Below are 56,755 nucleotides of genomic sequence, written 5' to 3' on the forward strand. Positions count from 1 at the left end.
CCGGTTACATTCCGAACCCGGAAGCTAAGCCCTCCAGCGCCGATGGTACTGCACTCGTGAGGGTGTGGGAGAGTAGGACGCCGCCGGACAATCTTTCAGATAGGGCCACCCTGATACGGGGTGGCCCTATCTGCATATCCACATCCTGATGCACCCCTGCCGGAGCCCTCCGGGGTCCCGAGCCGTTCTACCCGGTGCGCCCCGGACGGCCCTGCCAGGGCCCCGGACCACGGCACGATCCCCGGTTACGGCACGATCCCCGACCACGGCGCGTTTCCCGGTCACGGCCCGATCCCGACCACTTGATCGACTCGACTTTCTTGAAATCGCGGTATCCGCGAGCGCGGGACAACCCGATATCAGTGAACCCGAGTCGATCGGGGGCATCCGGGACCGCGGGACAGCCCGATATCAGTGAACTCGGGTCGATCGCGGGTGGGCGGGGCATCCGCGAGCGCGGACAGGCTCGGTGTCGGCGGGCCCGAGGCGATGGGCCGAGGGCTGGACCGGTTCGACCTTGGACCGGGGCTCGACCTGGGGACCGGCGAGCCGTGTGGGGTCAGTCGCGGGTCTGCATGTCCTTGCGGAGGTCGCGGAGCAGGCTGCCGGCGTCGGTGACCGACCGCCCGGGGAACATCGCCATCACAACGCTGCCGTGGTCGGCCCATCCGCACACCGCGAAGTCGCCGCCCTCGCCGCTGGTGCTGCCGCACCTCATCACGCCGCCCAGGTCGCCCGCGGGCACCTCGCGCAGCCCGTTCACCGCACCGGTCTCGTCGGACATGAGGCGGAACAGGCTTTCCAGATCGCGTTCCGGCTGCCAGAGCAGCGTGGTGCCGCCGAAGATGAGCACCGAGCGCTTGTCGTCGGCCGGGTCGCGGTAGACCGTGCCGAAGCTCCGGTCCAACTCGATGTCCGCCGCCAGGCCGCTGCGCAGGTAGTCGGCGGTGCTCTTCGCCCGTTCGCTGTCATCCCGGGTCAGGCCGGCCACCTGCGGGGGTGAGGTGAGCTCGGTGTCCTTCTGCTGTGCCACCCGCCAGCCTGCGGCGCCCAGCACACCGGCACCCGCGAGGCCGACCACCAGCGCGACCGTCCAACCGATCTTGCGCCGTCTCGACCAGCCGCCGCTGCGCTCGTCGGGGTCGCCGCCGGAATCCCGGGTGCTGAGGTGGATCGGCTCTTCGGTCAGCTCGACCGGCTCGCGACCGCCGTCGAGCGACCGCTCGGTGAGATGTGCGTCGGACATAGCCGACACCGTACGCGAACCACAGGTGGCGCACGTCAGGTCCGCGGAAGCCCTCCGTAGACTTGTCAGGTGACCGAGAGACTGGATGCCCAACGCCCCGACGCCCCGACCCTTGCCGGCCAGTACCAGCCCGGTGAGGTAGAGCAGCGACGGTACGAGCAGTGGGTAGCCGCCGGCCACTTCCGGGCCTCCGCCGACAGCGACAAGCCCCCCTTCACCATCGTCATCCCACCGCCGAACGTGACCGGCTCGCTGCACATGGGCCACGCGTTCGAGCACACCCTGATGGACGCGTTGACCCGGCGTAAGCGGATGCAGGGGTTCGAGGCGCTGTGGCTGCCCGGCATGGACCATGCCGGCATCGCCACCCAGAACCTGGTGGAGCGTCAGCTCGCCGCCGAGGGGCTGTCCCGCCACGACCTCGGCCGGGAGAAGTTCGTCGAGCGGGTCTGGCAGTGGAAGGCCGAGTCCGGTGGGGCGATCCTGGGGCAGATGCGGCGCCTCGGTGACTCCGTCGACTGGGACCGTGAGCGCTTCACGATGGACGAGGGGCTGACCCGTGCCGTCCAGACGATCTTCAAGAAGCTCTTCGACGAGGGCCTCATCTACCGGGCCAACCGGATCATCAACTGGTGCCCGCGCTGCCTGACCGCGCTCTCCGACATCGAGGTCGAGCACACCGACGACGACGGTGAGCTGATCTCGATCCGCTACAGCGACGAGGTCGTGGTGGCCACCACCCGGGCCGAGACGATGCTGGGCGACACCGCCGTGGCGGTGCACCCGGACGACGAGCGGTACCAGCACCTGATCGGCACCGAGGTCGAGCTGCCGCTGACCGGCCGCCGCATCCCGATCGTCGCCGACGCGCACGTCGACCCGTCGTTCGGCACCGGCATGGTCAAGGTGACCCCGGCGCACGACCCCAACGACTTCGAGATCGGCCAGCGGCACGACCTGCCCGCGCTCACCGTGATGGACGAGCGTGGGGTGATCACCGTGCCCGGCCCGTTCGAGGGGCTGGACCGGTTCGAGGCGCGGCCCGCGATCGTGGCCGCGCTGCGCGAGCAGGGCCGGATCGTCGCGGAGAAGCGGCCGTACGTGCACGCGGTCGGGCACTGCTCGCGGTGCAAGACGACAGTCGAGCCGCGGTTGTCGTTGCAGTGGTTCGTCAACACCGCCCCGCTGGCCCAGGCCGCCGGTGACGCGGTGCGTGACGGTCGGGTCCGCATCGAGCCGGCCGAGCTGGCCAAGCGCTACTTCGCCTGGGTCGACAACATGCACGACTGGTGCATCTCCCGCCAGCTGTGGTGGGGGCACCGGATCCCGGTCTGGTACGGCCCGCAGGGCGAGATCGTCTGCGTCGGCCCGGACGAGCAGCCGCCGACCGGCGACGGTTGGCGGCAGGACGAGGATGTGCTGGACACCTGGTTCTCCAGCGCGCTCTGGCCGTTCTCCACCCTCGGCTGGCCGGAGCAGACCCCGGACCTGGCCAAGTTCTATCCGACGAGTGTCCTGGTCACCGGCTACGACATCCTGTTCTTCTGGGTCGCCCGGATGATGATGTTCGGCCTGTACGCGATGGACGGCAAGCAGCCGTTCGACGTGGTGGCCCTGCACGGCATGGTCCGGGACGAGCACGGCAAGAAGATGTCCAAGTCGTTCGGCAACGTGGTCGACCCGTTGGACTGGATCGACCGGTTCGGTGCCGACGCCACCCGGTTCACCCTGGCCCGTGGCGCCAACCCCGGGCAGGACGTGCCGGTCAGCGAGGAGTGGTGCCAGGGCTCGCGCAACTTCTGCAACAAGCTCTGGAACGCCACCCGCTTCGCCCTGATGAACGGTGCGCACACCACGGGTGACCTGCCGCCCGCCGAGCAGCTCTCCACCGTCGACCGGTGGATCCTGTCCCGGCTGGCGCACGTCACCGCCGAGGTCGACGAGCAGTTCGAGGCGTACGAGTTCGCCAAGGTGTGTGATCTGCTCTACCACTTCGCCTGGGACGACGTGTGCGACTGGTACGTGGAGCTGAGCAAGCCGGTGCTCGCCGAGGGCGGTGCGCGGGCCGAGGCCAGCCGTCGGGTGCTCGGGCATGTGCTGGACCAGCTGCTGCGGCTGCTGCACCCGGTCATCCCGTTCGTCACCGAGGAGCTGTGGCTCGCGCTGACCGGCGGCGAGACGGTGCAGACCGCCGGGTGGCCGGTGGCCGACCGGTCGCGTGTCGACGACGCCGCCGAGGCCGAGCTGGCCGGTGTGCAGCGCGTGGTCACCGAGATCCGGCGGTTCCGTTCCGATCAGGGGCTGCGCCCCACCCAGCGGGTGGCCGCCCGGTTGGACGGGCTCGCCGGGGCGGGCATCGACGCCCACGAGCCGCTGATCCGCTCCCTGGTCCGGCTCGATCCGGCCGGTGACGATTTCCAGGCCAGCGCCACGCTGGCCATGCCCGGTGCGGTCGGTGTCGCGTTGGACACCCGGGGGTCGATCGATGTGGCCGCCGAGCGGGCCCGGCTGGCGAAGGACCGCGCCGCCGCCGAGAAGGAGGTCGCGCAGGCCCGGGCGAAGCTCGACAACCCTGCCTTCATCGGCAAGGCCCCCGAGCCGGTGGTCGCGAAGATCCGCGACCGGCTCGCCACCGCCGAGGCCGACCTGGTCCGGATCGACGCTGCTCTGGAGACACTGTCCTCGTGACCGACCGTACCGAATTCGCCGCCGTCGAGGCCGAGCTGAACGCCCGTGGCTTCACCCGCATGGTCTTCGAGCTGGACCGGATCGAGTCGCTGCTCGACCTGCTCGGCAGCCCGCAGCGGGCGTATCCCGCGATCCACCTGACCGGCACCAACGGCAAGACCTCCACCGCCCGGATGATCGACTCGTTGCTGCGGGCGCACGGGCTGCACACCGGCCGCTACACCAGCCCGCACCTGGAGACCGTCCGGGAGCGGATCAGCCTGGACGGGGAGCCGGTCAGCGAGGAGCGGTTCGCGGCGGTCTACCGGGAGATCAAACCGCTGGCCGAGCTGGTGGACGCGCGGTCGGACGAGCAGCTGACGTACTTCGACATGACGACGGCGTTGGCGTTCGCCACGTTCGCCGACGCGCCTGTCGACATCGCGGTGGTCGAGGTGGGCCTCGGCGGTGCCGAGGACGCCACGAACGTCATCCAGGCCGGGGTCTGTGTGATCACCCCGATCGGGCTGGACCACACCGAGTGGCTGGGTGACACGCTTCAGGACATCGCGCTGGCCAAGGCCGGCATCATCCATCCGGGCGCCACGGTGATCGCCGCCGCCCAGGAGGAGGAGGCCGCGGGTCCCCTCCTCGACCGCTGCGCCGAGGTCGGCGCCACCATCGCCCGGGAGGGCGCCGAGTTCGGCGTACTGGGTCGGGCTGTCGCGGTCGGCGGCCAGGTGCTGAGCCTGCAGGGCCTGGGCGGCGTCTACGACGACGTGTTCATTCCCCTGCACGGTGCCCACCAGGCGCAGAACGCGGCGGTGGCGCTCGCCGCCGTGGAGGCGTTCCTGGGTGCCGGGGCGCGACGCCAGCTGGACATCGAGGCGGTCCGGGAGGGCTTCGCCTCGGCCAGCTCGCCGGGTCGGTTGGAGCGGGTCCGTAACGCCCCGACCATCCTGCTGGACGGGGCGCACAACCCGCACGGCATGAAGGCCACCGTCACCGCACTCCAGGAGGAGTTCGCGTTCAGCAAGCTGGTGGCCGTGATCGGCGTACTCGCGGACAAGGACGCCGAAGGCCTGCTTGAGCTGCTGGAGCCGGTGGTCGACCAGGTGGTGGTCACCCGCAACAGCTCGCCACGGGCGATGCCGACGGAGGAGCTTGCCGAGCTGGCCGCCGAGATCTTCGGCGAGGAGCGGGTGGAATCGGCCGAGGATATGCCGGACGCGATCGAGCTGGCCGTCGCGCTGGCCGAGGAGGACGTTCCCGGTGAGCTCAGTGGGGTCGGCGTGCTGGTCACGGGGTCAGTGGTGACGGTCGCCGACGCACGCCGGCTGCTGAAGCGATGACCAGCCCAGAGCGGGAGCCGCACACCCCGACCGGCCCGCCGGTCGAGCGGCCGGCGGGGGAGGACCCCACGGCCGGGCAGCCCCGACGCTCCGGGTTGCGCAACCCGGAGCGGGCGGTCCGCGGCCTGGGCGCTGGCACGCTCGGCCTGGAGGCGCTGGTGCTGCTGCTGGCGATCCAGCCGATCCGGGTGGTCGGCGGTGACCTGAGTGGTGCCGCCATCGGTGCCGTGGTGGCGCTGGCGGTGGCCGCTGTCGTGGTCGCCGGCATGATGCGCCGCCCGTGGGCGTGGCACGCCGGCACGGTGCTGCAGGGTCTGCTGATGCTGGGCGGCCTGCTGCACTGGTCACTGCTCGCCCTGGGCATCATCTTCGCCCTGGTGTGGGCGTACGCGCTGCACGTCCGTCGGGTCATCCTCGGCTGACGCGGACCGGGCGGCGGCCCCCGGGACACCGGCCGGGTCAGGCCTCGGCGCGTTCGCGCCACTGGGTCAGCGCGATGCCGTGGCCGTCCGGGTCGCGGAAGGCCGCCGCCCACACCTCCAGCTTCGAGCCCCGGTTGACCACCCGGGGCGCGTACGTGAATCGGACGCCCGACCCGCGGAGCCGTTCGTACGCCGCTTCGATGTCGTTGACCTCGAGGTTGACGTGCACCAGCCGACGACTGATGGGCGCCGCCCCGGTCACCTCGCGCAGCACGAGCCGGGTCGTGCCGGAGGCGAGCACGGCGTTGCCGGCGCCCTGGTCGACCTCGGTGAAGCCGAGCACGTCGCGGTAGAAGTCGAGTGACCGGGACAGGTCGGTCACCAGCAGGGTGAGGCCCACACCGCTGATCGGCGCGGCCGGGTCCGCGGCCGTGTCCCCGGCGAACCCGAAGATCGCCTCGTCCAGTTCCGCGTCGGTGACTGTCGCGCGTGCCGCCCCGGCCGTGGAGGGATCGTCCAGCGGAAGATCGAGTGGGTCCAGCGGGTCGGTCGTGCCCGGACCGGACCGCTGCGCGGGCGGCGGGTCGGCGATCCGGTCGGCGGCCGGCAGGTCACTCCGGTCGGTCTCCGGCGGGTCGAACCGGTCGGCGGTCGGCACGTTGCTCCGGTCGGCGGCCGGCACGTTGCCCCGGTCGGCCGCCGGTGGGTCGAACCGGTCGGCGGCGGGCTCGTCGAACTGCTCCTCGGCGGGCGGGCGCGGTGCCGGGGTGGCCCGCCGGGGCAGCCCGCCACCGGCCTGCTGGTCGACGAGGACGCCCTCCAACACCACGCGGCCGCCCGGGCTCTGGTGCATCACCACGGGCTCGCGGTCCTCGGGACGGACGCCCGGGTCGTCGCGCAGCGGGTCGGGGCGCAGCGGATCGGGGCGTGCGGGATCGGAGCCGAGCGGGTCGTGGAACCGGTCACCGAGCGGGTCGCCGAAGTCGTCCCGGAAGTCGTCGTCCGGCGCACGGTCGGCCCACGGCGGGGCATCCTGCTGGATCAGCACCTCGTCCACGGCGTCGACGTCGGCGAACTCCGGCGGAAGGTCGGCGACGGCGGCGGCGGTCTCGGCGTGGGTCGGCACCTCGTCCCAGAGGACCTTGACGTGCCGCTGGTCGTCCAACGCGACCCGGATCGGCAGGGCCTGGCCCAGCGACGGCCACTTGGAGACCGGCACCCTCGGCTCGATGATCTTCTTGGATCGGGGTGGCAGACCGGGCGCGTCGAGCACCAGTTGCAGTTCGCAGCGGCCGAACGCGTACTGGGTGGGTGGTTCGGAGGCGCTGTGCACGTGCCCGACGCCGACCACCCAGGTGCGCCCGCCACCGCGTACGGTCGCGAGCGCGATCGCCAGCACCAGCAGGGCGACCCCGAGAGCCACGATGGCCCAACTGGTCATGCCCAGCCCGAAGAGGACGACGAAGGTGGCCACGGTGCCCAGCACCGTGCCGATCAGCTTGCGTACCGGCGCGATGGGCCGGTTTCCGCCATTCGCCACAGTGGACCTCCCGGGGTCAGGGTCAGGCTAGGCCGGATCGGCCGCCGGGGGAAAGACCGGCCGCCGCGCCGGCGCCGGGACCGGGTCGCTACGCTGACCGTACCGATTCCCCGCGTTCAGCGTGCACAGGAGGAACCCAGCGTGTCCAGCAACAGCCCGGATGAGCGCAGCCTCGTTCTGATCAAGCCCGACGCGGTCCGCCGTGGCCTGGTCGGCGAGGTTCTCTCCCGCTTCGAACGCAAGGGGCTGCGGATCGACGCGATGGTGCACCGGACGATGGACGCCGCGCTCGCCGACCAGCACTACGCCGAGCACGTCGAGAAGGCGTTCTACCCGCCGCTGAAGGACTTCATGACCAGCGGTCCGCTGGTCGCGCTGGTGCTCTCCGGAGACCAGGTCATCGACGTGGTGCGAGGGCTGGTCGGCGCCACCGACGGGCGCAAGGCCGCCGCCGGCACCATCCGGGGCGACCTGTCGCTGTCCAACCGGGAAAACCTGGTGCACGCCTCCGACTCGACCGACAGCGCCAAGCGCGAGATCGCGCTCTGGTTCCCCGAACTGGGCTGACCCGGCCGCGGCCGCCCGACGGCGTCGGGGCTCAGTCGACCGGCGGCAGTTTCGTCGGGTTTCCGACCAGGTAGATCCCGGTGATCCGGCCGTCGGCCGCGGCGATGGTCAGCGTGTACCGACTGCCGTCCGCACGGGTGACCACCCTGGCGGGTTCCCCGTTCAGTTCGACCGTCCGCACGGTGATGGGGCGGCGGCCGGGGCCGTAGATCCCGGCGTAGAACCGGGCGATCCGGTCCGCGCCGCTGACCGGGTTGCGGGCGGCACGGACCCGACCACCGCCGTCGTTCCAGGCCGTGGCGTCCGCCGCGACCAGGCCGGTGAGCGTCGCCAGGTCACCGTCGCGGGCGGCGGCGAGGAACGCGTCCAGCAACCGTTCCCGTTCGGCCCGACTGGCGGTGAAGCGACGCTGCTCCTGATGGACCCGGGTGCTCGCCCGGTGGTGTAGTTGCCGACAGTCCTCGACGGACCGGTCCAGGATTTCGGCGATCTCGGTGTACGGCAGGTCGAAGGCGGTACGCAGGACGTACACCGCCCGCTCCGGCGGGGTCAGCCGCTCCAGGACGTGCAGCAACGCGATGGAGAGCGAGTCGCGCAGCTCCGCGCGGTCCAACGGTCCGAACGGCGAGGGCGCGGTCGGCACCGGCTCGGGCAGCCAGGTGCCGACGTACGTCTCGCGGGCCGCCTGTCGGGCCCGCAACCGGTCCAGGGCCAGGCGGGTGACCACCCGGGACAGGTACCGGCGCGGTTCCGCCACCGCCGACCGGTCCACGCCGAGCCAGCGCAGGTACGCCTCCTGGAGCACGTCCTCCGCGTCGTGCCGGCTGCCGAGCAGGCGGTACGCGAGCCCGAGCAGCATCGACCGGTGCGCCTGGAGCGCACCGGCCGCGTCTGCTGCCTCGGTCGTCACACCTGGGCCGGGGGCTCCGTGTGCGTCGTCACGGCGATCCGATTCCACACGTTGATTGTGGCAATCGCGAGGACCAGATCGGCCAGTTCCTTCTCCGGCCAGACCTTCGCGGCGGCGTCCCACACCTCGTCCGACACTCCGTGCTCGCCGAGGCGGGTCACCGCGTCGGTGAGCGCCAGCGCGGTCCGCTCCCGCTCGTCGAAGAACGACAGCGCCTCCCGCCAGGCGGACACCGCGAACAGCCGCCGGCTCGACTCGCCGGCGGCGAGGGCGTCGCGGGTGTGCATGTCCACGCAGAACGCACAGCCGTTCAGGATCGACGCCCGCAGCTTGACCAGTTCCAGCACGGTGTGGTCGACGTTCGCCTGGACGTACTTCTCCAGCCCCGACACGGCCTGGTATCCCTGCGGTGCGACCTCGAAGAGCCTCATTCGTTGCATGACCAACTCCCTGTTCGATCCGACACCGTCACGACGGTGGGGCCGAGGCGTGTCGTGACAACCGCGGCGGTGACTCCGGTCACGCCGTCCGGCTGGTCGGCGAGCCCGCAACCGGGCCCCGCCCCCTGACCCGCTCGCGCTGATCGTGAGGTTGACGGGCGGACCGGTGATCCACTCGCCCGCCAACCTCATGATCGACGGGGCGGCGTCGGGTGGCCCGAGCAGGCCGAACGGCTCCCCGTTGCCAACCGTCAGGTTGACGCCGCGGACTGTCCGAACCTTCCGACGCCGGGGTCGCCCGCGGATGCGGTACGTGCGGCTTACCCCGACCGCGACCGGCAGGCTAGGAGTGATCGGGACGGCTGGGAAACGGATTCGGATCGAGCCGAATGCTCACGCCGAGGCGCTCGCCGGCTCGTCGCCGATGAGCTGCACCAGTGCCACGCCGGCCGGTTCCAGGCCGTACAGCACCCGCCGGCCCACCCGGCGGCGGTGCACCACACCGGCGGTGAGCAGCGCGGAGAGCTGCTCCGAGACGGTGCTCGGGGCGAGCCCCAGGGTGGCCGCGAGGCCGGCGGTGGTCGCCGGCCGGGTCAGTGCCCGCAGCACCTGGGCGCGACCTCGGCCGACCAGCACCGCCAGCCGGTCCGTGACCGGTGGTGTCGTCCCGGGCGCCGAGGTGGGCCCACCCTCGGCGAGCACCACCGCCCCGCGCGCCTGGTAGGAGACGGCGATGATCTCCGGATGGTCGGTGGCGCAGATGAGTGCTCCCTGCGAGAAGACCAGCGGAAGGAGCAGCAGCCGCTGGTTCACCGCCGTGATCTGCTGCTCCGACGGCTTCACCAGCGTCAGCACCGGCTTTTCCCAGCGCACCCGCTCGTGCAGGTCGGCCAGCAGCGCGTCCGGGCCGTCCGCGGCGAGCGCCCGCGCCCGGTGCAGCACCTCCTCGTCCAGCGCCGCCCGCATCGCCGACCACCAGGGCGCGATGGCCGCCTCCCAGTACGCCTCAATCCCGTCGGCGAGCCGGTCCAGGGCGGCCTGCCGGTCCGTGACGAACGGGCTCAACCAGCCGGGCAGGTCGTCGGGGTGGTGGTAGCGGGGGATCTGCTCGGCGATCACCTCGGCCGGCGTCGCGCGCAGCTCGGCGAGCTGTTCGGCCAGGGTGGGCGCGGCCGACGTGGGGATCGGGCTGAGGAAGTCCGGTGCGGGTAGGCCGATGGTCAGCAGCTTGGCCGGCGCGGTCGCCGGCACCTCGGCGAGCACCCGCCGTGCGTGCCGCGCCCAGGCGGTGTACGGCCAGGGTGCCGCTTCCGGATGGCGCTGCAGCACGAACAGGCTGGTCAGCACCTCCCAGAGCGGGCTGATGGCGATCCGGGTGCGGGCCAGTGTGGGCTCGTCCAACTCGATCCGGATCACCCGGCCAGCCTAGGGTGCCGGCGTAGGCGCTCACTCGGCGGCGGCGCGGTGGGCGGGTCGAGTATCGTTGGGCACCGTAAGGCGATGACCCGGCCATCACCGGTGAGCCTCCGGAAGAACGGCCGGGTGACCGGCCCAGTAGAACCGGACGGGTGCGGCCCGTCACAGCCGACAATGAGCGGGCGGTCGATCCTGACCGCCAAGCGGGGTGGTACCGCGGGCCACCCGGGGGGCGTCGTCGACGCGTACCCCGGAAGGTTCGTCCTCGCAGACCCACGTTGCGTGAGCTGCATGAGGAGAGCGACCCCCGATGGCCTATCCGTTGCACGACCCGACCGCCGCCGGTGTCCCGGCGAGCCCGGACCTGCCCGCGGTCGAGCGCCGGGTGCTGGAGCACTGGACGGCCGACAAGACCTTCGAGGCCAGCGTCGAGGCCCGTCCCGCCGGCACGGACGGTAAGAACGAGTACGTCTTCTACGACGGTCCGCCGTTCGCCAACGGTCTGCCGCACTACGGTCACCTGTTCACCGGGTACGTCAAGGACGTGGTGCCGCGCTACCAGACCATGCGCGGGCGGCACGTCGAGCGGCGCTTCGGCTGGGACTGCCACGGCCTGCCCGCCGAGGTGGTGGCCGAGAAGCAGCTCGGCATCACCAGCAAGGCGGAGATCATCGACCTGGGCGTGGCCCGGTTCAACGAGGCCTGCCGCACCTCGGTGCTGGAGTTCACCCAGGACTGGGAGCGCTACATCAACCGGCAGGCCCGCTGGGTCGACTTCACCAACGACTACAAGACCCTCGACCTGGACTACATGGAAAGCGTCATGTGGGCCTTCAAGACCCTGCACGACAAGGGTCTGATCTACGAGGGCTTCCGGGTGCTGGCGTACTGCTGGCGCTGCGAGACGCCGCTGTCGAACACCGAGACCCGGATGGACGACGTCTACCGGGACCGGCACGACCCGACCCTGACTGTGTGGTTCGGGCTGACCGCCGACGAGTCCGCCCCCGAGCTGGTGCGCGGGCCGGTCAGGCTGGGCGTCTGGACCACCACGCCGTGGACCCTGCCGTCCAACCTGGCGCTCGCCGTCGGCCCGGACATCGAGTACGCGGTGCTGGAACGCGACGGGGAGCGGTTCGTGGTCGGCGCGGCGCGGCTGGCCGCGTACGCCAAGGAGCTGGACGGCTTCGAGCAGGTCGGCACGGTGTACGGCCGGGACCTGGTCGGGCGCCGCTACACGCCGCTGTTCGACTTCCTCGTCGAGCAGGCCGGGGAGAACGCCTACCAGGTGCTCGGCGCGGAGTTCGTCACCACCGAGGACGGCACCGGGATCGTGCACCTGGCCCCGGCCTTCGGTGAGGACGACCAGAACGTCTGCAACGCGGCCGGGATCCCCACCATCGTCACCGTCGACGACCACACCCGGTTCACCGCGCTGGTCCCGCCGTACCAGGGTGAGCAGGTCTTCGACGTCAACAAGCCGGTGATCCGGGAGCTGAAGGACCGGGGGGTGGTGCTCCGGCAGGACACCTACACCCACTCGTACCCGCACTGCTGGCGGTGCGACACCCCGCTCGTCTACAAGGCGGTGTCGTCGTGGTTCGTCGCGGTGACGCAGTTCCGGGACCGGATGGTCGAGCTGAACCAGGAGATCAACTGGACGCCCGGGCACATCAAGGACGGCTCGTTCGGCAAGTGGCTGGCCAACGCCCGGGACTGGTCGATCAGCCGGAACCGGTTCTGGGGTTCGCCGATCCCGGCGTGGAAGTCCGACGACCCGAACTACCCGCGCCTGGACGTGTACGGCTCGCTGGCCGACATCGAGCGGGACTTCGGCGTACGCCTGACCGACCTGCACCGGCCGGCGGTGGACGACCTGGTCCGCCCCAACCCGGACGACCCGACCGGTCAGTCGATGATGCGCCGGGTGCCGGAGGTGCTGGACTGCTGGTTCGAGTCCGGGTCGATGCCGTTCGCCCAGGTGCACTACCCGTTCGAGAACGCCGACTGGTTCGAGCACCACTACCCGGGTGACTTCATCGTCGAGTACATCGGGCAGACCCGCGGCTGGTTCTACACGATGCACGTGCTGGCCACCGCGCTGTTCGACCGGCCGGCGTTCCGCAACTGCCTGAGCCACGGCATCCTGCTCGGCTCGGACGGGCGCAAGATGTCCAAGAGCCTGCGCAACTACCCGGACGTCTACCACGTCTTCGACGCGTACGGCTCGGACGCGATGCGCTGGATGCTGATGTCCTCGCCGGTGTTGCGCGGCGGCGACATGGCGGTCACCGAGGCGGGCATCCGCGACGCCGTCCGGCAGGTGCTGCTGCCGCTGTGGAACGTCTGGTACTTCTTCACCCTCTACGCCAACGCGGACGGGCACTCCGCACGGCGGCGCACCGACTCGACGCACCTGCTCGACAGGTACGTGCTGGCGAAGACGAACGAGTTGGTGTCGACGGTCGGCGCGCAGATGGACGCGTACGACATCTCCGGCGCCTGCGCCACCGTCCGGTCCTACCTGGACGCGCTGACCAACTGGTACGTGCGCCGCTCCCGGGACCGGTTCTGGTCCGGTGACGTCAACGCCTTCGACACGCTCTGGACCGTGCTGGAGACGCTCTGCCGGGTGGTGGCGCCGCTCGCGCCGCTGACCGCGGAGGAGATCTGGCGTGGGCTGACCGGGGAGCGCTCGGTGCACCTGACCGACTGGCCGGAGGCGACCGAGTTCCCGGCCGACCACAACCTGGTCGCGGCGATGGATGCCACCCGGGCGGTCGCCTCGGCGGCGCTGTCGCTGCGCAAGGCCAAGGGTCTGCGGGTGCGGCTGCCGCTGTCCAAGCTGACCGTGGCCTCACCGGCGGCGGAGCAGTTGCGGCCGTTCGCCGACCTGGTCACCGACGAGGTCAACGTGAAGGCGGTGGAGTTCAGCGCGGAGCTGTCCGCGTACTGCGAGCAGGTGTTGACGGTGGTGCCCCGGGCGCTCGGCCCGCGGGTCGGCAAGCAGGTGCAGCAGGTGATCAAGGCGGTCAAGGCGGGGGACTGGGAGCTTGTCGACGGCGCCCCGGTGGCCGCCGGCGTCACCCTCGCCGAGGGCGAGTACGAGTTGCGCCTGGTCGCCGCCGACGCCGAGAACTCCGCGCCCCTGCCCGGCGGTGAGGGCGTGGTGGTGCTGGACACCGAGGTCACCCCCGAGTTGGCCGCCGAGGGGCTGGCCCGGGACGTGGTGCGGGTCGTGCAGCAGGCCCGCCGGGACGCCGACCTGGACGTCTCGGACCGGATCGTGGTGTCGGTGTCGGCGTCCGACGAGGTACGCGCGGCGGTGGCCGGGTACCTCGACTTCGTGTCCCGGGAGGTGCTTGCCGACTCGGTGGACTTCGCCGAGGGCGTCGACGGTTTCGCCGGCGAGGTCGGCGAGGGCGACCGGGTGACGGTCTCCGTCCGCCGGGTGTAGCTGCGGCTGCGGACGCCCGTACACCTCCGTCCGCGAGGGGTACGGGCGTCCGCTACCGTGACACCGCCTGTTCGCACCTGACCTGCCGGAGGACCAGTGCCCCTGCTCTACACCATCGGCAAGCTCGCCGTGGGGCCCACGCTGCGGTTGGCGTTCCGCCCGACCGTGGAGGGGCTGGAAAACGTGCCGGCCACCGGCGGCGCGATCTTCGCCGGCAACCACCTGTCGGTGGCCGACGAGCTGTTCCTCGGCACTGTCGTGCCCCGGCACCTGGCGTTCTGGGCGAAGTCGGAGTATTTCACGGGCACCGGTGTGAAGGGTGCGATCTCCAAGTTCGTCCTCACCGGCCTGGGTGCCATTCCGGTGGAGCGGGGCGGCGGCCGGGCCGCGCTGTCCGCGTTCGACGCGGCGATCCCGGTGCTCAAGAACGGTGATCTGGTGGTGGTCTACCCGGAGGGCACCCGCTCGCCGGACGGCAGGCTCTACCGGGGGCGGACCGGCACGGTTCGGCTGGCGACCACGACCGGCGTGCCGGTCATCCCGGTCGGCATGATCGGCACGGACAAGGCGCAGCCGATCGGCGCCCGGGTGCCCCGGCCCGGCGCCGCCGAGATCATCATTCGGTTCGGCAAGCCGATCAACCTGGCCGGACGGCCGACCGACCGCACCTCGTTGCGGCAGATGACCGACGAGGTGATGAGCGAGATCCAGAAGCTCACCGGCCAGGAGTACGTCCCCCGTTACGCCCCGCCGCGCGCCCACCCGGACCCGACCCAGGCCTGACCCTCTTGTCGATCAAGAAGTCCACCGCCCTCGTGGGGCGGGAGCCTTCCTGATCGATGCTGGCTGGGTCGCCGTCAGCCCTTGGGCTGGATGATCTGGGCGCGCAGGGTGGCCAGCAGGGCGGCACTGTCGGCCAGGGAGAGCCGGGTGAACACCCCGGTGGCGATGCTGCCGTGGTCGACCGAGGTGCAGACCACCACGTCACCGCCGTCGGACTGGCCGACCGCGCAGCGCTCGTGCCGGCCCCGCACACCGGTGTCCACGCTCTCCGGGGTGTCCAGGGTGTAACGGTCGGTGAGCCGGCTGATCTCGGCCTCCGCGTCCGACTCCGGGCTCAGCCGAAAGCCCGTGCCGCCGAAGACCGTCACCTGCTTACCCCCCGAGGTGGAGTAGACGCCGGCGAAGGTGTCCTCGGCCAGCAGGTGCTCGTTGCGTACCTCGGTCTCCAACTGCCGGGCGGCCTCGGCGCTGCGGTTGTCCTGACGCAGGCTCAGATCGTCCACCTGGGCGGGCAGGGCGGCCTGCACCGGGTACTGGGCCGAGATCGGGAACCCGTAGTAGGCGGGGCAGCCGCAGCAACAGGCCAGGGTGAGCAGCAGGAACCAGGGCCAGCGGCGACGTTTGCGGACCGGCACCGGCACGTACCCCTTGGGGGCCTGCCAGCCCGGCGGCGGCCCCGCCGGTGGCGCCACGGGTGGTGTGGCGGACCGCTTGCCCCGGCGCTGCTTCGGCACCCGGGGCGCCGGGGCAAGCGGCGGCGCGGACGGCGGCGACATCGGCCGGGTCGGCATCCTGGGCCCGGTGGCCTGTGGTGGCCTCGGGGCGGCCGCCGGAGACACCGGGTGCGACCCGACCGAGCGAGTGGGTTGGCTGGGCCACTGCCGGGTCGCCGGCGGCGTCGGATGCGGCATCGTCGGGGGAAGGTGGGGAAACGGCGGCAGCTCGGCGGAGGGCAGGTCCCAGCCGCCGGTGTCCACGCCGGCCCACGGGTCGACAGGCGTCTGGTGCTCCGGCGGCCCCACCGGCGCAGGCGGTGGGGTCGGCTCGGCAGACTCGCCCCACACCCGTCGGCGCGGCAGCGGGGGCGGCACCGGCGCCGAACCGCTCCACCTGGGCGCGGGGGTCTCCGCGGTGGTGCCGGGCTCGGCCCGGCCCGAGGCCGCCGGCTGATCCGGAGACTGGGGCTGGTCGGACGGTGCCGGCTGGTCCGGCTGGTCCGGTGGTGCGGGCTGGTCCGGCGGTGCCGGCTGGTCCGGCGGTGCGGGCTGGTCCGGCGGTGCGGGCTGGTCCGGCTGGTCCGGCTGGTCCGGCTGTGCCGGCTGATTCGACTGTGCCGGCTGGTCGGGGGGTGCCGGCTGGTCCGGCGGTACGGGTGGGGAGGCCGGCTTGTCGGCCGACGCCGGATCCCGGTCCGGCGCCGAGCCGGGGGTGTTCCCGTCGGCCGGCCGTGCTCCCGGCTGGGGCTCGGGCATCGCGGCAATCTCCTCTCACGCCGGTCCGAGGTTAGTACCGCGTCGCCACCGCCAGGCGGGCGCGTACCCTTGGGCATCATGAGTGCCCCGTCCACGACGCCGCGTGCGGCCGCGACCAACTCTCGCGACGACTCCAGCTCGGCGTCCCTGACGCCGAGCCGTGACCTGGAGCCGTCCGTCTGGTCCCAGCTCGAGCCGCTGCTGCCCCAGGTTTCCAAGCCCATCCAGTACGTCGGGGGCGAGCTGGGTGCGGTGACCAAGGACTGGGCCGCCGCGACCGTGCGCTGGGCGCTGATGTATCCCGACGCGTACGAGGTGGGCCTGCCCAACCAGGGCGTGCAGATCCTCTACGAGGTGCTCAACGAGCTGCCCGACACCCTCGCCGAGCGGACGTACGCGGTCTGGCCGGACCTGGAGACGCTGATGCGCACGCACGGCGTGCCGCAGTTCACCGTCGACGCGCACCGCGCGGTCCGCGACTTCGACGTGTTCGGCATCTCCTTCTCCACCGAGCTGGGTTACACCAACATGCTCACCGCGATCGACCTGGCCGGCATCCCGATGCTGGCCGCCGACCGCACCGACGCCGACCCGGTGATCCTGGCCGGCGGACACGCCGCGTTCAACCCGGAGCCGATCGCCGACTTCATCGACGCCGCGGTGCTCGGCGACGGCGAGGAAGCGGTCCTGGAGATCACCGGGATCGTCCGGGAGTGGAAGGCCGAGGGCTCCCCGGGGGGCCGCGACGAGCTGCTGCTGCGGCTGGCGCGCACCGAGAGTGTCTACGTGCCGCGCTTCTACGACGTCGACTACCTCCCGGACGGGCGGATCCAGCGAGTCGTGCCAAACCGGGCGGACGTGCCGTTCCGGGTGCACAAGCGCACGACGATGGACCTGGACGCCTGGCCGTACCCGAAGAAGCCCCTCGTCCCGCTGGCCGAGACGGTGCACGAGCGGTACGCGGTGGAGATCTTCCGGGGCTGCACCCGGGGCTGCCGGTTCTGCCAGGCTGGGATGATCACCCGGCCGGTGCGGGAGCGGTCGATCACCACCGTCGCTCAGATGGTCCGCGAGGGCCTGGAGTTCTCCGGCTTCAACGAGGTCGGCCTGCTGTCGCTCTCCTCGGCGGACCACTCCGAGATCGGCGACATGTGCTCGGGCCTCGCCGAGCAGTACGCGGGCACGAACGTCTCGCTGTCGCTGCCGTCGACCCGGGTGGACGCCTTCAACATCGACCTCGCGCAGGAGCTGTCCCGCAACGGGCGGCGGACCGGCCTGACCTTCGCCCCGGAGGGCGGGTCGGAGCGGATCCGCAAGGTCATCAACAAGATGGTGACGAAGGAAGACCTGATCCGTACGGTCGTCACCGCGTACACCAACGGCTGGCGGCAGGTGAAGCTCTACTTCATGTGCGGCCTGCCCACCGAGACCGACGAGGACGTTCTCGAGATCGCGGAGATGGCCCACGAGGTGATCCGGGCCGGTCGGGCCGCGACCGGTTCCAAGGACATCCGCTGCACGGTCTCCATCGGCGGGTTCGTGCCGAAGCCGCACACCCCGTTCCAGTGGGCCGCGATGGACCGTCCGGAGGTCATCGACCACCGGCTCAAGATCCTCAAGCAGGCCATCAACTCCGACCGCTCGTTGGGTCGGGCCATCGGCTACCGCTACCACGACGGCGAGCCGTCGCTGATCGAAGGGCTGCTCTCCCGTGGTGACCGCCGGGTCGGCTCGGTGATCCGCAAGGTCTGGGAGAACGGCGGCCGGTTCGACGGGTGGAGCGAGCACTTCTCCTACCAGCGCTGGGTGGACGCGGCGGCCGAGACGCTGCCCGCGTTCGGGGTGGACCTCGACTGGTACACCACCCGGCAGCGCGAGGAGCTGGAGGTCCTCCCCTGGGACCACCTCGACTCCGGCCTGGACAAGGACTGGCTCTGGCAGGACTGGCAGGACTCGTTCAGCGAGTTCGAGCAGGACGACTGTCGGTGGACGCCCTGCTTCGACTGCGGCGTCTGCCCGTCGATGGACACCGAGATCCAGATCGGCCCGACGGGCAAGAAGCTGCTGCCACTCACCCCGCTGGGCGGCAACGGCATGCGGGTCCCGGCCGGCGGCGGTGTGCACGTCCCGGCCGGCGGCGGTGTGCAGGTCTCGGCCGGCGACCACCCGGCCTGACCGCTCGCCGCGGGGCGACACCCCCGCGGCGGTGACCCAGCACTGTCCACACTCCACCCGACGGGCCCGCGTTCGCGCGGGCCCGTCGGCACCTGTCGACCTCCACAGCACACCACCAGCCCGTCCCGTCCCGCCCCGCAATCGACGAAAGCCGGTGCGACGTGGTGGCGACCGGGGCTGCCCCGACTGGGCCACTGTCGATACGCTGCGTCTGACATGGACCGACCCGGCGGGTCGGTAACGGGGGAGGAAGCTCATGGGGACCATCCCGCCGCCGAACACCGGCGATCTACACGTCAGCGTCGAGGACCTGAACGCCGCGGCGGCGTACGTCGAGCGGCTGAAGCAGTACGTCGACGACACCATCATCTACGAGATGGAACGCGTCAAGGAGCGGATGAAGGGCGACAGCAACAACGCCCAGACCGTCCCGAACGGCACCCCCTTCGGCGCCTACGAGGACGCCCGCATGCAGTGGCAGGCGCTGACCAAGTCCACGGCCAACATGGAGCTGCACCTCAAGACGCTGTCCCAGCGGCTCGCCTCACTCAAGCAGGGCACCGAGGACATCGCCAAGGCATTCCGTGACACCGAGGCGCGCAACGGCGCCAACGGCAAGGAGATCGAGCGGCTGCTCGAGTCGGCGGCTCCGCCGCCCGCTGCCGGCGGCGCGCCCACCTACCCGTACACGGCCTGAGGGGGACGTCATGGCTGGAGGAACCTGGGAGCGGTGCGTCCGCGAGGTGACGCTCTCCGCGGACCCGGAGACGGTCGGATCGGTCGGGCAGGGGTGGGGAAACCTCTCCTCCGGCCTGACGCAGCTGCGGGACGCGCTCGTCGGTCGATCGTTCGTCGGCCCCATCGCCACGGGTCAGGAGCGCCCGCACGTCGGTGGTCTGCCCGGGATGCTCGCCGGTTGGAAGGGCAGCGGCGGTGACGCCTACCGCGAGCACCTGGGCGAGATCGGTAAGCAGGTCGAGGATCTGATCACCGATGCGACGAACGTCAGCGGCGCGTTGGCGCGGATCGAGACGGACATCCGCAGGGCGGTCGCCTCGATCCCGGTCCCACTGGGCGACGACTTCGGCATCAACGAGTGGAGCCTGCCCAACGGCACCGAGCTCGACGACGCCCGCGACGGCGAGAGCGCGTCGGGTTTCCTCGCCGCGCTGCGCAAGGACTACCAGAGCAACCCCGGGTCGTACGCCGACGGCGCGTTCCGCGACAAGGCCGACGACCTGGAGGCGACCATGAAGGTCGACGGTCAGGCGGGTGACCAGAAGCGGGGTGGCTGGTGGGACACCAAGGACCATCTCGACAACTGGTACCGGGACAACCAGCAGGCGGCCAACACCGCGATGTCCCCGCTGCCCCAGGCCGTCTACACCGAGCGTCCCAAGCTGGTGGTCACCGAGCCCTCGCCCGTCTCGGACGACTACCGGCCCGACGATCGCGTACCGCCGAAGGGTCGACCTGACATCGGCGGCGGCGGTGGCGGGGGTGGTGGTGGTGGCATCGGCGGCGTCCCGGACATCGGCAGCCGGCCGCCGGGCGGCAGCGCCGACTTCAGCGGTGGGCCGACGTCGGTGGCCGGCCCGTTCTCGCCGTCCGGTGCCGGATCCACCGGCGGTGAGACCGGCTCGTTCACCCCTGGGTCCCCCGGATCGGGTTATCCGGGTGTCGACGACGGCTACAGCACCGGCCTGGCCGGTGCCGCGCCCAGCAGCATTGGCGGCGTGGGTGGCGGTTACGGCGGCACCGGTCTCGGCAGCGCCGGGCTCGGTGGGGCCGGCGGTGGTTTCGGCGGTGGCGTGGGCGCCGGCGGGATCGGGGCCGGCGGTGGTGGCCTGGGCGCGGCCGGCGGGATCGGCGTGGGCAGCATCCCCGGCATGGTGGGTGGCGGCAACGGCAAGGTGCCGCCGATGACGAGCGCGGCGAACGCGCTGCGCGCCGCCGCCGGTGCGGGCGGCCCCGGCATGGCGGGCGGCGCGCGTGGCGGCGCCGGGATCGGCGGTGCCGGCATGATGGGCGGCGGCATGATGGGCGGCGCGGGTGGCGCCGGGCATGGCGGTGGTACGGGCTCCGAGCACTCGTCGTGGTTGACTGAGGACGACGATCCGTGGGGCCCCGGTGACGGCTCGTCCCCGGGCATCCTGCGATGAGGACGGACGGATGAGGGTGAACGTCGCAGCGCTCCGGCCGGCCGCGGCCTGCCTGCTGGCGGGGCTCCTGGTGGTGGGGGCCGCCCAACCGGCGGTCGCCGCGCCCCGGCGGGCCGAGCAGTGGTATGTGGACGAGCTGCGGATCGAGCAGGCGCACGGGCTGTCCACCGGGCGGGGCGTGGTCGTGGCCGTGATCGACAGCGGCGTGGACGCCAACCATCCGGAGCTGAGGGGCCAGGTGCTCCCCGGTGGCCGCAGTGACGGCGGCAGCGGAGACGGCCAGACCGACGCGCAGGGGCACGGCACGCACATGGCCGGCATCATCGCGTCGACGAACGCCACCTCCGACGGCGTCGAGGGCGTCGCCCCGGGTGCCAAGATCATGCCCATCAAGCTGGACGTGTCCGGCGATGTGGGTTACGACGAGGCGGCGGTCAGCCTCGGCATCCGGATGGCCGTCGACGGCGGCGCCAAGGTGATCAACATTTCGCTGGGCAAGCCGTCGGCCGTCACCCCCGAGGAGGAGAGCGCCCTCCGGTACGCCCTGGAGCGCGACGTCGTCGTGGTGGTGGCCGCCGGCAACACCGCCAAGGGCAGCGTCAAGGTCGATACTCCCGCCAACGTCCCCGGCGTGATCGCCGTGACCGGGACGACCCGGGGCGGCAGGTTCTGGTCCGGCTCGGTCCAGGGTCCGGAGGCGGTGGTCGCCGCACCCGGCGATGACATCTACAACGCCGGCCGGGACAAGGGCTACGGCTGGGGTGACGGCACCTCCGACTCCACGGCGATCGTCTCCGGTCTGGCCGCGTTGGTCCGGTCGAAGTACCCGAACCTCGACGCCGCCAACGTGATCAACCGGATCATCCGTACCGCCCGGGACTCCGGTCCCGCCGGCCGTGACCCGCAGTACGGCTTCGGTCTGATCGACCCGGTGGCCGCACTGAGCGCGAACGTGCCGCCGGTCACCGCGAACCCGCTGCTCGCCCCGACCGCCGCGACCGCCGACCCGGCGCCGACCCGGACCGCCGACGCGGCCGAGGAGTTTGACGTCACCCAGCACGGCGACCGCGGTGGCCCCACGGACCAGCAGGTCATGGTGGTCGTCATCGGTGTTGCCGTGGTGGTGGTGCTGCTGTTGGGGCTGACGGTGTTCCTGATCTGGAACCGACGCCGGTACCGCCGCGAGGCGGCCCTGGCGGCCAACGTCCCGGACCACCTGCTCGACCAGGAGCCTCCCGGCGGATACGGGCCACCGGGCGCCGGTTACCCCCCACCCGGGGCTGGTTACGCACCGCCGTCCGGTTACCCGCCACCCCCGGGGTACGCCCCGCCCAGCGGCGGATACCCGCCACCGTCCGGCCACGCGCCGCCGGGTTACGGCCCGCCGGGAGGGGCACCACCGCCGCCGCCCCCAGCGGGGAGCGGCAACCGGTCCTGATCATGGTGGCCGGCCGGATGACCTTCGGGTCGCCCGGCGGCCATCGGCGTTCCGGCAGGTGAACGTCGCGGTGTTGACCGGTTTGGGCCGGTTCGCCGGGGCGGGACGACCGCCCCGGCTGCGGACCGGCACGGGCCCTGCGCCAGGATGGTTGGACACGCAGGTCCACCCGAGGAGCCCACGATCGCCAGAAAGCCTCAACCCGAGGGCGGCCAGGCACCGGTCGTCCAGCGCGTCCGCATCCGGTACGCCAAGCGCGGACCGCTGCGGTTCACCTCGCACCGGGACTTCGCCCGGGCGTTCGAGCGCGCGCTGCGCCGGGCCGCCGTACCGGTCGCCTTCTCCCAGGGTTTCCACCCGCACCCGAAGATCTCCTACGCCAGTGCCGCGCCCACCGGGGTGGCGAGCGAGGCGGAGTACCTGGAGATCGCTCTCCAGGCGGCGGTCGACCCGGAGCAACTGCGGGCCGCGTTGGACGCCGCGCTCTCGCCGGGGCTGGACGTGTTGGACGCCGTGATCGCCGAGAGCGGCAACCTGCCGGACCGGATCGAGGCGTCGCACTGGCACATCGAGTTGCCCGAGGTGGAGACCGCTGTGCTCCGCGGCGCGGTGGACGCCTTCCTCGCGGCGGACGAGGTGCTGGTCGAGCGGATGACCAAGCAGGGCCGGCGCACCTTCGACGCCCGCGCCGCAGTGATATCAGTCGATGTCATAGTGCCAACGCCGACGCCTTCCGGGGCGCCGGCCGTACCGTGTGCGATACTCGAACTGGTCGTGCGGCAGGTCACCCCGTCCGTACGGCCCGATGACGTCCTTTCCGGCCTCCGCGTGGTGGCCGACCTGGAGCCGCCGGTTTCGCCGAGGGTGACCCGGCTGGCTCAGGGCACGTTGACCGCGCAGGGAGCGATCGTGGATCCGTTGGATGCGGACCGCGACGGGGCAGCCATCGTTGGGCACTGACCGACGGTCCGTGCTCTGGCAGGCAGACTTCGGCGGTCGCGCACCACGCGCGCCCGGCGGAAACACTTTTGCGGCGACCCTGCGTGGCAGCGCTCACCCGCGCCCGGGGCAGCCAGAACTGGAGAACGTCCATGCTCGAGAACGAGCCCGAGGGCGGCGAACGGACCGGTTCACAGCCGGCCGGGGAAACCGCCGACCAGAGCACCACGGCCGACGGCGCCACCGCTGTCGGTTCGGCGTCGGTGGACCCGGGTGGCGCGGAGAGCGCCGAGCCCGCCGCGCCGGCACGACGCACCCGGTCGACCCGCCGGCGCGCCGCCCCGCTGAGCCAGCCGGAGCAGACCGACGCGCCGGCTGAGGCGTCCACCGGCGAGACCGGCAGTGCCGAGTCGCCGCAGGCGGAGGTCTTCGCCCCGATCTCCGGCGACCAGGACGTCGCCCCCAAAACCCCCCGGCGCCGCCGCAAGGCCACCCCGGTCGAGACGACCGCCGAGGAGCCGCTCGTGGCCGCCTCCGCGGAGGCGGCCTCGGCCGACGTGGTGCCACCGGTGAAGGTGACCCGTACCCGGCGCAAGAAGGCCACCCCGGCCGCCGTCGAGGAGCCGCCCGCGATCGAGGAGCCGGTCGTCGAGGAGCCGGTCGTCGTCGAGGAGCCGGTTGCCGAGGAGCCGGTCGTCGCCGAGGAGCCGGCGGAGTCCGATCTGCGCGAGGCCGAGGCCGAGCTGAACGACACCCCGACCGCGACCGCCCCCGGGTCGCCCTGGACCAGCTCCGGGGAGGTGTCACCAGGTGTCGCCGTTTCCGGTGTGACAGCTGAGGCGAACGAGCCGGCCGAGGTCGAGCCGGAGCAGCCGCGTACGCGGCGTCGGCGGGCCGCCCTCTCCGCGCCCACCGTGCTGTTCATGGCACCCCAGCCGGACGCCGTGCCGGTGACCCGGCCGGTCGAGCCCGCTCCCGTCGCCGAGGAGCCGACGGTGGAGGAGGCCGCGGAGCCGTCCCGCCGCCGTCGGCGTGGTCGCCGCGAGGCCGAGCCGGTGGAGCCGGTCGAGGCGATCGAGGCCGAGGAGGAGCCGACCGAGGAGGCCGATGAGGCCGCCGAGGCGGATGAGGACGACGAGGACAGCGCCGCCGCGCGCCGTCGCCGCCGGCGTGGTCGCCGGGGTCGGGGTCGGGGCAAGGGCGGGGCCGACGACGCCGAGGACGAGGATTCCGAGGAGGCCGCGCAGGCCGACGAGGAGGAGACCGCCGAGGTCGAGGCCGAGGGAGACGAGGACGAGGAGTCCGAGGGCGGTGACGGCCTGACCCGTCGCCGCCGGCGTCGTCGCCGCCGGGGCGCGGGCGACACGGAGGGTGCCGCCGACGACGGCGTACCGACCGTGGTCAAGATCCGCGAGCCGCGTCGGACCGTCGACGAGGTGCAGGGCGTGTCCGGTTCGACCCGGTTGGAGGCCAAGCGTCAGCGCCGCCGCGACGGTCGGGAGCAGCGGCGTACGCGGCCGCCGATCCTCAGCGAGTCGGAGTTCCTGGCGCGCCGGGAGGCGGTCGACCGGGTGATGGCGGTTCGCCAACGCGGTGACCGCACCCAGATCGCCGTCCTGGAGGACGGGGTGCTGGTCGAGCACTACGTCACCCGCAACTCCTCCGGCACGATGGCCGGCAACGTGTACCTGGGCAAGGTGCAGAACGTGCTGCCCAGCATGGAGGCGGCGTTCGTCGACGTCGGCCGGGGCCGCAACGCGGTGCTGTACGCCGGCGAGGTCAACTGGGACACCTCCGGTCTGGAGGGGCGGGCCCGCTCGATCGAGCAGGCGCTGCGCTCCGGCGACTCGGTGCTGGTCCAGGTCACCAAGGACCCGATCGGGCACAAGGGCGCGCGGCTGACCAGCCACATCGCGCTCTCCGGCCGGCACCTGGTCTACGTGCCCAACGGCAACGCGTCCGGGATCAGCCGCAAGCTGCCGGACAACGAGCGCAAGCGGCTGCGGGACGTCCTCAAGAAGCTGGTCCCGGACGGCGCGGGCGTGATCGTCCGGACGGCCGCCGAGGGTGCCACCGAGGACGAGCTGGCCCGTGACGTCAAGCGGCTCCAGGCGCAGTGGGAGGACATTCAGGCCAAGGCCGCCGAGGGTGGCGCCCCGGCGCTGCTCTACGGAGAGCCGGACCTGGTCATCCGGGTGGTTCGGGACCTGTTCAACGAGGACTTCCGCGAGCTGGTGATCGAGGGCGAGCAGTCGTACGACATCGTCGAGTCGTACCTGTCGCACGTCTCCCCGGATCTGGTCGACCGGGTGCGTCGGCACGTCGGCACGAGCGACGTCTTCGCCGAGTACCGGATCGACGAGCAGATCATCAAGGGCCTGGACCGCAAGGTCTTCCTGCCCTCCGGCGGCTCGCTGGTGATCGACCGTACCGAGGCGATGACGGTGGTGGACGTCAACACCGGCAAGTACACCGGCTCCGGGGGCAACCTGGAGGAGACCGTCACCCGCAACAACCTGGAGGCGGCGGAGGAGATCGTCCGTCAGCTCCGGTTGCGGGACATCGGCGGCATCGTGGTGATCGACTTCATCGACATGGTGCTTGAGTCGAACCGCGAGCTGGTGCTGCGCCGACTCACCGAGTGCCTGGGCCGTGACCGCACCAAGCACCAGGTCACCGAGATCACCTCGCTCGGTCTGGTGCAGATGACCCGTAAGCGGATCGGCGCGGGTCTGCTGGAGGCGTTCAGCGAGACCTGCGAGTGCTGCAAGGGTCGGGGTGTGATCATGCACACCGAGCCGGTGCCGGAGAAGGCCCGTCCCGCCGGTGCCGGGGAGAAGGTCAAGGCCGTCGCCTCGTCGGTGGCCGCCGCCCCGGCTGCCGAGCAGGGCACCGCCTCGTCCCGGCGCCGGGCACGCAAGAACGCCCCGGTCGAGCGGGTCGCGGTCGAGGTCGTCGACACCGACACCGACATCGAGACCAGCGCCGAACCGGACGCCGACTACCAGGACACGATGGGCTACGACCTGTCGCGCTACGAGTCGGACACCGCCGCCGCACCGGCGATCTCCGACAGCCAGCAGGGGGAGTCGGCTCGGCTCGCCGCGGCGGACGACCCGGACGCGCTCGCCGACGGTGAGGGCGACGAGGACACCGCCGAGGGTGGTGCCGGCCGCCGCCGTTCCCGCCGGGGTGGCGCCCGCCGGCGGACCCGCCCCTGACCGCCTGACCGGCCACGTGTTTGACGAGGTCCCTTCCCCGGCAAAGTGACGGGGGAGGGACCTTGCCGGCGCTGCCACCCCGGCCCAGAATCGGCCGTCCCGGGTCAGGAGAAGAAGATGCGTCGTCTGCTTGCCGTCACCGCACTGGTCACCGTGCTCTTGGGCGCGGCGGGGTGTGACACCGACCGGCCCGTGGGCGTCGGGCCGACCGGTGTGGCCACCGAAAGCGCCGGTGACCCGTCCGCCCTACCGGCCAGTGGTGGCGCGGCGGGGGGCGCCACGGAGGTCTGCGCCGCCGCCCAGCAGGCCAGCACCACCGCCGTCCGGACGTACGTGGCGGAGCTGGGCCAGATGGTCGCGGCGATCGGGGCCGGGGACAACGGCACGGCCGAGGCCGCTCGCGGACGGGCCGAGGCGGCGCTTGCCGGCTGGCGGACCGAGCTGCGCAAGCAGTCGGAGCGGGCCACCGATCCGCAGCTCAAGACTCTGCTCACCGACCTCGGCACCGAGGTCGCCGCGCTCGGTGCCGACGTCGAGTCGATCGACGAGACCGAGCTTGACAGGCTCCAGCAGCGCCTCGATCAGCTCTGCGCACGCTGACCAGGGCCTGTTTCATCAGGCCGGCCAGTCCTGATGAAACAGGCCCTACGGTGGGCCGGTTTGGGGTCCGGGTCGGCGATGGCGTACTCTTGCCTGCGGCCCACCTTTGGTGTGCCGAGTTCCCGTGTGCCCGCGCCGCCGTGCACTGCTACCCGGCGAGCCGCCGCGGGGACGACCGCCAGCAGCCTCAACGACAGGGAGTCCGCCTCCGATGTACGCGATCGTCAAGACCGGCGGCAAGCAGTACAAGGTCGCCGAGGGCGACGTGATCGAGGTCGAGAAGCTCACCGGTGCCCCCGGTGACGCGGTGAAGCTCACCGCGGTGCTCCTCGTCGACGGTGACGACCTGGTGACCGACGCGGCGAAGCTTGCCGAGGTCGCGGTGTCCGGCGAAATCGCCGCGCACACCAAGGGCCCGAAGATCCGGATCCACAAGTTCAAGAACAAGACCGGCTACCACAAGCGCCAGGGTCACCGCCAGCCGTTGACCCAGGTCAAGGTGACCGGCATCTCCAGCGGGAAGTAGGTCGTCCTCCAATGGCTCACAAAAAGGGTGCGTCCAGCTCGCGTAACGGTCGTGACTCCGCGGCCCAGCGACTTGGCGTGAAGCGCTTCGGTGGTCAGGTCGTCAGCGCCGGTGAGATCCTCATCCGGCAGCGTGGCACCAAGTTCCACCCCGGTGACCTGGTCGGCCGTGGCGGCGACGACACGCTGTTCGCGCTGTCCGCCGGTGCGGTCCTCTTCGGCACCAAGCGCGGTCGTAAGACCGTCAGCATCGTTCCGCAGCAGTAGTTCTCTTCGCTCAAGCGGGCCGCGGACCTCCGGGTCCCGGCCCGCTTAGCCTTTTTCACGCAGTGCGGGGTCGGACCTCGCTGGAAGGATTGACGCCGTGGCAACGTTCGTTGACCGGGTCGTTCTGCATCTGCAGGCCGGCGATGGCGGGCACGGCTGTGTCTCGATCCACCGCGAGAAGTTCAAGCCCTTCGGCGGGCCGGACGGCGGTAACGGCGGGCACGGCGGCAGCGTGTCCCTGGTGGTCGACCCGCAGGTCACCACCCTGCTCGACTTCCACTTCCACCCGCACGTCAAGGCCGACAACGGCAAGGGCGGCGCCGGGTCGAACCGGGACGGGGCCAACGGCCGCACCCTCCTGCTGAAGGTGCCCAACGGCACCGTGGTGCAGACCACCGACGGCACCGTGCTGGCGGACATGGTCGGCGCCGGCACCACCTTCGAGGTGGCCCGGGGCGGGCGCGGCGGGCGGGGCAACGCGTCGCTGGCCAACGCCAAGCGCAAGGCGCCGGGCTTCGCCGAGCTGGGTGAGCCCGGTGACCAGTTGGACATCGTGCTGGAGCTGAAGAGCGTCGCCGACGTGGGCCTGGTGGGCTTCCCGTCGGCCGGCAAGTCGTCGCTGATCTCGGTGATCTCCGCCGCGAAGCCGAAGATCGCCGACTACCCGTTCACCACCCTCGTGCCCAACCTGGGCGTGGTCCGGATGGACAACCACACCTTCACCGTCGCCGACGTGCCGGGTCTGATCCCCGGCGCGGCCAACGGCAAGGGGCTGGGCCTGGAGTTCCTGCGGCACATCGAGCGCTGCGCGGTGCTGGTGCACGTCATCGACTCGGCGACCCTGGAGCCCGGCCGCGACCCGGTGGCCGACATCGACGCCATCGAGGCCGAGCTGAGCCAGTACGGCGGGCTGGCCGACCGCCCCCGGCTGGTGGCCGTGAACAAGGTCGACGTACCGGACGGGCGGGACCTCGCCGAGATCGTGCGCCCCGACCTGGAGGAGCGCGGCTACCGGGTGTTCGAGGTCTCCGCGGCCACCCGCGAGGGGCTCAAGGAGCTCACCTACGCGATGGCCGAGCTGGTCGAGGCGGAACGCAAGGCCGCGCCGCCGGCGGAGCCGACGCGGATCGTGATCCGTCCGATCGCGGTGGACGACGACGGCTTCACCATCACGGCCGAGGCGGACGGCTCGTTCACCGTTCGTGGTGTCCGGCCGGAGCGCTGGGTCAAGCAGACCAACTTCGACAACGACGAGGCGGTCGGCTACCTCGCCGACCGGCTGGCCCGGCTCGGCGTGGAGGACAAGCTGGCCAAGGCCGGTGCGGAGCCCGGTGACCTGGTCCGGATCGGTGAGCGCGAGTTCGACTGGCAACCGACGCTCTACGCCGGCGTCGATTTCGTGCCCGGCAACCGGGGCACCGACGTCCGCCTGGAGGAGAAGTCGAACCGGCTCTCCGCGGCGGACCGGCTCGCTGCCCGCAAGGCCCGCCGGGTGCGGTCGGCGGACGAGGTGGGTGCGGACTCGTCCGACGACCTCGACGACGACGATGACGGCGACGAGGACGACGCCGAGTAGTCCGTTGCGCTCCGTGATCGGGTTGATTTCCGGAAACCTCCGCGAAATCCGCCAGTCCTAGCGTGGGGTGATGTTGATCGAGTCTCGGCCCGCCACCGATCCGGAGATCGCCGCCCTGGTCATCGCCCAGCAGCGGGAGCTGCTCGCGGCCGATGGCGGGTTGGACGGGCAGGTCTTCGTCCCGCACGACGACGTCCGCTACCTGGCGGCGGTGGTGAACGGTCGGGCGGTCGCCTGTGGCGGGCTCCAGCCGATCGATGCCGAGACCGGCGAGGTCAAGCGGATGTACGTCCGGCCCGCGTACCGGGGGCGGGGCATCGCCCGGCAACTGCTGGCCGCGCTGGAGGAGTGCGCGTTCCGGCAGGGGCACTCGGTGGTCTGCCTGGAGACGGGCACCTACCTGCCGGCGGCGATCGCGCTGTACACGTCCTGTGGCTACCACCAGATCCCGGTCTACGGCGAGTACGTGGGCAACCCGTACAGCATCTGTTTCGCCAAGCGACTGCCGGTCGCGGCCTGACCGCTCAGGCGCCGGTGGTGGCGTGCGTGACGGTCACCGGCTTCGACTCGGGCGAGGCGTGCTGGCGCAGGACGATGCTCAGCAGGGTCAGCGCTCCGACGGCGAGGAACTCGCTCTGCCAGTTCTGCATGGACTGGAACCAGAAGTCGCTGGTGCCGAGGAACTCCCACACGCCGATCGGTGGCGCTCCGCTCTGCAGCGCCTGCTCCTGGTTGTATGCCGCGGTGCCGCCGAACAGGTGACCGACGAACGAACCGGCGAAGATCAGCAGCAGCGCGAGGGAGAGGCTGTTGCGGTAGATCGCCAGGGGCAGGCCGCCGACGCGCACCGGCCAGGGTGACTGCGGGGTCGCCCGCCGCTCGTCGTCCTCCGGCCGGTCGGTCTGGTCCACCGGCTTCGACTCGGCCGAGCCCCGCTGCACCAGGTGCGCGGTGAGCAGCACGTACCCGCCCATCTGGAGGAACTCCGGTGCGCGCGACCGCGAAACCCCAAATCTCCAGGTCAGTGCCGGTCGGCCGGGTTGTCCAGGCGCCCGCCGGTGCCCGCCTGGTTGGACAGCAGCAGCCCGAGCGCGAGCATGCCGAAGCCGAGTGCGAGGTGCAGCCAGTTGTCGGCGTCGTTGACCGGCAGGATGTTCGCCCCGCTCTCGGCGTCGACGGCCTCGATGCCCAGGCCGTACAGCCAGAGGCCGAGGTAGATCGCGCCGCCGCCGGCCAGGAACACGCGGGCCCCGCCGACGCTGCGGGCCAGCACCAGGCCGGCCAATCCGAACAGCAGGTGCACCGCGTTGTGCAGGATCGACACCTGGAACAGCCCGAGCAGCCGCGCGTCCGAGTGGTGCCCGGCGAATCTCAGCTCCCCGTAGTCGGTGGTGACGCCGGGTACGAAGCCGAGGATGCCGATCAGCAGGAAGACCCCGGCCACGACCAGCGCGGCCACCCGCACCCGGGGTCGGGGGGCCGCCGGTCGGCCACCTCGCACGCCTCGTGCCATCGCTGCCCCCTTCGTGGATCTGCCAGCCTCGCGAACCGCACTGTCCGCAGCGGCGACGTGACGCAGCCCGACGATCCTCCATTTTGAAGTCGATCCGGTCGCTCCCGCAGAGAAATGCACGAAGAGGTATGGAAGCCGAAACGCAGGGTAGGGATTCGGTGAGCGGCTGGAGCAACACCACCGCATCCCCCAGCACAACCGCGACGACTTTCTGAGCGGAAGGGAAATCATGTCTTACGATCTTTCACCCACGTCTTCCACGTACGGGCCGGAGTCGACGAACGGCGGCGGCGTCCGTGACCAGGCCCGCCAGGTCGGCACCGAGGCCGCGCAGGCCGGCGGCGCGGTCGCCCAGACCGCCAAGGAGCAGGGCACCGAGGTCGGCCGTGAGGCCGCCCGGCAGGCGCGCAACCTGTACGGCGAGGCCCGCACCCAGCTCGCCAGCCAGACCGGTGAGCAGCAGCGCCGGGCGGCCGGTGGGCTGCGGTCGCTGGCCGACGAGATGCGCTCGATGGCCGAGCAGGGTGGCCAGGCCGGTCCGGTGACCGAGCTGGCCCGCCAGGCCGCCGACCGGGTGCACGGCGTCGCCGGCTGGCTCGAGCAGCGCGAACCGGGCGACCTGCTCACCGAGGTACGCGACTACGCGCGGCGCAACCCGGGCACCTTCCTGGTCGGCGCGGCCGTTCTCGGCGTGTTGGCCGGCCGGCTCACCCGGGGCATCTCCGCTGCCGGCGACGACTCCGGCAACGGCACCTCGACCTACCGGGGTGCCGGGGCGTACGACCCGGAGCAGACCGCGGTGATCCCGACGCAGCCGCCGGCACCCCGCGCGGTGCCGGACGCCGTTCCGCCGGGCGGCTACCTCGACCCGACCCCCGGCACGCACACCGCGCCGACGTCCGGTGGCTACGCGGACCCGACGCCCGGCAGCCACGCCGACCCCAACGGGGGCGGCTACCCGGAGCACTCCGGCACCGGGCAGCCGCTGCCGCCGGTGCAGCAGACCGACCCGCTGCCGGGCGTGCCGTCCAGCGGCAGCACCCGCCCGTGAGCCGCCGACTCGTCCGAAGGGAGGCGACGGCATGAGCATGCCGACGCAGGGGCCCGGCCTGGGCTCCGGTTACCACCCCGACGCGGGTGCCCCGCACACGGCGGCGGAGGTGAAGGGCAGCTCCATCGGTGAGCTGATGCGTCAGGTGACAAGTGACCTGTCGACGCTGATGCGCCAGGAGGTCGAGCTGGCCAAGGCCGAGATCCGTCAGGAGGGCAAGAAGGCCGGCAAGGCCGCCGGGCTCTTCGGCGGTGCCGGCTTCGGCGGCTACATGGTGGCGCTCTTCGTGTCCATCGCCGTGTGGCAGTTCCTGGACAACGTCATGGACTCCGGTCTGGCCGCGCTGATCGTGGCCGTCATCTGGGCCGCGGTCGCCGCCGTCCTCTACTCCATGGCCAAGAAGAACGCCCAGCACGTACGCGGGCTCAAGCAGACGAACGACAGCGTGCAGCGGATCCCCGACGCGCTCAAGCCGCATCCGGAGGGAGTCACCCGATGAGCACCGATCCCGATCAGATCCGCCGGGAGATCGAAGCCACCCGTAACAGTCTCAGCTCCGATGTGGACGCGCTGGCGTACAAGGTCAGCCCGAGCCGCATCGTTGACGACCGCAAGCAGCGGGCCCGTTCCGCTCTGCAGAATGTGAGGGACAAGGTCATGGGAACCGCGTCTGACCTCGGCCACGGCACCGGCCAGGCCGCCCACTCGGTGGGTGACCGCGCCTCGTCGGCGGCCTCCAGCGTCAGCGACGCCGCGCACTCGGCGGCGACCTCCGTCAGCGACGCCGCACACAGCGCGCCGCGGGTGATCCGGCAGAAGTCCCAGGGCAACCCACTCGCCGCCGGTCTGATCGCGTTCGGCGTCGGCTGGCTGGCGTCGTCGCTGATCCCGGCCTCCCGCCGGGAGCAGCAGGCCGCGACGCAGCTCAAGGAGCGGGTCGGCGAGCACAGTGGCGCGGTGAAGGAGAAGCTGGGGGAGATGGCCAACGAGCTCAAGGAGGAGCTGCGCGAGCCCGCCCAGCAGGCCGCCCAGTCGGTGCGGTCCACCGCTCAGGACGCCGTGCACGCGGTCAGGGACGACACCAGGTCGGCCGCGTCCGACGTCAAGGACCAGGCCCAGCAGGCCCGACACCAGGTCAGCCCCTGACCCCACCCGCCGCACCCCGGCGACAGCTCGCGGCCACCATCCCGGTGCCCGCGAGCTGTCGCCCCCACCCCCGCCGATCGTGCAGTTTCGGTCGGGGGTTCGTTCTATTGAGGGCTGTCTTGTCGTGACCGAAAGTGCAAGATCGCGCGGGTCAGGGGGTGGTGTGGGGCGGGGTTGGCGGCTCGGCGGATGTGGGTGTCGCCGTAGCGGACGCCGCCGCGCAGGAACCGCTGGGCCACCGCCAGCCAGCCGCACACCCCGCGCTCCAGCAGCCAGAGTGGGGCCGCCAGGGCCGTGGTCGGCGGGAACACCCGGTCACCGCCGGCGCGACGACGACCCGCCTCGGCCAGGGCGACCACCCCGGCCGCCGCGCCGAGCAGCAGCCGGAGCCGACGCGACGCGACCGCCGCCGCCAGCCCCGGCAGGACCGCGAGCGCGGTCAGCAGGCGAGCCGGCTGGGCCAGGTCGTCGTACGCCTGGCGGACCCGTTGGCCACGGAAGTGCGCCGCGTCCGGTGGTAGCCGGCGGACGTACAACCAGGCTGGCCTGGCCTCGACGCCGCCGTACCCGCGCACGGTACGGATCAGCTCCAGGTTCTCGAAGAGCACGTCCGGGTCGTACCCGCCCATGGCGAGGAAGGTGCCGCGCCGCACCGCGAGGGTGCCCGGGTAGTCGTCCCCGAGTGCCCGGTTGAGCAGCGTCCGGCCGGTGTCCCACCAGGCGTGCCAGGGCAGCGGGTCGAAGTAGTTCTGCGGTCGTACCAGATCGACCCGGCCCAGCAGCCGGTGCACTGCGGTCAGGCCGGCCTCGTCGTACCGGACGTCGTCGTCGGCGATCACCACGTGCTCGTGGCCCGCCGCGCGGACGCCGGTGCGTACGCCGATCACCTTGCCGTTGAGCCCACGCTCGCCGGGGTCGGGCGGGAGCTGCCGGACCAGCCCCCGCCAGGCGTCGGCGTGCCGCGCGAACAGGTCCGGTGCGGAGCCGTCGACCACGATCACCTCGACCCGTTCGGCCAGCCACCGCAGGTAACCGGTCAACTCGGCCAGACCGCTGTCGGCGTGCCAGCGCAGCGGCAGCACGTACGTCATCGGCAGGTGGACCGGCGACGTGCCGGCGCGGTCGACGCCCGCCCGGCCTGCGGCGCGCCGGGCGTCACCAGCTGGGCTGAACAGGGACATCGCTGTGCCTCCTTCGCAGGACCGCTGCGCACCGACGGCTGAGCCGCACCTGCCCACATCCGCGCTGGTCAAACCGATGGTCGGAGACGCGGGCGCAGGTCAGGCGGTGCGCCGGACGTTGGTGAGGGTCAGACCGAGGGGCGGCAACGCCGGCATCCGGTGCAGGTCCAGGGCCAGGTCCTGGATGGGTACGTCGTAGCGCATGGTGCCGGTCAGGTTGGCCACCGCCCGTTTCATCAGGTCGATGGTGATCCACTCGCCCGCGCAACGGTGCCCCGCCCAGTGCTCACCGCCGCCCTGCGGGATCAACTCGAACGGGTCCACGTGTCGGCCGGCGAACCGCTCCGGGCGGAACAACTCCGGTTCCGGCCAGAGGGCCGGGTGGTGGTTGGTGCCGTACAGGTCGAGCAGCACCCGTCGCCCCCGGGGAAAGTGGTGGCCCTGCCAGTCGAAGGAACGCCGGACCCGGGCCGCCGCGATCGGGAAGAACGGGTAGTAGCGGCGTACTTCCTGGACGAAGTTCTCGGTGGCCTCGTCGTCGCCGCGCACCCGTTCCCGCCAGCCCGGATGGTCGTGCAGGGCGAGCGCCGCGAACGCGATGTACTGGTCCACGGCCACCACCGGCCGCAGCACGTTGAGCAGCTCCACCGCCGCGACCCGGCGGGGGAGGAGCCGGCCCTGCCGGTCCCGGTGCTCGGCGATCACCGCCAGGGCACTGCCGGGCGGCGCCGGGAAGAGACCGACCCGGGTCCGTTCGATCAGGTCGGCGAGCCGGCGTTCGGTACGGCCACGGGCGAGTCGCCCCCGCCAGTGTCGGAGGCCGACCACCGCCGGAGCCTCGATCATGGCGTGCAGCTCGACGGCGCGCCGCTCGACCTGTGCCGTGGGCAGCGGCACCCCGGCCCAGGCGCAGACCACCCGGGTCAACAGGCGGCCCAGCTCGTCGTAGAGCGGCAGCGGCCCGCCGGCCTCCCAGGCGGGGATCCGCGCCTGCCACTCGTCGTCGAAGAGCCGACCGAGCTGCCGGATGGCGGTCGGCGTCATGATCGACATGAACATGGCCTTGCGGTCGGCGTGCTCCGCCCCGTCCAGCCCCTGCACGCCACGTCGACCGGTGAGGGTCCGCTGCACCCGTAGCGGCATCGCGGTCGACCGTTGGAAGCGCTCGTTGTCGTAGAACAACACCGCCGCCGGCCGGCCGCGCAGGCAGATCGTCGGTGCGAGCAGGATCCGGGTCTGGAAGACGTCGCTGCCGTACCGCTCGCAGCGTGCACCGATGAACCGGTAGCCGGCGCGGAGCAACGCCAGGGTGCTGTCCGGGCTGCGGTCGGCCGGCATGGTCGCCATCAGGTCTCCTCACACGCGGGTGCGGCCGGTCACCCCGGCCGGCTGCGTCTACCCCCGTCGCCGCCGCTGAATCCCCGCGCCGGCTGGCCCCTCCCAGGAGCGGCGGAACCTGGTTTGCTGCTGGTGGGGCAACCACGGGGAGGGCGGATGCGCGACAACAGATCGCCGCACTGGCGGCAGGGGCGAGCGGCCGGGGCACCGGGCACGGGCCGCGACGAGCGGTCACTGATCGGGCCGCCCCGACGGCCGGCCCGACCACACCGGTTCTTCACCGTGCACCTGGGCTTCACCGCACCGGACGCGGCCGACGCCCGCGAGCTGGCCGTGGCGTACGCGGAGGCATTGACGCTGCTCCGCCCGGAGGTGGCGCTCGGGGCGGCGGCCCTGTCGCCGGCCGATGCCTGGCAGCGGGCCGTGCGGCTGTTCTGCGGGGCGGTCGGCCCGGACGGCGAGCGCTGCGTCGACGTGGCCGATCATCCGGGCTTCCACCACGCCCCGGGTCCCGGCGGTCTCGGCTGGGGTGACGGCGATGGGTGACCGCTGCTCGCCGCGGCGCACCGACCGTCATCGGCGTGGGCGACGACGGCGAGCGGCACACCCGACCACAACAGGTGTCGCCGTGCCGGTGCCCGGATTACCGACACCGGCACGGCGACACCGCGCCGGCGATCAGTCCAGATCGAATTCGCCGTCCTGGGCGCCGGCGACGAACGCGTCCCACTCCGCCTGGGTGAAGACCAACACCGGCCCCTCGGGCTCGGCCGAGTTGCGCATGCCGATCAGGTCGTCGACGAAAGCGACCTCGACGGCGCTGTCAGAGGTGTCCCCTTCGGCCCGCTGCCAGACCGCCCGAGAGAGGTCGAAGTCGCCCTTGGGGTGCTGCGCCATGGTTCTTTCCTCCAGTGCCGAGGGTCGTGTGGTGACCGAGTGTCGATCCCCATCGGGCAGGATAAGCGGATGCCGAGCCTGACCCGTGTAGAGGCGACCGCGCGTGGCGCGGCGATTACTGTCGAGTCCTATCAGGTGGACCTCGACCTGACCGGCGGCGCGGAGCTGTTCCGCTCCCGCGTCGCGATCCGCTTCCGGGCGGCCACCGACACCGCGACCTTCGCCGAGGTCAAGCCGGCGAAACTGCTGGCGGTACGCCTCAACGACCGCGACCTCGACCCCGCCCTGTTGGCCGACAACCGGCTGCCGCTCGCCGACCTGGCCGAGGAGAACACCCTCGTCGTCGAGGCGGAGATGGCGTATTCCAACGCGGGGGAGGGGATGCACCGCTTCGTCGACCCGGCCGACGGCGAGACATACCTCTACGCGGTGAGCTTCCTCGACAACGTGCAACGCATCTTCGCCGCGTTCGACCAGCCCGACCTCAAGGCTCCCGTCGTCCTCTCGGTGACCGCCCCACCAGAGTGGACGGTCTCCAGCAACGCCGAGGTGGCTGCCACTCCGGCACCGGGTCGCTGGGAGTTCGCCCCGAGCGCGCCGCTGGCCACATACTTCTTCTCGCTGATCGCCGGGCCGTACCACGTGCGGCGGGCCGAGCACGACGGCGTGCCACTGGGCATCTACTGCCGCCGGTCGCTCGCCGAGCACCTGGATGCCGACGCCGAGGAGATCTTCACCATCACCCGGCAGTGCCTGGACCGGTTCCACCAACTCTTCACCGAGCGCTACCCGTTCGGCAAGTACGACCAGGCGTTCGTGCCGGAGTTCAACGCCGGCGCCATGGAAAACCCGGGCATCGTCACCTTCCGCGACGACTACGTGTTCCGCTCGGCGGTCACCGACACCGAGCGCGAGCAGCGGGCCACCACCATCGCCCACGAGATGGCGCACATGTGGTTCGGTGACCTGGTCACCATGCGCTGGTGGGACGACCTGTGGTTGAACGAGTCCTTCGCGGAATACCTCGGCACCCGGGTCACCGCCGAGGCGACCCGCTTCGGCCAGGCCTGGACGACCTTCGCGATGCGCCGCAAGGCCTGGGGGTACGCGGCCGACCAGCGCCCCTCCACCCACCCGGTCGCCCCGGAGGAGGTCGCCGACGCCGACGAGGGCCTGCTCAACTTCGACGGCATCTCGTACGCCAAGGGCGCCAGCGTGCTACGGCAGCTTGTCGCGTGGCTCGGCGACGAGGCGTTCCTCGCCGGCCTGAACGCGCACTTCGCCGAGCACCGCTTCGGCAACGCCACGCTCGCCGACCTGCTGGTCAGCCTCTCCACCGCCAGTGGCCGGGACCTGTCCGGCTGGGCCGAGGTGTGGTTGCGCCAGCCGCAGGTCAACACGCTGCGCGCCGAGGTCACCGTCGACACCGACGGCCGCTACTCCGACGTGGCCGTGGTGCAGACCGCGCCGGAGTCCCACCCGGTGCTGCGCCCGCACCGGATCGGCGTGGGCCGCTACTCGGTGGACGGCACCGTGCGCCGCGACGACGTCGACATCGACCCCGCGGCCGACGGCGGCCGGACCGTGTTGGGGGCCCTGGCGGGCACTCCGGCTGCCCAGTTGTTGCTGCTCAACGACGGTGACCTGACCTTCGCCAAGGTGCGCCTCGACCCGGCGTCGGCGGAGGCCGTCGCGCGGATGCTGCCCGGCTTGGCCGACCCGCTCACCCGGGCGATCCTCTGGGGCGAGGCACTGGACGCCGCGACAGACGGGGAGCGGCCGGTCAGCGGCGTGGTCGATCTGATGGCCGCCGCGCTGCCCACCGAGACCGAGGTGATCATCGCGGAGGACGTGCTCACCCTCAGCCGGTCGTTGGTGGACCGTTACCTCGACCCGCTGACCCGGTCCGCGGCGCTGGCCCGGGTCGCCGAGGCGTGCCAGCGGTTGCTCGACGGCGCGCCGGCGGGGGAGTCGTTGCAGTTGGCCGCCGCGCGGGGGTGGATCACCGCGACCACCGACGCGGACCTGCTCGTCGGTTGGCTCGCCGGCCGGGACGTGCCGGCCGGGCTGCGGGTCGACGCGGAGCTGCGCTGGGCGGTGCTGCGCCGGTTGGTGGTGCTGGGTGCCGCCGGCGAGGCGGAAATCGCCGTCGAGGCGGCAGCCGACAACAGCTCCACGGGTGCCGAACGGGCCGCCCGCTGCCGGGCCGCCCTGCCCGACCCGGCCGCGAAGCAGGCGGCCTGGGAGATCATCGTGCGGGACACCGAGCTGTCCAACCGCCTGTTGGAAGCGACGGCCGAGGGGTTCTGGCAACCCGAGCAGGCCGAGCTGACCGCCGCGTACGTCGAGCGGTACTTCACGGACATGCCGGCCGCCGCCCGCCGGCGTACCCCGTGGACGGCCGATCGGGTCGCGAAGCTGGCGTTTCCCCGCTACGCCGTGGCGCAGCCGACCCGGGAGGCGGCCGCGGCGCTGCTGGCCCGCGACGACCTGACCCCCGGCCTGCGCCGGGTGGTCACCGACGCCGACGACGACCTGCGCCGCGCGCTTGTCGCCCGGACAGCGGTGGCCGCCGCCGCGGCGTAGTCCCCTCGACCTGACGAATATCGCGGGGTCCGGGACGGGTTGACACCCCGATTTCCCGGACCCCGAGTCGATCAGCAACTGCCACCCCGCACCCGTAGCTCAGCGCGCCGCGAACTCCGCCGTGACCGGCGCGTCCCAGTCGATGACGTACCGCTGCTCGTGGGCGATCGTCTTCTCCGGGTCCATCGCGGTGCGCACCAGCAGGGGCATCAGCAGAGGCAGCAGCGTCCGGCCCACCGGCCCCGGCGCCTTCGTGTGGTTGATCCGCGCCGCGCGGGCGGCGACCTTCTCCACCCGGGCGCGGCGCAGCCGCTCGAACGCGGCGAACGCCGACGCCACGTCCGGTAGGTCACGCAGGCAGCGGGCGAGCTGGACCGCGCTCTCGATGGCCAGCGACGCGCCCTGCCCGGAGCTGTTCGACGGTGCGTGGGCCGCGTCGCCGACCAGCACCATCCGACCCCGGTGCCAGTGCGGCACCGGTGGCATGATCTGCAACGCTCCCACCACCTGGAGTTCGTCGGCGGTGCTTGTCGCCACCAGCTCCCGGCCCGGGTCGTCGTCGCCGTAGGTGCCGCGTAGCGTGGCCAACCACTGCGCCGACGGCACCGTGCGGGCCTCGACCAGACTCACCGGCCGCTGGTACGGCAGGTTGGCCCCCCACCGGGTGCCACCGCCCGGCTCCGGCCAGTAGAGGTAGTAGCCGCGGCGCCCGAACGCGAACGTCATCGTGCCCGGCTCCGCGTCCACGTCGTGCCGGGCCACCGCCTCGAAGCCGAGCAGGCCGGTGAACCGGGGACCGGGCGCGGCCGGATCGATGAGGCCACGAACCGTCGACCGGATGCCGTCGGCACCGATCAGGACGTCGGCGGTGGCGGTGCTGCCATCCTCGAAGTGGGCGGTCACGCCGCTCTTCGTCTGCTCGGCGTCGATGAGCCGCTTGCCGTACGCGAAGCCGACCCCCTCGGCGACCGCCTGATCGTGCAGCGCCCGGTGCAGCTCGGCGCGGTGCACCACGTGCAGCGGGCGCACCCCGGTCAGCGTGGGCAGGTCGATGCGGCGTCGGCCGACCGCCATGACGGTGCGCGTGATCGGGGTGGCGGTCGCCGTCACCGCCTCGTCCGCGCCGATCGTACGCAGGGCCGCCACGCCGTTGGGCGCGAGCGCGAGGGTGCCGCCGATGCCGCCAACTCCGCTGGCGGTCGCCGGGTACGCCTCGTGGACGGTCGCCGTAATGCCGGCGCGGCGCAGTGCGAGTGCGGTCACCGGTCCGGCGATACCGCCGCCGATGACGATCGCGGTTCGTACCGTGGTCATGCTCTTCTCCCTGGGGTGTGTGGTCGCGTGCGACCGACCTGGGAGGGAGCCCGGTTATCCTCTGGTTGCCGCTTCGGGCCGGGCGCCTTCCCAGGCATCGGTTCGGGGTAAGGGCTCCGGCGGGGTGTTGGCGCACCCCGCCGGAGCCGTCTTCAGCCGGCTTCCCGGTTGCTGGCTGTCGGATGGGTGGGTTCGGTGTTGGCTCTCGGGGTGGTGGTTCTCTCGGCCAACCCGGTCAGCTCCGCGGGCATCTCGCCGGTCTCGTGGAAGGCCCGCCAGGTGTCCAGCCCCGGATAGCTGCCCGAGGTCAGCTCGGCGAGCAGGGCACGCAGCCAGGCCGCCTCCGCCTCCCGCAGGGCAAGGTCGTACTCCGACTCGACCAGGAACAGCCGCGGGATCTCCCGCAGGTGGGCGTCGAGCGTCTCGCGGTCCCGCCGGAGCGCGTCTTCGAGCAGGTCGAGCCGCTGACGAAGCAGGTCGGTGGCCTCGTCAGGATGCAGCGCGGCGAGGACGGACAACCCGGCGCGGAAGCGGGGATGCTCCGGCATCGGGGTGGAGACCAGCTCGCGGGCCCAGTCGACCAGCTCGGCGCGCCCCGCGTCGGTGATCCGGTAGACGGTGCGTTCCGGGCGCCGGCCCTCGCGGACGCTCTCCACCGCGTCGATCAGGCGGTGCTTCTCCAGGTTGCGGATCACCGTGTAGAAGGAGCCCCACTTGAACTCCATGTCCTGGTCCTTGCCCCAGGCCCGCAGTGCGGTGGCGATCTCGTACGGGTGCATCGGCCGTTGGACAAGCGCGGACAGCACGGCCAACGCGAGCAGATTGCCGACCTTGCGCCGCTTCGGCACGATGCCCTCCAGACTCGCTCGCTTCCAATTACTCGTCCGCAAGTATATGCACACGAGTAACCCGTCGCGATCCCGCGCGCTCCGCGATCCCGCGCGCTCCGCGATCCCGCGCGCCTTGATCGACTCGGTTTCCTTGAAGTCGCGGTGTCCTGACCGGTTTGACGCACCGATTTCCCGAAAGGCGAGTTGACCATCGCTGCCAGCGTGCGCCGTTCCGGCATGTCGCGGTGTCCCGCCGGGGTCGGGGTGGGGTGCTCGCCTGGGCGCTTAGCCGGGCCGGGGTGGTCGGTCCCGACGGTCGGCCTACGATCATCGGGTGGAGGAAGATATCCGGCGGATCGGGATCATGGGTGGCACCTTCGACCCGATCCACCACGGTCACCTCGTCGCGGCCAGTGAGGTGGCGGACCGGTTCGGCCTGGACGAGGTGGTCTTCGTTCCGACCGGGCAGCCGTGGCAGAAGGCCGACGAACCGGTCAGCCCGGCCGAGGACCGTTACCTGATGACTGTCATCGCCACCGCCTCCAACCCGCGCTTCCAGGTCAGCCGGGTCGACATCGACCGCCGTGGGCCGACCTACACCGTCGACACCCTGCGCGACCTCCAGGCGGAGTACGGCCCCAAGGTGCAGTTGTTCTTCATCACCGGCGCGGACGCCCTGCAGCGCATCCTGTCCTGGAAGGATCTGGACGAGATCTTCGAGCTGGCCCACTTCATCGGGGTGACGCGGCCCGGTTTCCCGCTGACCGACAAGCACCTCCCGGCGGACACTGTCAGCCTGATCCAGGTGCCCGCGATGTCCATCTCGTCGACGGACTGCCGCGCCCGGGTCGCCCGGGGCGAGCCCGTCTGGTATTTGGTGCCCGACGGTGTGGTGCAGTACATCGCCAAGCGAAGCCTCTATCACGGCTGACCGCGCCGGATTCCGGCTGGTTTGTGTATTTAACCGACCAGAACTGCACGGTCGGGGCGTCGCCGGGTATGAGACGCTTGGAGGATCGCACGCTTGATCGAAGGAGAACGGTGACAGTTTCCGAACGCGCTCACGAGCTGGCAATCGCGGCCGCCCAGGCCGCCGCCGACAAGAAGGCGCAGGACATCACGATCATCGACGTCGGCGACCAGCTCGCCATCACCGACGCGTTCGTGCTCGCCGCCGCCCCCAACGAGCGCCAGGTGCTGGCCATCGTGGACGCGATCGAGGAGAGCCTGCTGGAGCTGCCGGACAAGGCCAAGCCGGTGCGGCGTGAGGGCGAGCGTGGTGGCCGCTGGGTGCTGCTCGACTACGTCGACATCGTGGTGCACGTCCAGCACACCGAGGAGCGCGAGTTCTACGGGCTCGACCGCCTCTGGAAGGACTGCCCCACCATCCCGTTCGTCGACCGCGACCTGGTCGAGGCCGACGCCAGCGGGTCGTCCGCCGCCGCCGAATGACCCGACTGATCGTCTGGCGGCACGGCAACACCGACTGGAACGCCGCCAACCGCGTCCAGGGGCAGACCGACGTACCCCTCAACGAGCTGGGTCGCGACCAGGCCCGCGCCGCCGCCCCGCTGCTCGCGGCGCTGCGGCCCGACGCGATCGTGGCCAGCGACCTGAGCCGCGCTGCGGAGACCGCCGCGGCGCTCGCCGCGCTGACCGGGCTTCCGGTTCGCACCGACGCCCGGCTGCGCGAGCGGCACTTCGGCCAGTGGCAGGGCCTGCACCTCACCGAGGTCGCCGAGCGTTTCCCGGAGGAGTACGCGCGGTGGCGGGCCGGCGACCCCGACCCGGGCGCCGATCTCGAACCCTTGCACGATCTCGGCGAGCGGGTCGCTGCCGCCCTGCGGGAGGCAGCGGAAGCGGCTCCCGGCGGCACCGTGGTGATCGCCACTCACGGTGGCGGCTCCCGGCAGGGCATCGGTCGTCTGCTCGGCTGGGACACCACAGTGCTGCGCACCATCGGTTCGCTGGCCAACTGCCACTGGAGCGAGCTGCGGCACGACGACCGCGCGCCGACCGTCGGGCGCCCACAGGACGTCAGTGGCTGGCAGTTGCGGGCGCACAACGTCGGCCTGGTCACCGCCCCGGTCGCCGTCGAAGCGATCTGAGCGCTCGCGCCTCGGCGTTCGAGGCCTCGATCGGCTAGCGTGCCGGGCATGCCCGTCGCGGTTGTCATCGACTCCACCGCCTACCTTCCGCCCGAGCTGGTGCAGGCGCACCGGCTGACCGTCGTCCCGTTGACCGTCGTGCTCAACGGCGCGGAAGGGCTGGAGGGGGTGGAGACCCAGCCGGCCGACGCGACCCTGGCACTGAGCGCCCGCCGGGTCTCGGCGACCACCTCCCGGCCGGCACCCGAGCAGTTCGCGCGGACGTACCGTCAGTTGCTCGACACCGGCGCCGACGGGATCGTCTCGGTGCACCTCTCCGCCGCGTTGTCGGGCACGGTGGAGGCGGCCCGGCTGGCCGCCGCCGACCTGGACGGCCGCGTCGAGGTGGTGGACAGCCGCTCGGCGGGCATGGGGCTGGGCTTTCCGGCCATCGCCGCCGCCACCGCCGCCGAGGCCGGCGCCGACCTTGCCGGGGTACGCGACGCGGCGCTCGCCGCCATCGCCCGCACCACCGTCTGGTTCTACGTCGACACGTTGGAGTTCCTCCGCCGGGGTGGCCGGATCAACGCGGCCGAGGCGCTGTTCGGCACCGCCCTGTCCGTCAAGCCGATCATGCACATGCCGGACGGGGCGATCGTGCTGCGCGAGAAGGTCCGTACCGCCAGCCGGGGAGTGGCCCGCCTCGTGGACCTGGCCGTCGAGGCGGCCGGCGACGACGACGTGGACCTCGGGGTGCACCACCTGGCCGCGCCGCAACGGGCCGAGGCGCTGCGCACCGCGCTGACCGAACGGTTCGGTGACCGGCTGCACCACACGTACGTCTCCGAAGCGGGCGCGGTCGTCGCCGCGCACGCCGGGCCGGGCCTGGCCTGCGTGGTCGTCCACCGTCGGCCGGAGGACTGAGCGGTGTCCACGTCGTCGTGTGTGGTGACCGGCGGCGGTCGCGGTGTCGGCCGGGCCGTGGTGGAACGCCTGGTGGCGACCGGTGCCACAGTCGTCGTGTTGGAGCGCGACGCCGACGCCGCCGACTGGCTGGCCGGGCATCCCGCCGCCGACCGACTCGTCGCGGTGTTCGGTGACGCCGCCGACGAGCGGGTGGCCGAGCACGCCGCCGAGCTGGCCGAACGCGCGGCGCCCCTGACCGGTTGGGTGAACAACGCGGCGGTGTTCCGCGACGCCGCGCTGCACTCGGCGTCGGCCGACACGGTGCTGGACCTGATCGGGCTGAACCTGCGCCCGGCCGTGGTGGGCGCCGCGGTGGCCGTCCGCCGCTTCCTGGCCCGCGCCGCCGGCGGCGCGATCGTGAACGTCTCGTCGCACCAGGCCCGCCGGCCCGTGTCGGGTGCCCTGCCGTACGCGACGGCGAAGGCCGCCGTGGAGGGTCTGACCCGGGCACTTGCCGTCGAGTACGGGAAGTACGGCATCCGCGCCAACGCGGTCGCGCTCGGCTCGATCGCCACCGAGCGGCACACCGAGTTCCTGGCCGCGCAGGAGCCCACCCAGGCCCAGTGGATCGACGCCGAGCTGAATCGGCTGCACCCGGTGGGCCGGATCGGGCGGGTCGACGAGGTGGCCGAGGCCGTCGCGTACCTGCTGTCACCGGCGGCGAGCTTCGTCAACGGGGTGATCCTGCCGGTGGACGGGGGACGAGCCGTGCTCGGCCTCGACCCGGAGGCCCACTGACGACCGATCGTCCGTGTTAGCCTCCGTGCGCGCCCCAGATGGGCCTACCCCCCGGAGGTTCTGGCTACTTCAGCCACCACGCCGAGATCGATGCGATGTGCGCGTCTCTCGTGCGGGATCCGGGGCGTCGGTGCCCTCGGGGCGTCGTCATCGGTGTGGCTGGGTGAACGCTGTGGGCCTCCGGTCGGGTCAACGGATCGACCGGGAAGAAGACGGTACGCATGACAGTCACGTTCAACCACACCATCATCGCCAGCAAGGACAAGAACGCGTCGGCCGCGTTCTACCGGGAGCTGTTCGAGCTGCCGGAGGCGCCGTCGTGGGGGCCGTTCGTCAACATCGTGCTGGACGGGGGAGTGCTGCTCCAGTTCGCCGAGCCGCCGGTGGAGATCCAGATGCAGCACTACGCGTTTCTGGTCGACGACGAGCTGTTCGCGCGGTGTCTGGCGTTCGTCGAGGGGCGGGGCATCACCTACTGGGCCGACCCGCAGCTGAAGCGGGAGGGGGAGACCAACACCGAGCACGGTGGACGGGGCTTCTACTTCTTCGACCCGGCCGGCCACGCCATCGAGATCATCACCCGGCCGTACCTGTAGGGGCGGCCGCGTCGCTCGTCAGGGCGGGTGTCGGCTCCGGTTGCTCTGTCCGCCGGGGCCGGCCCCACCCAGGTTCCGCCAGAACGCTTCGTCGGCCTCCCCGCTGTTGCCCGTTGCTCGTCGATGTCGTCGAGGCGGCAGCGGCGGATCTGGAGCGTGCTGAGCGTGACTATTGGAGGATTTCGGTAAGTCGGGTCAGGTCCGTCATCTCGTATGCGACGGGTGTGTCGTCCGGCCGGGTGTGCCCGCGGTGGTTGATCCACACCGCCTGGATGCCGGCGGCGTGCGCCCCGTACACGTCGGCGCTTGTCGAGTCGCCCACGTGCAGCACGTCGTCCGCACGCAGGTCCAGCGCGGCGAGCGCTCGGGTGAACATGTCCCGGTCCGGTTTGTAGGCGCGGACTTCCTCGCTTGTCACCACGGCGGTGAAGGCCAGGCCATGGTGTGCCATCGCCGCGTCCAGGTCGGCGCGGTCGACGTCCGACACGACGCAGATGGGCACCGTGACCCGGGAGAGGAACTCCCGGGTACCTGGACGTAGCGGCGGCGACTGCCAGTACTCGAACTGCGCCGCGCACAGCCTGACCGGGTCACCGGCGCAGCCCACCGCGGCCATCACCCTGGCCAGGCTGTGCATCGCGCAGTGTCGTAGCGTCCGGAACTGTGGGCCGGCGGCGACCGCCTCGTACTCCCGCGCCCACGCATCCATGACCTCGTCTCCAGCGACGGATGGTGAGGCGCCGGCGGCTACCTGGTCAGCTATCGCCTGCATGATCGCGTCGTCGTCTTCGACCACCGTGCCGTAGAAGTCCAGCAGCAGTCCCTTGATCACGTTCGCAGTGTAGTCGTCGCCGCGGCCGGTGGGTTCGGCGAGCTCAGTGGCTGCTGGCGGCGAGCCGAATCCCGAATCCCGTGCCAAGCAGACCAGAACCGCTAGCAGATCCGCGCTTGATCAGGGCGTTGTCCACAGTGGCGTCGGTTATCCACAGGGCGATGTCGCCACACCCCACCGCCTCCGCCGTCGCCATAGCGTCGCCCTGTGTCACACGACGAGGAGACCGAGGTACGCCAGCGCCTGCGCCGGCTGACGGATGCGCCGCTGGACGTGTCGTCACCGCCGGCACGGGCAACGCTCGCGGGCGTACCTCTGGCTGGGGTGCTGCCACCCCGGGCCGGGGCGCCGATGGCCGAGCCGGACGCGGGCGTACCCCTTGCCGTGGAAGGCTCGCTGGCCCCACGGCTGTCCGGGCCTGGCGCGTTCGACCCAGGGCGACGCGGTGTGCGGGCGCTGGCGGTCGTCGCGGTGGTGGTGGTGCTGGCCGCCGCCGGGTGGGCCTGGCGGTCCCGGCCGCACGCCGAGCCGGCCGCACCACTGGGCAGCGAGGCCGTAGCGGCCACGCCGGCGGGCGACCTCAGCGCTTCCGGCTCCGGTGAGCTGGTGGTGGCGGTCGCGGGCAAGGTCCGCAAGCCCGGGTTGGTGCGGGTGCCGGCCGGGTCCCGGCTCGCCGACGCGGTGCAGGCGGCCGGCGGCCCGCTGCCCGGGGTCGACGTGGCGCTGCTCAATCCCGCTCGCAAGGTCACCGACGGCGAGCTGATCGTGGTCGGCGTGACGCCGCCGCCGGCGCCGGCCGGTCCGGCGGCGGGCGGGGCGGCTCCGGCTGCCGGTCCGCTGAACCTCAACACCGCCACCCTGGCGCAGCTCGACGCGCTGCCCGGGGTCGGGCCGGTGCTCGCCCAGCGCATCCTCGACCACCGGGACCAGCACGGCGGGTTCAAGGCCGTCGGCGACCTGCGCCAGGTCGACGGGATCGGCGACGCACGGTATGAGCAGCTCAAGGATCTGGTGACGGTGTGAACAGCGGTGACCCGACGCCGCACGGCCAGCTGACCGCCGCCCAAGATCGGGCATCACCGCCGGACCTGCGACTCGCCGGGCTGGCCGTGGCCGCGTGGCTCACCGCGCTCGCCGGCCTACATCTCGGCGTCCGCTCGCTCCTGCTGGTGGCCGGGGTGGTGGCCATCCTGACCGTGTGCACCGCCCTGCACCTGCTCGGCCGCTTCGGTCGTCCGCGGGCCGTCGCGCGCCGCCACGGCTGGATCGCCGTCGCGCGCCGCCACGGCTGGATCGCCGTCGCGGTCGGCCTCGGTGTGGTCTGTGCGGGGGCGGTCACCGCGGCCCAGCTCGCCATCCGGGACGCCCCGCCGATCCGTGCCCTGGCCGAGCAGCGCGCACTGGTCACCGCGGAGGTGGTGGTCCGGGACGATCCGCGCCCGATCCGTTCCGCCGGGCGACCGGGGATGCTGCTGGTACCGAGCGAACTGGTCCGCCTCACCGGCCCGGACGGTCGACGCATCCACGCGTCGGTGCGGCTGCTCGTCCTGGCCACCGACCCGGCCTGGCAGGGACTGCTGCCCGGGCAACGCCTCACCGCCGATGGTCGGCTCGGCGTCGCGCGCGGTGGTGATCTCACCGCGGCCGTGCTCAGCACCAACGGTCCGCCGCAGCGGCACGGTGTGTCGTCCTGGGCGCAGCGCGCCGCCGGCACCCTGCGTGCCGGTCTGCAACGGGCCTGCGCGCCGCTGCCCGACGAGCCGGGCGGGCTGCTGCCGGGGCTCGTCGTGGGCGACACCAGCCGACTGCCACCCGCCGTCGAGGAGGATTTCCGGGCCACCGGGATGACACATCTCAATGCCGTTTCCGGGAGCAATGTCGCCATTGTGGTCGGCGCGGTGTTGTTGCTGGCGCGTTGGGCGCGGGCCGGTCCGTGGCTCGCCGTCGGGCTCTGCGCGGTGGCGCTGGTGGGCTTCGTCATCCTGGTCCGCCCGTCACCGAGCGTCGTACGGGCCGCGACGATGGGGGCCATCGGGCTCGCCGCGCTTGCCGCCGGTCGTCCCCGTGCCGCGCTGCCCGCGTTGGCCGCCGCCGTCACCGTGCTGGTGCTCGTCGACCCGGAGTTGGCCGGGGATCCCGGTTTCGCGCTCTCCGTGCTGGCCACCGGTGGCCTCTTGCTGCTCGCGCCGCGTTGGCGGGATCGGCTGCGGCGGCGCGGCGTGCCGCCCGGCCTGGCGGAGGCGTTGGCCGTGCCGGCGGCCGCGCAACTGGCCTGTGGACCGGTCGTCGCCGGGATCTCCGGCACGGTCAGCCTGGTGGCGGTGCCGGCCAACCTGCTCGCGGTGCCGGCCATCGCACCGGCGACAGTGCTGGGCGTGTCGGCGGCCATGGTGTCGCCGCTCTGGCCGTCCGGGGCCGAGATCCTCGCGTGGCTGGCGAGTTGGCCGGCCTGGTGGCTGGTGGTCATCGCCCGACAGGGCGCCCGACTCCCGGGCGGCACCCTGCCGTGGCCCGGCGGGCTCCCGGGGGCGCTGCTGCTGACCGTGTTGACCGTCGCACTGCTGATCGCGGTGCGCCGCCCCCTCGTACGCCGACTGGTGGCCGTCGTCGGTGTCGCCTCGGTGCTCGGCGCGCTTCCGGTGCGGCTGGTGTTCGCTGGCTGGCCGCCAGCGGGTTGGGTCGTGGTGGTCTGCGCGGTGGGCCAGGGCGACGCCGTGGTGTTGCCGGTCGCCCCCGGCCGGGCGGTGGTGGTCGACGCCGGGCCGGAGCCGAGTGCGGTGGACGGTTGCCTGCGTCGACTCGGCGTACGGGAGGTGCCGCTGCTGGTGATCAGCCACTTCCACGCCGACCACGTGGGTGGGGTGGCCGGGGTGTTCCGGGGGCGGCGGGTGGGCGCCGTGCTGGTGCCGTCGTCGACGGATCCGGAGAGCGGCCGGGACCTGGTCCGGGCGGCGGCCGCCGGGCGGGCCGCGCTGCGCACCACCGTGGCCGGTGCCCGTCACCCGATCGGAGGCGTCGACCTGCTGGTGCTCGGCCCGCCGTACCCGCTGGCCGGCACCAGGTCCGACCCGAACAACAACTCGCTGGTGGTGCGCGCCACGGTGGGCGGGGTGCGGATCCTGCTGCCCGGCGACGCGGAGACCGAGGAGCAGCACGCGCTGCTGACGCGGGCGACACCCGGCCAGTTACGGGCGGACGTGTTGAAGGTCGCCCACCACGGTTCGGCGTATCAGGACCCGGGCTTTCTCGACGCGGTGCGGCCGGCGGTCGCGTTCGTGCCGGTGGGCACGGGTAACACCTACGGGCACCCGAACCCGGGGATACTGGCCCGGCTGAGCAGGGGTGGCGCCCGGGTGCTGCGCACCGACACCGACGGCGACCTGGCGGCGATCCGGGCTGACGGTGGCCTGGCCGTGGTGCGGCGGGGAGTCCCACCGGGCCGGCAATCCTGAGCCTCGTCGGGAGGGGCCCGGTGCGAGTGGTCCGCCCATCATCGGCGGGACTCCGCGTCCGACGGAGACTGCCCTCGGGTGGGTCAGGCACGGGGCTCCGGGGCGGCGGTCGGCCAGGTGCTGGTCAGCCCGTACCGGAACCAACCCAGTGACATGAATTGTGGATTAAGCGGTCAATTGAGATAGATGTCTTGATTTGCGCTGAGTGCGGGCTGCGCCGACCAAGCGGCGAATGAGCAGGCACGATCCCGGCGTGGGCCGTGCGAATATGGGCGGCGTGACCGCCGCCAACCTCGCTTCCATTCTGCTCGTCCTCGGTGACGAGGAGTTACTCGCCACGCGCGCGGTCACCGAAGCTGTCGCGAAGGTTCGCGGTGTCGACCCCGAAGCGGACGTCCGCGAATACCAGGCCGGTGCGCTCGCCGTCGGCGAGATCGCCGAGATGCTCAGCCCCTCGCTGTTCGGCGGGCGGCGACTGCTGATCCTGCGCTCCGGTCAGGACGCCCGCAAGGACCTGGTCGCCGCGCTGTTGGCGTACGCGAAGAACCCCGACCCGGAGGTCCAACTGCTGGTGCTGCACCTGGGCGCCGCCAAGGGCAAGGCGTTCGCCGACGGGCTGCGGGCGGCCGGCGCGACTGTCGTCCCGGCAGCCAAGCTCAAGGGGCACCGCGAGCGGGTGGCCTTCGTCCGTGACGAGATCCGCCGGGCCGGCGGAAAGTGCACCGACGACGCGGCCGAAGCGCTCATCGCGGCGGTCGGCAACGACCTGCGCGAGCTGGCCGCCGCCTGTTCCCAACTGATCGCCGACACCGACGGGCGGATCAGCGCCGACACGGTGAGCCGCTACTACCGGGGCCGGGTCGAGGTGACCGGCTTCACGGTGGCGGACGCCACCATGGTCGGTGACGTGCCGGCGGCACTGGAGGCGCTGCGCTGGGCCCTGCACGTCGGGGTCGACCCGGTGCCCATCGCCGACGCCCTGGCCGACGGGGTGCGCACGGTGGCCCGGGTGGCGTCGGCCGGGCGGGGCAACGCGTACCAGCTCGCCAGCAGTCTCGGCATGCCCCCCTGGAAGGTCGAGCGGGCGCAGCGGCAGGGGCGCGGCTGGACACCGGAGGGCCTGGTCCGGGCCATGCAGGTCGCCGCCGAGTGCAACGCCGCAGTCAAGGGTGGCTCCGACGACCGGGCGTACGCCCTGGAGCGCGCGGTCTTCTCGGTCGCGGCGGCCCGGCAGGGCGGCACCAGATGACGGGGGCGAATCGCCCGGCGTGGGCCACTGTCGCCGTCGACGAGGAGCGGTATCGGCCGCTCTACGCCCGACTCCTCGGCCTCCGGTTCGTCAACCCCGGCGGCGTGCTGTGCTTCCTCTTCTTCGAGGGCACCATCGCGCTGGCCGTGCTGCTCGCCCTCGCCGAGCTGGTCACCTGGTGGGCGGTGCTGGTGCTGCCCGCCGTGGTGGCGGCGATGGTCAAGCTCAACGACATGGTGGCCGCGATCGTGGTCCGTTCCGCCGCGCTCGTGCCCGAGCAGGAACGGGATCGTTTTCGCCGGCAGATGGAGCCGGTCGTCGGTCGAGCCCGAGTGGAGTGGGCCTCGCACAGCGTGACCGGGGTCGTCATGGCGGTGGACGCGTCCCCCCCGCGCACCGATGCGCCGAAGCGCCCACCAGCTCAGGCATAGTAGATCTTGGAGCGGAACGGCCCCTCCAGGGGCACTTTCCTTCCAAGATCTCAGGCCGGTGCCTCGCCATGAGGTGAGCACTGGCCTGGGCACACGGAAGCCCCGGACCGAGGCCCGGGGCTTTCCGAATCAGTCTGACGGTGAAGTCGTCAGGCGGAGAGCGCACCCACGCGCTTCGCGATCGCGGACTTGCGGTTCGCGGCCTGGTTGGAGTGGATCACGCCCTTGCTGACGGCCTTGTCCAGCTTGCGAGAGGCGTCCAGCATGAGCGCGGTGGCCTTCTCGACGTCACCGGCCTCGGCAGCCTCGTGGAACTTCCGGACGGCGGTCTTCAGCGACGACTTGACCGACTTGTTGCGCAGCCGGGCCTTCTCGTTCTGCCGGTTGCGCTTGATCTGGGACTTGATGTTCGCCACGCGACAGCCTCGTCTTGATAGCTCGGGTTGGTCAGCTTCTGCGCAAGATGACGAAACATGCGTCATCGCTGCGCGAAGAGCCAGGTTACCAGGTTGCCCGGGACGAGCCAAAACGGCTCGGCCCGAAACGGCGTTCGCCCGGTTCGTGGGCTCACCCGGACACTCGACGCTTGATCCACTCGGTTTCCTGCAAACCGCGGTAATCGCCTGCGGCTGATAGCCCGACTTCAAGGAACCCGAGTCGATCACGGGCCGCTGCGCCGCCGCGCCGCCGGGCCGCTGCGCCGCTGGGGCCGGGCCGCCGGGGGCGCCGCACTGCCGAAGCCGCCGGGTCGGGAGCGCGTCACCGCCAGCCCTGGCGGCGAGCCAACCAGTCGAGCAGCTGCTCACCGCTCCACCGCTGGTGGGCGGGCAGGTGCGGCGAGGCCGTCGGCGGTGCCGCCGCGGCGCCGGTGAGGTAGTAGCCGGCCAGCGCGGCCAGGGTCGCGTCCAGCGCGTCCGGGGGTGCACCCGCCGTCGCCGGGTGCGTGGCGAAGAGCCGGTCCGCGTCCTGCCCGCTGGCGTACGCGGTGAGCAGCAGGCCGGCCAGGTCGAACCAGGCCGGCCCGGAGCAGGCCCAGGTCCAGTCGCAGAACCAGGCTCGGCCGTGCGCGTCGATCAGCACGTTGTCGACCCGCAGGTCACCGTGGATCAGGCCGGTCGCCCCGTCGGCGTACCGGGGGAGGAGGGACTCCAACGCCACCAGCTCGGGCAGCCGGCCCCGGACCGGGGGCGGCAGCGCTGGGGTCGGCTCGCGACCGGCGGCGACCTCCTCCCACCAGAGGATGTCCGAGCGGGCCAGGTCGGCCAGGTGCGGCAGGCCGAGCGCGGTCAACTCGGCCGGCGGGTCGGCCAGGGCGACGGCGACCTCGGCGTACCCGGTGAGGGTCGCGTCCAACTCGGCGGGCACCCAGGGCAGGTGCGGGGTGTGCCCGTCGACGGCGTCGGTGCACAGCACGAACCAGCCGGCCGCCGACAGGGTCCACCGGGGGCGGGGCGCCGGCAGGTCGGCCGGCAGCCTGTCCAGGATCGCGGCCTCTCGGGCGTACCAGTCGACCAGATGCGGTTGCTCGGCGGCGGGTGCCGCCTTGACGAAGGCCCGGCCACCGTCGGCGGTGTCGAGCACTGCGGCGAAGCCGCGGGTGAAGCCCGCGCCCGCCACCCGGGCGGTGACCACCGGTGCGCCCAGCCGGTCCGCGACCGCGGCCCGCAGCGCCGCCGGCAGCGTCGGCCACGACGGGCGCAGCGCGCTCGCGTGGTAGGGCACCGGCGGCAGCGGGGGAGGGGACACCCCACCATGCTGCCCCGGGGTACGTGCGCGACGCACGGCGACACTGCCAGACTGCCAAGCCATGAGGACCGAGGACTTCTGGCAGTTGATCGACGAGGCTCGGGCCGGTGGCGGGGGAGAGCCCGGGCCGGTCGCCGCCCGGGCCGTCGCGCTGCTCGCCGCGCGCGATCCGGAGGACATCATCGGGTACGCGCGGCACCAGACGCGGGTGTTGGCCGCCTCGCACAAGGCGGATCTGTGGGGTGCGGCGTACCTGATCAACGGCGGTGCCTCGGCCGACGGCTTCGAGCACTTCCGGGGGTGGCTGATGACCCAGGGGCGGGCGGTCTTCGCCCGGGCGGTCACCGAACCGGACTCGCTGGCCGAGTTGCCCCAGGTGCGGGCGGCCTCGCTCAGCGGTGAGGAGTTCTCCGCCGAGCGGATGCTGTCGGCGCCCTGGGACGCGTACCGCAAGGCCACCGCGACCGAACTGCCGGCGGACCGCGACCCGGTGCGGACTCCGGATCTCAACGACTTCTGGGACTTCGACGACGAGGAGGAGGCCCGTCGTCGGCTGCCCCGGCTGGCCGCGCTCTTCGTCGAGCCGCCGCTGGAGTGAGAGGTTCTCGGGTCGATCCATCGCCCGCGCAGCGGACCTACCCCGGCGGCGTGGGAACATAGAGGGGGTCGGCGGCGCGCCGGCCTGTTCACGTCAGCCGACCAGAACGGACCGCTGTGCCACCGAAGCTCGATCCCGGCGCGAATGCTCCCGGTTCCACCGACCCCGGTCGCATCCGGAACTTCGGCATCATCGCCCACATCGACCACGGGAAGTCGACCCTGGCCGACCGGATGCTGCAGCTCACCGGTGTGGTCGACCCCCGGCAGATGCGCGCCCAGTACCTGGACCGGATGGACATCGAGCGCGAGCGCGGCATCACCATCAAGAGCCAGGCCGTCCGCATGCCGTGGACCATCCGGGACGGCGAGCGGGCCGGTGAGCACGCGGTGCTCAACATGATCGACACCCCGGGGCACGTCGACTTCACCTACGAGGTGTCCCGGTCGCTGGCCGCCTGCGAGGGTGCCGTGCTGCTCGTCGACGCGGCGCAGGGCATCGAGGCGCAGACCCTGGCCAACCTCTACCTGGCGCTGGAAAACGACCTGCGCATCATCCCGGTGCTCAACAAGATCGACCTGCCGGCCGCCCAGCCGGAGAAGTACGCCGAGGAGCTGGCCCACCTGATCGGCGGCGACCCCGCCGACTGCATCCGCGTCTCCGGCAAGACCGGCGAGGGCGTCCCGTACCTGCTCGACGAGATCGTCCGGCAGTTCATCCCGCCGGTCGGCGACGCCGCGGCGCCCGCCCGGGCGATGATCTTCGATTCGGTGTACGACGTCTACCGCGGCGTCGTCACGTACGTCCGGGTCATCGACGGCCGGATCAGCGCCCGCGACCGGATCAAGATGATGTCCACCGGGGCGGTGCACGAGCTGCTGGAGATCGGCGTCATCTCACCCGAGATGGTCAAGGCCGAGGCACTCGGCGTTGGCGAGGTCGGCTACCTGATCACCGGCGTGAAGGATGTCCGGCAGTCCCGCGTCGGTGACACGGTCACCATCAACAGTCGGCCGGCGGCCGAGGCACTGGGTGGCTACAAGGACCCGAAGCCGATGGTCTACTCCGGCCTCTATCCGATCGACGGTTCCGACTACCCCAACCTGCGCGAGGCGTTGGACAAGCTCAAGCTCAACGACGCCGCCCTCGACTACGAGCCGGAGACCTCCGGTGCGCTCGGGTTCGGCTTCCGCTGCGGCTTCCTCGGCCTGCTCCACCTGGAGATCATCCGGGAGCGGCTGGAACGCGAGTACAACCTCGACCTGATCTCCACCGCACCCAACGTCGTCTACCGGGCGATCACGGACGACGGCGCGGAGATCGTCGTCACCAACCCCAGCGAATACCCCACCGGCAAGATCGCCGAGGTGTACGAGCCGGTGGTCCGGGCCACCGTACTGACGCCCAACGACTACGTGGGCGCGGTCATGGAACTCTGCCAGGGCCGACGCGGCACCCTGCTCGGCATGGACTACCTCTCCGCCGACCGGGTGGAGCTGCGCTACACGCTGCCCCTCGCGGAGATCATCTACGACTTCTTCGACCAGTTGAAGAGCCGCACCAAGGGTTACGCCTCGCTCGACTACGAGCCCTCCGGCGAGCAGGCGTCCGACCTGGTGAAGGTGGACATCCTGCTGCACGGCGAGCCGGTGGACGCGTTCAGCGCCATCGTGCACAAGGACAAGGCGTACAACTACGGCGTCACCATCGCCGCCAAGCTCCGTACCCTGATCCCGCGTCAGCAGTTCGAGGTGCCCATCCAGGCGGCCATCGGCAGTCGGGTCATCGCCCGGGAGACCATCCGGGCGATCCGCAAGGACGTGCTCGCCAAGTGCTACGGCGGTGACATCAGCCGTAAGCGCAAGCTGCTGGAGAAGCAGAAGGAAGGCAAGAAGCGGATGAAGATGGTCGGCCGCGTCGAGGTGCCGCAGGAGGCCTTCATCGCCGCCCTCTCCTCCGACTCCGGCGACGGCAAGGCCGCCGGAAAGAAGTAACAGCCCCGCCCGGGGTCGTCGTGGGCCATGATCCGCACAGTTACGGCGAAACTGCTGTCTCGAGCTCGTTTGAGGCAGCAGTTTCCCCGTAGTTGCACGGATCTTGACTGCTTGGCAGGGTGTTCCGGTCGAGGTTGGGGCCGGAGGCTCGGGGCCGGCCGCCCGTACCACGGGTGCAGGCGTCGCCGGTCGGGGTGCCCTGGGTCGGCGGCGCGACCGCTGCTCCGGAAATTTTTCTGGCGCTGCCGTGAGGTGGACGGGCCGACGAGAAGGGCTCCTACCTGTGTGGACGCGCTTCCGCGACAACCGACGCACCCGTGAGGCATCGACGAATGGCGTTCTTCTTCGCGGTGAGTCGGTTTGGGCTTTCGGCGGGGCGGGCACTTAGCGGTCACGACAGGAAGCACACATCGTGTGTCGAACATTCTTTGAAGGAGGGCGACCGTGGAGTTCACCGTCTGGGGCATCATCACTGCGATCGTTGTTGGTCTCATCGTCGGCGCGCTCGGCCGCCTGGTTGTTCCGGGCCGGCAGAACATGCCGATCTGGCTGCACCTGCTGATCGGTGTCGGCGCGGCCCTGCTCGGTACGGTGCTGGCGCGGGCCGTCGGTATCGCGACCGAGACGAGCGGTATCGACTGGGGCGAGCTGCTGGTGCAGGTCGTAGTTGCCGCGGTCGCGGTCGCTCTGGTGGCCGGCGTTGGTGGCCGCCGCCGAGTGACCCGGTAACACCAAGCACCAATTCCCGTACCACCACCACATCGCCGATGGGCGCCCGGCCGACAGGTCGGGCGCCCATCGGCGTTCTTCCCGGTGGGGCCTTCTTCCCGGCGGGGTGGCGCGCGGCGCGGCGCGGTCTGGCGCAGCCTGGCCTAGCCCGGCACGGCTTGATCTGGACTTGGGCTGGTGCTGTGGCCTGGGCTGGTTTGGTCGCCTGGACTGGGGGCCGGGGTGGCGGGATGGCCGGCTCGGTAGGTGGCGGGGGAGGGGCGGTCGGTGGAACGTGTTCTTGTCGGCCAAGTCGTGATCGTTTGG

At 71.9% G+C, this 56,755-nt stretch carries 51 protein-coding genes and 1 rRNA gene; 36 read left to right on the top strand and 16 right to left on the bottom strand.

The annotated features are described in order from the left end of the window. Positions 1–89 (top strand): 5S ribosomal RNA (gene rrf, locus AB0B57_RS29485); the annotation flags it as partial. A 470-nt stretch (positions 90–559) separates the two neighbouring features. On the opposite strand, the gene AB0B57_RS29490 is transcribed toward rrf, so the two are convergent. Beyond that, positions 560–1,246, bottom strand: a complete 687-nt coding sequence (locus tag AB0B57_RS29490) for a hypothetical protein (RefSeq protein WP_357076926.1) — start codon at positions 1,244–1,246, stop codon at positions 560–562. Between the two features lie 69 nt (positions 1,247–1,315). Between AB0B57_RS29490 and AB0B57_RS29495 the strand changes: the two genes are divergently transcribed. Genes AB0B57_RS29495 through AB0B57_RS29505 form a run of 3 tightly spaced genes read left to right on the top strand, consistent with a single transcriptional unit; the run spans position 1,316 to position 5,687 of the window. Beyond that, the gene (locus tag AB0B57_RS29495) at positions 1,316–3,934 is read left to right on the top strand and encodes a valine--tRNA ligase (RefSeq protein WP_357076929.1); all 2,619 of its coding nucleotides are present in this window, start codon (positions 1,316–1,318) and stop codon (positions 3,932–3,934) included. Beyond that, complete coding sequence (locus tag AB0B57_RS29500) at positions 3,931–5,265, top strand: folylpolyglutamate synthase/dihydrofolate synthase family protein (protein ID WP_357076932.1); 1,335 nt, start codon at positions 3,931–3,933, stop codon at positions 5,263–5,265. Before AB0B57_RS29495 ends, AB0B57_RS29500 begins: the two co-directional genes overlap by 4 nt. Further along, positions 5,262–5,687 (top strand): DUF4233 domain-containing protein, encoded by a 426-nt coding sequence (locus tag AB0B57_RS29505; protein ID WP_357076935.1) that lies wholly within the window; start codon positions 5,262–5,264, stop codon positions 5,685–5,687. Before AB0B57_RS29500 ends, AB0B57_RS29505 begins: the two co-directional genes overlap by 4 nt. Before the next feature lie 37 nt (positions 5,688–5,724). Here AB0B57_RS29505 and AB0B57_RS29510 read toward each other — a convergent pair whose 3' ends face one another. Next, positions 5,725–7,227 (bottom strand): VOC family protein, encoded by a 1,503-nt coding sequence (locus AB0B57_RS29510; RefSeq protein WP_357076938.1) that lies wholly within the window; start codon positions 7,225–7,227, stop codon positions 5,725–5,727. A gap of 141 nt (positions 7,228–7,368) precedes the next feature. Between AB0B57_RS29510 and ndk the strand changes: the two genes are divergently transcribed. Further along, positions 7,369–7,794: a nucleoside-diphosphate kinase gene (ndk, locus tag AB0B57_RS29515; RefSeq protein ID WP_357076941.1), complete on the top strand. Its 426-nt coding sequence runs from the start codon at positions 7,369–7,371 to the stop codon at positions 7,792–7,794. 31 nt (positions 7,795–7,825) lie between these two features. Here the strand turns inward: ndk and sigJ are convergent, their stop codons facing one another. The 3 genes from sigJ to AB0B57_RS29530 form a co-directional block, all read right to left on the bottom strand. Then, complete coding sequence (gene sigJ / locus AB0B57_RS29520; protein WP_357076943.1) at positions 7,826–8,704, bottom strand: RNA polymerase sigma factor SigJ; 879 nt, start codon at positions 8,702–8,704, stop codon at positions 7,826–7,828. After that, positions 8,701–9,144 carry a carboxymuconolactone decarboxylase family protein gene (locus AB0B57_RS29525; protein ID WP_357076947.1) on the bottom strand — a complete coding sequence of 148 codons (444 nt, stop codon included), beginning with the start codon at positions 9,142–9,144 and terminating at the stop codon, positions 8,701–8,703. The genes sigJ and AB0B57_RS29525 overlap by 4 nt, the downstream gene beginning before the upstream one ends. Positions 9,145–9,537: 393 nt before the next feature. Next, positions 9,538–10,560, bottom strand: coding sequence for an ArsR family transcriptional regulator (locus tag AB0B57_RS29530; protein ID WP_357076950.1), 1,023 nt, complete (start codon positions 10,558–10,560; stop codon positions 9,538–9,540). Positions 10,561–10,870: 310 nt separating this feature from the next. Between AB0B57_RS29530 and ileS the strand changes: the two genes are divergently transcribed. Together ileS and AB0B57_RS29540 are read left to right on the top strand one after the other, a co-directional pair. After that, on the top strand, positions 10,871–14,017 hold the full coding sequence (ileS, locus tag AB0B57_RS29535; RefSeq protein WP_357076953.1) for an isoleucine--tRNA ligase: 3,147 nt from the start codon (positions 10,871–10,873) through the stop codon (positions 14,015–14,017). Between the two features lie 96 nt (positions 14,018–14,113). Beyond that, entirely contained in the window at positions 14,114–14,800 is a 687-nt protein-coding gene (locus AB0B57_RS29540) for a lysophospholipid acyltransferase family protein (RefSeq protein WP_357076956.1), read from the top strand. Between the two features lie 74 nt (positions 14,801–14,874). Here the strand turns inward: AB0B57_RS29540 and AB0B57_RS29545 are convergent, their stop codons facing one another. Continuing rightward, entirely contained in the window at positions 14,875–16,272 is a 1,398-nt protein-coding gene (locus AB0B57_RS29545) for a hypothetical protein (RefSeq protein WP_357076959.1), read from the bottom strand. Positions 16,273–16,350: 78 nt separating this feature from the next. Between AB0B57_RS29545 and AB0B57_RS29550 the strand changes: the two genes are divergently transcribed. The 11 genes from AB0B57_RS29550 (at position 16,351) to AB0B57_RS29600 (ending at position 29,695) form a co-directional block, all read left to right on the top strand. Continuing rightward, positions 16,351–18,447: a TIGR03960 family B12-binding radical SAM protein gene (locus tag AB0B57_RS29550; RefSeq protein WP_357076962.1), complete on the top strand. Its 2,097-nt coding sequence runs from the start codon at positions 16,351–16,353 to the stop codon at positions 18,445–18,447. A 256-nt stretch (positions 18,448–18,703) separates the two neighbouring features. Continuing rightward, positions 18,704–19,144 carry a hypothetical protein gene (locus tag AB0B57_RS29555; protein WP_357076965.1) on the top strand — a complete coding sequence of 147 codons (441 nt, stop codon included), beginning with the start codon at positions 18,704–18,706 and terminating at the stop codon, positions 19,142–19,144. A gap of 10 nt (positions 19,145–19,154) precedes the next feature. After that, the gene (locus tag AB0B57_RS29560) at positions 19,155–20,609 is read left to right on the top strand and encodes a hypothetical protein (RefSeq protein WP_357076968.1); all 1,455 of its coding nucleotides are present in this window, start codon (positions 19,155–19,157) and stop codon (positions 20,607–20,609) included. A 10-nt stretch (positions 20,610–20,619) separates the two neighbouring features. Continuing rightward, the gene (gene mycP / locus AB0B57_RS29565) at positions 20,620–22,047 is read left to right on the top strand and encodes a type VII secretion-associated serine protease mycosin (protein WP_357076971.1); all 1,428 of its coding nucleotides are present in this window, start codon (positions 20,620–20,622) and stop codon (positions 22,045–22,047) included. 147 nt (positions 22,048–22,194) lie between these two features. After that, positions 22,195–23,007, top strand: coding sequence for a TIGR03936 family radical SAM-associated protein (locus AB0B57_RS29570; RefSeq protein ID WP_357076974.1), 813 nt, complete (start codon positions 22,195–22,197; stop codon positions 23,005–23,007). A gap of 131 nt (positions 23,008–23,138) precedes the next feature. Beyond that, positions 23,139–26,207, top strand: a complete 3,069-nt coding sequence (locus tag AB0B57_RS29575) for an Rne/Rng family ribonuclease (protein WP_357076977.1) — start codon at positions 23,139–23,141, stop codon at positions 26,205–26,207. A gap of 117 nt (positions 26,208–26,324) precedes the next feature. Then, positions 26,325–26,807, top strand: a complete 483-nt coding sequence (locus AB0B57_RS29580; RefSeq protein ID WP_357076980.1) for a hypothetical protein — start codon at positions 26,325–26,327, stop codon at positions 26,805–26,807. Between the two features lie 211 nt (positions 26,808–27,018). Further along, positions 27,019–27,333, top strand: a complete 315-nt coding sequence (gene rplU, locus AB0B57_RS29585; protein ID WP_007464063.1) for a 50S ribosomal protein L21 — start codon at positions 27,019–27,021, stop codon at positions 27,331–27,333. An 11-nt stretch (positions 27,334–27,344) separates the two neighbouring features. Further along, entirely contained in the window at positions 27,345–27,599 is a 255-nt protein-coding gene (gene rpmA, locus AB0B57_RS29590; RefSeq protein ID WP_074313740.1) for a 50S ribosomal protein L27, read from the top strand. Positions 27,600–27,696: 97 nt separating this feature from the next. Then, the gene (obgE, locus tag AB0B57_RS29595) at positions 27,697–29,175 is read left to right on the top strand and encodes a GTPase ObgE (protein WP_357076983.1); all 1,479 of its coding nucleotides are present in this window, start codon (positions 27,697–27,699) and stop codon (positions 29,173–29,175) included. 70 nt (positions 29,176–29,245) lie between these two features. Next, on the top strand, positions 29,246–29,695 hold the full coding sequence (locus AB0B57_RS29600) for a GNAT family N-acetyltransferase (protein WP_357076986.1): 450 nt from the start codon (positions 29,246–29,248) through the stop codon (positions 29,693–29,695). 4 nt (positions 29,696–29,699) lie between these two features. On the opposite strand, the gene AB0B57_RS29605 is transcribed toward AB0B57_RS29600, so the two are convergent. Further along, positions 29,700–30,149 carry a DUF6766 family protein gene (locus tag AB0B57_RS29605; protein ID WP_357076989.1) on the bottom strand — a complete coding sequence of 150 codons (450 nt, stop codon included), beginning with the start codon at positions 30,147–30,149 and terminating at the stop codon, positions 29,700–29,702. Positions 30,150–30,196: 47 nt separating this feature from the next. Continuing rightward, positions 30,197–30,688: a DUF4383 domain-containing protein gene (locus AB0B57_RS29610; protein ID WP_357076992.1), complete on the bottom strand. Its 492-nt coding sequence runs from the start codon at positions 30,686–30,688 to the stop codon at positions 30,197–30,199. A 229-nt stretch (positions 30,689–30,917) separates the two neighbouring features. Between AB0B57_RS29610 and AB0B57_RS29615 the strand changes: the two genes are divergently transcribed. Genes AB0B57_RS29615 through AB0B57_RS29625 form a run of 3 tightly spaced genes read left to right on the top strand, consistent with a single transcriptional unit; the run spans position 30,918 to position 32,885 of the window. Beyond that, positions 30,918–31,739: a hypothetical protein gene (locus AB0B57_RS29615; RefSeq protein WP_357076994.1), complete on the top strand. Its 822-nt coding sequence runs from the start codon at positions 30,918–30,920 to the stop codon at positions 31,737–31,739. 31 nt (positions 31,740–31,770) lie between these two features. Beyond that, positions 31,771–32,238, top strand: a complete 468-nt coding sequence (locus AB0B57_RS29620) for a phage holin family protein (protein ID WP_357076997.1) — start codon at positions 31,771–31,773, stop codon at positions 32,236–32,238. Continuing rightward, positions 32,235–32,885, top strand: coding sequence for a DUF3618 domain-containing protein (locus AB0B57_RS29625; protein ID WP_357077000.1), 651 nt, complete (start codon positions 32,235–32,237; stop codon positions 32,883–32,885). Before AB0B57_RS29620 ends, AB0B57_RS29625 begins: the two co-directional genes overlap by 4 nt. A 104-nt stretch (positions 32,886–32,989) precedes the next feature. Here AB0B57_RS29625 and AB0B57_RS29630 read toward each other — a convergent pair whose 3' ends face one another. After that, a complete protein-coding gene (locus AB0B57_RS29630; RefSeq protein ID WP_357077003.1) occupies positions 32,990–34,066 on the bottom strand; it encodes a glycosyltransferase family 2 protein in 1,077 nt (358 codons plus the stop codon). A 99-nt stretch (positions 34,067–34,165) separates the two neighbouring features. After that, on the bottom strand, positions 34,166–35,413 hold the full coding sequence (locus AB0B57_RS29635) for a cytochrome P450 (RefSeq protein ID WP_357077006.1): 1,248 nt from the start codon (positions 35,411–35,413) through the stop codon (positions 34,166–34,168). A gap of 147 nt (positions 35,414–35,560) precedes the next feature. Here AB0B57_RS29635 and AB0B57_RS29640 point away from each other — a divergent pair, with 147 nt between their 5' ends. After that, the gene (locus AB0B57_RS29640; protein WP_357077009.1) at positions 35,561–35,950 is read left to right on the top strand and encodes a hypothetical protein; all 390 of its coding nucleotides are present in this window, start codon (positions 35,561–35,563) and stop codon (positions 35,948–35,950) included. A gap of 132 nt (positions 35,951–36,082) precedes the next feature. Here AB0B57_RS29640 and AB0B57_RS29645 read toward each other — a convergent pair whose 3' ends face one another. Next, positions 36,083–36,301 carry a DUF397 domain-containing protein gene (locus AB0B57_RS29645; RefSeq protein WP_030491749.1) on the bottom strand — a complete coding sequence of 73 codons (219 nt, stop codon included), beginning with the start codon at positions 36,299–36,301 and terminating at the stop codon, positions 36,083–36,085. Positions 36,302–36,370: 69 nt separating this feature from the next. Here AB0B57_RS29645 and pepN point away from each other — a divergent pair, with 69 nt between their 5' ends. Next, the gene (gene pepN / locus AB0B57_RS29650; protein ID WP_357077013.1) at positions 36,371–38,887 is read left to right on the top strand and encodes an aminopeptidase N; all 2,517 of its coding nucleotides are present in this window, start codon (positions 36,371–36,373) and stop codon (positions 38,885–38,887) included. Positions 38,888–38,986: 99 nt separating this feature from the next. Here the strand turns inward: pepN and AB0B57_RS29655 are convergent, their stop codons facing one another. Further along, the gene (locus AB0B57_RS29655; RefSeq protein ID WP_357077017.1) at positions 38,987–40,201 is read right to left on the bottom strand and encodes an NAD(P)/FAD-dependent oxidoreductase; all 1,215 of its coding nucleotides are present in this window, start codon (positions 40,199–40,201) and stop codon (positions 38,987–38,989) included. A gap of 152 nt (positions 40,202–40,353) precedes the next feature. Further along, entirely contained in the window at positions 40,354–41,049 is a 696-nt protein-coding gene (locus AB0B57_RS29660; protein ID WP_357077020.1) for a PadR family transcriptional regulator, read from the bottom strand. A gap of 316 nt (positions 41,050–41,365) precedes the next feature. On the opposite strand from AB0B57_RS29660, the gene nadD reads away from it, so the two are divergent. From nadD to AB0B57_RS29690, 6 genes are all read left to right on the top strand, one after another. After that, positions 41,366–41,962, top strand: coding sequence for a nicotinate-nucleotide adenylyltransferase (gene nadD / locus AB0B57_RS29665; protein ID WP_357077023.1), 597 nt, complete (start codon positions 41,366–41,368; stop codon positions 41,960–41,962). Positions 41,963–42,072: 110 nt separating this feature from the next. Continuing rightward, positions 42,073–42,483: a ribosome silencing factor gene (rsfS, locus tag AB0B57_RS29670; RefSeq protein ID WP_357077026.1), complete on the top strand. Its 411-nt coding sequence runs from the start codon at positions 42,073–42,075 to the stop codon at positions 42,481–42,483. Further along, positions 42,480–43,139, top strand: a complete 660-nt coding sequence (locus tag AB0B57_RS29675) for a histidine phosphatase family protein (RefSeq protein WP_357077029.1) — start codon at positions 42,480–42,482, stop codon at positions 43,137–43,139. The genes rsfS and AB0B57_RS29675 overlap by 4 nt, the downstream gene beginning before the upstream one ends. A gap of 48 nt (positions 43,140–43,187) precedes the next feature. Further along, positions 43,188–44,042, top strand: coding sequence for a DegV family protein (locus AB0B57_RS29680; RefSeq protein WP_357077032.1), 855 nt, complete (start codon positions 43,188–43,190; stop codon positions 44,040–44,042). 3 nt (positions 44,043–44,045) lie between these two features. Then, positions 44,046–44,822 carry an SDR family oxidoreductase gene (locus AB0B57_RS29685; protein WP_357077035.1) on the top strand — a complete coding sequence of 259 codons (777 nt, stop codon included), beginning with the start codon at positions 44,046–44,048 and terminating at the stop codon, positions 44,820–44,822. A 221-nt stretch (positions 44,823–45,043) separates the two neighbouring features. Continuing rightward, complete coding sequence (locus tag AB0B57_RS29690; RefSeq protein ID WP_357077038.1) at positions 45,044–45,418, top strand: VOC family protein; 375 nt, start codon at positions 45,044–45,046, stop codon at positions 45,416–45,418. 169 nt (positions 45,419–45,587) lie between these two features. Here AB0B57_RS29690 and AB0B57_RS29695 read toward each other — a convergent pair whose 3' ends face one another. Continuing rightward, positions 45,588–46,250: an HAD family hydrolase gene (locus AB0B57_RS29695; protein ID WP_357077041.1), complete on the bottom strand. Its 663-nt coding sequence runs from the start codon at positions 46,248–46,250 to the stop codon at positions 45,588–45,590. Positions 46,251–46,457: 207 nt separating this feature from the next. Here AB0B57_RS29695 and AB0B57_RS29700 point away from each other — a divergent pair, with 207 nt between their 5' ends. The 4 genes from AB0B57_RS29700 to AB0B57_RS29715 all read left to right on the top strand — a co-directional run bounded on the left by AB0B57_RS29700 (position 46,458) and on the right by AB0B57_RS29715 (position 51,382). After that, a complete protein-coding gene (locus tag AB0B57_RS29700) occupies positions 46,458–47,273 on the top strand; it encodes a ComEA family DNA-binding protein (RefSeq protein WP_357077044.1) in 816 nt (271 codons plus the stop codon). Further along, on the top strand, positions 47,270–49,702 hold the full coding sequence (locus AB0B57_RS29705; protein ID WP_357077047.1) for a ComEC/Rec2 family competence protein: 2,433 nt from the start codon (positions 47,270–47,272) through the stop codon (positions 49,700–49,702). Before AB0B57_RS29700 ends, AB0B57_RS29705 begins: the two co-directional genes overlap by 4 nt. A gap of 268 nt (positions 49,703–49,970) precedes the next feature. Then, positions 49,971–50,951, top strand: a complete 981-nt coding sequence (holA, locus tag AB0B57_RS29710; RefSeq protein WP_357077210.1) for a DNA polymerase III subunit delta — start codon at positions 49,971–49,973, stop codon at positions 50,949–50,951. Then, complete coding sequence (locus AB0B57_RS29715; RefSeq protein WP_357077049.1) at positions 50,948–51,382, top strand: hypothetical protein; 435 nt, start codon at positions 50,948–50,950, stop codon at positions 51,380–51,382. The genes holA and AB0B57_RS29715 overlap by 4 nt, the downstream gene beginning before the upstream one ends. A 149-nt stretch (positions 51,383–51,531) precedes the next feature. On the opposite strand, the gene rpsT is transcribed toward AB0B57_RS29715, so the two are convergent. Together rpsT and AB0B57_RS29725 are read right to left on the bottom strand one after the other, a co-directional pair. Continuing rightward, positions 51,532–51,798 (bottom strand): 30S ribosomal protein S20, encoded by a 267-nt coding sequence (gene rpsT / locus AB0B57_RS29720; protein ID WP_357077052.1) that lies wholly within the window; start codon positions 51,796–51,798, stop codon positions 51,532–51,534. Between the two features lie 343 nt (positions 51,799–52,141). Further along, a complete protein-coding gene (locus tag AB0B57_RS29725; protein WP_357077055.1) occupies positions 52,142–53,128 on the bottom strand; it encodes a phosphotransferase in 987 nt (328 codons plus the stop codon). 61 nt (positions 53,129–53,189) lie between these two features. Here AB0B57_RS29725 and AB0B57_RS29730 point away from each other — a divergent pair, with 61 nt between their 5' ends. The 3 genes from AB0B57_RS29730 to AB0B57_RS29740 all read left to right on the top strand — a co-directional run bounded on the left by AB0B57_RS29730 (position 53,190) and on the right by AB0B57_RS29740 (position 56,449). Then, positions 53,190–53,726, top strand: coding sequence for a DUF4240 domain-containing protein (locus AB0B57_RS29730; protein ID WP_357077058.1), 537 nt, complete (start codon positions 53,190–53,192; stop codon positions 53,724–53,726). Between the two features lie 116 nt (positions 53,727–53,842). Next, complete coding sequence (gene lepA / locus AB0B57_RS29735) at positions 53,843–55,720, top strand: translation elongation factor 4 (RefSeq protein ID WP_357077061.1); 1,878 nt, start codon at positions 53,843–53,845, stop codon at positions 55,718–55,720. A 444-nt stretch (positions 55,721–56,164) separates the two neighbouring features. Then, positions 56,165–56,449, top strand: a complete 285-nt coding sequence (locus AB0B57_RS29740; protein ID WP_357077064.1) for a GlsB/YeaQ/YmgE family stress response membrane protein — start codon at positions 56,165–56,167, stop codon at positions 56,447–56,449. Positions 56,450–56,755: the final 306 nt, after the last annotated feature.

The sequence above is a fragment of the Micromonospora sp. NPDC049101 genome (genome assembly GCF_040648675.1).
Taxonomy (GTDB): Bacteria; Actinomycetota; Actinomycetes; order Mycobacteriales; family Micromonosporaceae; genus Micromonospora.

Excerpts from the sequence above, each read along its gene's own strand:
- AB0B57_RS29490 (WP_357076926.1), bottom strand. The coding sequence starts at position 1,246 with ATGTCCGACGCACATCTCACCGAGCGGTCGCTCGACGGCGGTCGCGAG.
- AB0B57_RS29505 (WP_357076935.1), top strand. The coding sequence starts at position 5,262 with ATGACCAGCCCAGAGCGGGAGCCGCACACCCCGACCGGCCCGCCGGTC.
- AB0B57_RS29525 (WP_357076947.1), bottom strand. The coding sequence starts at position 9,144 with ATGCAACGAATGAGGCTCTTCGAGGTCGCACCGCAGGGATACCAGGCC.
- ileS (WP_357076953.1), top strand. The coding sequence starts at position 10,871 with ATGGCCTATCCGTTGCACGACCCGACCGCCGCCGGTGTCCCGGCGAGC.
- AB0B57_RS29545 (WP_357076959.1), bottom strand. The coding sequence starts at position 16,272 with ATGCCCGAGCCCCAGCCGGGAGCACGGCCGGCCGACGGGAACACCCCC.
- AB0B57_RS29550 (WP_357076962.1), top strand. The coding sequence starts at position 16,351 with ATGAGTGCCCCGTCCACGACGCCGCGTGCGGCCGCGACCAACTCTCGC.
- AB0B57_RS29555 (WP_357076965.1), top strand. The coding sequence starts at position 18,704 with ATGGGGACCATCCCGCCGCCGAACACCGGCGATCTACACGTCAGCGTC.
- AB0B57_RS29560 (WP_357076968.1), top strand. The coding sequence starts at position 19,155 with ATGGCTGGAGGAACCTGGGAGCGGTGCGTCCGCGAGGTGACGCTCTCC.
- mycP (WP_357076971.1), top strand. The coding sequence starts at position 20,620 with ATGAGGGTGAACGTCGCAGCGCTCCGGCCGGCCGCGGCCTGCCTGCTG.
- AB0B57_RS29570 (WP_357076974.1), top strand. The coding sequence starts at position 22,195 with ATGGTTGGACACGCAGGTCCACCCGAGGAGCCCACGATCGCCAGAAAG.
- AB0B57_RS29575 (WP_357076977.1), top strand. The coding sequence starts at position 23,139 with ATGCTCGAGAACGAGCCCGAGGGCGGCGAACGGACCGGTTCACAGCCG.
- AB0B57_RS29580 (WP_357076980.1), top strand. The coding sequence starts at position 26,325 with ATGCGTCGTCTGCTTGCCGTCACCGCACTGGTCACCGTGCTCTTGGGC.
- rplU (WP_007464063.1), top strand. The coding sequence starts at position 27,019 with ATGTACGCGATCGTCAAGACCGGCGGCAAGCAGTACAAGGTCGCCGAG.
- rpmA (WP_074313740.1), top strand. The coding sequence starts at position 27,345 with ATGGCTCACAAAAAGGGTGCGTCCAGCTCGCGTAACGGTCGTGACTCC.
- AB0B57_RS29600 (WP_357076986.1), top strand. The coding sequence starts at position 29,246 with ATGTTGATCGAGTCTCGGCCCGCCACCGATCCGGAGATCGCCGCCCTG.
- AB0B57_RS29605 (WP_357076989.1), bottom strand. The coding sequence starts at position 30,149 with ATGGGCGGGTACGTGCTGCTCACCGCGCACCTGGTGCAGCGGGGCTCG.
- AB0B57_RS29610 (WP_357076992.1), bottom strand. The coding sequence starts at position 30,688 with ATGGCACGAGGCGTGCGAGGTGGCCGACCGGCGGCCCCCCGACCCCGG.
- AB0B57_RS29615 (WP_357076994.1), top strand. The coding sequence starts at position 30,918 with ATGTCTTACGATCTTTCACCCACGTCTTCCACGTACGGGCCGGAGTCG.
- AB0B57_RS29620 (WP_357076997.1), top strand. The coding sequence starts at position 31,771 with ATGAGCATGCCGACGCAGGGGCCCGGCCTGGGCTCCGGTTACCACCCC.
- AB0B57_RS29625 (WP_357077000.1), top strand. The coding sequence starts at position 32,235 with ATGAGCACCGATCCCGATCAGATCCGCCGGGAGATCGAAGCCACCCGT.
- AB0B57_RS29630 (WP_357077003.1), bottom strand. The coding sequence starts at position 34,066 with ATGTCCCTGTTCAGCCCAGCTGGTGACGCCCGGCGCGCCGCAGGCCGG.
- AB0B57_RS29635 (WP_357077006.1), bottom strand. The coding sequence starts at position 35,413 with ATGGCGACCATGCCGGCCGACCGCAGCCCGGACAGCACCCTGGCGTTG.
- AB0B57_RS29640 (WP_357077009.1), top strand. The coding sequence starts at position 35,561 with ATGCGCGACAACAGATCGCCGCACTGGCGGCAGGGGCGAGCGGCCGGG.
- AB0B57_RS29645 (WP_030491749.1), bottom strand. The coding sequence starts at position 36,301 with ATGGCGCAGCACCCCAAGGGCGACTTCGACCTCTCTCGGGCGGTCTGG.
- pepN (WP_357077013.1), top strand. The coding sequence starts at position 36,371 with ATGCCGAGCCTGACCCGTGTAGAGGCGACCGCGCGTGGCGCGGCGATT.
- AB0B57_RS29655 (WP_357077017.1), bottom strand. The coding sequence starts at position 40,201 with ATGACCACGGTACGAACCGCGATCGTCATCGGCGGCGGTATCGCCGGA.
- AB0B57_RS29675 (WP_357077029.1), top strand. The coding sequence starts at position 42,480 with ATGACCCGACTGATCGTCTGGCGGCACGGCAACACCGACTGGAACGCC.
- AB0B57_RS29680 (WP_357077032.1), top strand. The coding sequence starts at position 43,188 with ATGCCCGTCGCGGTTGTCATCGACTCCACCGCCTACCTTCCGCCCGAG.
- AB0B57_RS29690 (WP_357077038.1), top strand. The coding sequence starts at position 45,044 with ATGACAGTCACGTTCAACCACACCATCATCGCCAGCAAGGACAAGAAC.
- holA (WP_357077210.1), top strand. The coding sequence starts at position 49,971 with ATGGGCGGCGTGACCGCCGCCAACCTCGCTTCCATTCTGCTCGTCCTC.
- AB0B57_RS29715 (WP_357077049.1), top strand. The coding sequence starts at position 50,948 with ATGACGGGGGCGAATCGCCCGGCGTGGGCCACTGTCGCCGTCGACGAG.
- AB0B57_RS29730 (WP_357077058.1), top strand. The coding sequence starts at position 53,190 with ATGAGGACCGAGGACTTCTGGCAGTTGATCGACGAGGCTCGGGCCGGT.